Here is a 57,671-nt window from a genome sequence, read left to right on the forward strand (position 1 = left end):
CCTGTACTGAGGTTGATGTCGAAGAAGGAGAATCATTGGGTGGCCCTCCTGGAACGGATACAACCGATGATACAACTGATGATTCGATTGATGAGGATGACTCAACGGTATACTCCTGCAGAGTCACCTCTGTTAGCGTAGAGGAGAGCAGCACGTATTATTATATTCTCGGAGACGGAGATAGCTACACCGAAAGCGTTGATTTCCAAACTGAAGATAGTCAGGACTACAATTTCATTTTTGTCGGAGACCCACAGATCGGTTCACACGATACTGAGGAAGATGCAGAAGGATGGAGTGAGACTGTCACAAAGGCGTTGACAACCTTTCCTGAGACCAGCTTTATCTTAAGTGCCGGCGATCAGGTCAATACCGCATCCTCTGACAGCGAATATGATGGATTTTTCGCAGCAACTGAACTCTCATCGACACCATTTGCTCCCGCACTTGGCAATCATGATACCAACGACCTCTACTCCTACCATTTCAGTGTACCTAATGAATCACAAGACTATGGTGTGACCGATGGTGGCGGTGATTATTGGTTTACATATGGTGACACCCTCTTCATGGTAATAAACACCAACAGCGACAGCAATTCAGAGCATGAAACTTTCGTTGAAGAGGCAATCGAAGCAAATCCAGACGTTCAATGGAAAATAGTTGTCTTTCACCATTCCATCTTCAGCTCAGCCAGTCATGTCGACGATGTCAATGATATCAGAACCGTCATGTACCCAATCATCGACGATAACGATATCGACATGGTTCTTTCAGGTCATGATCACTTCTATGCCCGCACCTATCAGCTATCCGGTGGCGAAATTGTTGAAGGTGGAGCCAGCTACACATCAACTGATCGAAGATCTGGTGAAGAGGTAACAAAACATGTCGACCTAGTAGGCGACGTTATCGATATTGATAATAAAAAGATAATCGGACAGACCGTTGTTGTTGATCCGGAGGGGACGGTATATATCACTGCCAACTCTGCAAGTGGTAGCAAATACTACGACTTTACAGACATTGATGGGTACACTAATTATTACTTCGCCATGTATGAGCAACTGGAAACACCAACATACCTAAATGTTAAAATCAGCGGTTACACGGTAACAGTTTCTTCTTATCGTACAGACACAGGGGAGCTTCTTGATAGCTATTCGATCGTAAAAAGTCGAGAAGGTCGCCATGCATATGAATAATGAGTCCTGGAAGAATGAATGGAAATATTGCTTTTTTTGTGAAGATTCAGATCTGTGATAATTGACGATCTTCAATAAATTACGTATTAAAATTTTTAAGATAAGGACAAAAACGATGAAAAGATTGTTATGGCTTTTAGTTCTGATTTTACTTTTTATTGCTGGATGTGGAGATAATGATAGCAGTAGCAACGGTGTCTCTTCAGGATTCACCTCGTCAATGATTGACGATGATACCTATTATCTCTCTTATGAGAAAGATGGTGAAACCGTACAATCAACGATCTATTTCTCAGATGGGACTGCAACAGTTATTGATGAATGGTACGACAGTGAGGGTAACTACCTGTACAGGGGCACATATCAGCTTATAGTCACCCTGAATGACGATGGGTCTCTCACAGCGACAAGCAGCTCTTCTGACGAAGAAGACACCCTTTCTGAAAGCAGCGATTACACTGTCGAATGGTCTTTTGATTCAGATTCCTGGATCGATGATTGGCATACTGAGATTCCTGACGATTGGTACGAGACGAATGAATTTACCTCCGACATGATCGACAACGATATTTATTATGTATCTTATCAGGATGGATTATATACTGTTCAGGAGACCATTACTTTTTCTGGTGATGCGGTCCTGGTTTCTAAGAATTATTACGATGACAATGGAGTCTGGAGTTCATCTGAAGAGGATACCTCCTATGTTATTACCCTAAATGACGATGGAACCCTCTCCGGAATTACAAACAATGGCATTGTCACTTTCATCCTTGTCAGCGAAACGGAAGAGTTCCTTTTGGTCTACGCAGCTGATGACAAATACAGCTATACGGGAACAGATAACTGGTACTTCTCTGATCCAACAGAATAAATCTGCTCAAAAGAGCAGGAAGACTAACAAAAGAAGGAAACTAAACCACTTAAAATTGATAGTATGACGGTGCTAGCTTAATTTTATCTGTGCACTGCGGTCAGCAGAGAGGCTACTTTCTAAATAATCCCTTCAACTAAAGCGACAAACGATAAAGAGGAGCACCTTTTGTGCTCCCCTTTGTTGACGCACTTACTCAATCCCATCCGGTAAATCTTTTAAAGATTTCAGCTTAATCATAGTCATTGTTGCTTCAACGCTGAGTTCCCATTAAGGTTTCAAGTCGCAATAGCCAGAGATTTATCGAGCAACTTAAAAGCTGTTCTGACAAACAGTTCCGTTCCAAAAAGCAATGCGCCTTCATCAATATCGAACATAGGATGATGGTGTGGGTAGACTGTGCTTTTCTTAGTATCGTGAATCCCAACAAAAGCAAAAGCACCAGGTGCGTGTGCAAGGTAGGAAGAAAAATCTTCACCAGCCATGGTTCGGTGTATAGCAGAGACCTTTTCAGCACCAACAGTTTCTGCCGCAGCTTGACGTGCATATTTCGCAATCACCGGATCATTGGACAGCAACGCGTTGCCCTGCTGAAATGACAGTTCATACGTTGCATCATATGCTTTGCAAATTTGATCGATGACCGTTTCAAAACGTTCTAAGAGCTTCTCCCCTTCTGGATACAAAAAGCGAATCGAGCCTTCGATCTCAACCTTCTCAGGAATGATCGTCGAGCTTGTTCCAGCTTGAATTTTTGTAATCATAATAGCTGCAGGATCAAGAGCATCGACTTGTCGGGTTTGGATCCCCTGAATGGCCTGGATAATCAGCGTAGAAACATAGATTGGATCAATGGATTTATGTGCAAATCCCGCATGTCCTCCACGACCGTTCACAGTGAGATTAAAATAATACGATGCAGCCATTTGCGGTCCATCCACAATGTCAACACTGCCTGTTGCACATTGAGACCACAGATGCATTCCGAATACAGCATCGACTTTCGGATCCAACATGACACCATCTTCGATCACTTTCCAAGCGCCAGCATCTTCTTCATTCGGTTGAAAAAGAATTTTCACTGTCCCGGAAAACTGTTCTCGCAGAGAAAAAATAATGCGCGATGCGACTAAAAGCATTGCCATGTGACCATCATGGCCACAAGCATGCATTATTCCAGGGGATTCTGAAGCATAAGCTAAACCCGTTTCCTCAAAAACAGGGAGCGCATCCATATCGGAACGCAATAATACGGTGCGTCCTGGTTTCGTCCCCTCTATAGTAGCAACGACACCTGTCCCGGCGATAGGATTGGGATGAAGACCAAGATCTTTCAGGTATGCGATGATTTTTTTTTGGGTGTTAAATTCCGCAAATCCGATTTCAGGGTGGCGATGAAAATACCTGCGCAATTCCTTTAATTCATCGGAAAAAGATTGAACTTTTTGTGTTATTTCAAACATATCAATACAAAAACCTCTATTAGGAATAAATGTGCTTATTGTCTAGATGCAATGTAAGAGCTTAGTCTTTCAACACCCTTTTGAATGTTTTCAAAAGAATTTGCAAAGCAGAAACGGATATAGCCTTCTCCCATGGGACCAAAAGCAGAGCCGGGAACAGTCATAACGCCAGCATTTTCTAGCAGTTCTCTTGAAAACTCTTCTGAACTTTTGTTGTAGGCGGAAATGTTCGCCATGACACATAACCCCCCCATAGGTCTTATACATTTGAAACCAGGCATACTTTGGATCCCATCGACAAGAAGATTCATCCGTTTTTCATACGCGGAAGCCATCTCTTGAACCTTATCCTGAGATCCTCTGAGCGCTGCCAACGCGGCTTTCTGGATGAAAACGGGCAAACATGAGAGGACAGATTCCTGGAGCCTAAACATACTTTTCATGATTTTTGGGTGCCCGACAATATAGCCAATTCTCCAACCTGTCATTGCGTAGGTTTTTGATAAACTGTTCATCACCAAAACATTGTCTTTGATGCGGTCGTTCTGAGCTAGGCTGTAGTGACCACTCTTCCCATAGGTTAAGGATTCATACACTTCATCGGAGAACACTATTAGATTGTTATCATCGATGAGCTGCTCTAGTGACTGAATGTATTCCTCGCTTGCAGTAACTCCCAACGGATTGTTTGGATAATTTAAGATGATACCTTTTGTTCGAGATGAGATCGCTTTCTTGAGATCTTCAGGATCGATCTGAAAATTATTTTTTTCATAAACGGGGATGGAGACGCATTTGGCTTTGACCAGTTCAATCTGGGCGAAGTAGTTCGGGTAACATGGATCGGTTACGATCACTTCATCACCGGGATTCACAGTCGCCAACAGTGACATCATCAAAGCCTCTGTGCCACCGCAGACAATCATTACATTGTCCGGTGTTATACGCCGTTTGAGTTGCTGTGTGTATTTATCAGCAACGGCCTGACGCAATTCCAATATTCCCGACGTCGGACTGTAACGGGTATCTCCACCCTGAATTGATGCAATTGCGGCTTCGCAGATGTGAGATGGAGTCGAAAAATCTGGTTCTCCATTGCAAAGATTCACCACGTCGGGGTACTCAGGAAGCAAATCAAACATCGCTCTGATTCCAGATGCCGGATAATTTTTTGCGTAATATGAAATGTTTTGATCTGATGGTTTCATGACATTTTGGTTCCTTGTCGTCGATTTTCTACGAAATCTCCCCAGCAAAGCCGGGAGAATTTCGTGCTAGATCAGGCCAAAAGACCCAACCAGCGCGGGATAGTCAGCGTGAGTGCCGGAATATAAGTGATGAGAAGAAGAACAACAAACTCAATCAGAAGAAATGGCCAAATTGCCATGACCACTCTTTCAACGGGAATTTTGCCGACACTACTTGCGGTAAAAAGGACAAGTCCTAGAGGTGGGGTTGCCACTCCGATTGTTAAATTCATCAGCATGATAATCCCAAAGTGGACAGGATGAATACCAAGCGCCTCTATCATCGGAAATAAAATTGGTACCAAAATAATGATAGAGACCGTGGGTTCCATAAACATACCAATGATCAGCAGGACAATATTCAACAGCAACAAGATGACAAATGGATTTGTAGAAAACTGTGTGACTGCCGCACTCATTTTTTCGGCAAGTTGAAGAACGGTAACAGCAAAACCGCTGATTCCAGACATTGAGACAATCAAATGCAACGAAGCCGTCAAAAGGGCTGAACGGATGAAGAGATCAGGTAACCTTTTCAGTTTCAGAGTTTTAGTGACAAAAAGACCGACAAAAAGGGCATAGACACAAGCGACAGCAGCAGCCTCTGTTGCGGTAAATATCCCAGCCAAGATGCCAACAATAATTATGATCGGCATCAAAAGCGGGATGAGAGCTTTTCTAAAAATGATAAGACCTTGTCTAAAAGAGGTTCGTTCAGCGCGGAAAGTGTAGTTCCTTTTGATCGAAATAAAATAAGTCAGGATCATCAAAGAGACACCAATAAGTATTCCCGGAACATAACCAGCGACAAATAGGGTCCCAATAGATTGCTCAGCTGCAACCCCAAGAATAATCATTAGAAGACTTGGAGGAATGATCGGCCCGATGATTGATGACGACGCGGTAACTGCCACGCTGAAATCTTTGTCATACCCCTCTTTTTCCATGGCAGGAATCATGATCGATCCCAATGCGGCGGTATCTCCGATAGCCGAACCTGTGATTCCTGCAAACAACATACTGGCGATGATATTGACTTGCCCAAGTCCGCCACGTATGCGCCCAACCAAAAGGTTTGCAAAACTGACAAGCCTCTGGGTGATTCCTGCTTCATTCATAATCTCCCCAGCGAGAATAAAAAAGGGGACCGCGAGGAAAGGGAATGTTCCCAATTGTGACCACATACGATTCGGAAGAACTACCAAAGGGACGTCAATAAACAACACCATGACCAGTCCCGTAATTCCTAGAACAAATGCGATGGGCATTCCCAGAAATAACGTTAAAATAAAAACTCCAACTATGCTCAGTGTTTCCATTGAATATTTACTCCCAATTGCCAATAGTTACTGTTCTTCGTTGCCAATATTAAATACATCAGTGAGAATGATTTCAATTTGCTGCAAGATAATAAGTGTCATACCTAGAGGGACAGAGCTATAGACCCATATCATTGGTATTCTAAGATAAGCAGACCTTGACTTGAGTAGACCGGAAATCATGTCATAGGAAGAGTTGACGACAACACACAAAAAGATAATGATAGAAATCCCAAGGACGAATTTAATCGTTTTTTGAAGAGTAGTTGGGAGATAGTCAACAAGAAAATCAAGAGCAACATGTGCTTTCTCTCTTACTAAACACACACTACCCAAAAAAGCAGACCACATCATCAGGTATACTGCTATTTCATACACCCATCCAAGAGGCTGGTTGAGAACATATCGAAAGGCCACCCCAAGAAAAACAATCGTCAGGTTTATGGCCAACATAACACCGACGGTAATCTTGCATGCTTGGGAAAAAAAGATGTTCAGTGAAACAAAGCTTTTAAATAAACGGTAAAATATGTTTTTTTGAGGATTCAATTGGTCACATCCCTCTCTACAAAATAAAGTTTTGCCTCCCGATAACGTATGCGGGAGGCAAAAGCTTTTAAAGGTTAGCGGTTAATGGCTTTGGAGGCCCGTTCCAAAAAGTCTTTACCGATTTTGCCTTCCCAATCAGAATACACAGATTGGGTTGCTTCTCTAAATCTGACAATTTCACTGTCGGGCAATGAGTTCACTTGGAGCTTTTTCTTCAGCATTTCAATTTTTTCAGCGTCGTCCTGACGCACTAACTCTCTTTGATACGCGGCAGCTTCAGTAAATGATTCTTGAATTGCGGTTTGAATATCAGCGGGCAATCCATCAAAAAAGTTTTTGTTAATCATGGTTAATCCGGACAGATAAACATGGCGAGTTAAAGAAAAGTACTTTTGTACCTCATAAAATTTCATCGTGTAAAATAGTGACGGGGGATTTTCTTCACCATCGACAACGCCTGTTTGCATCGCGGTGTATAACTCACCAAAAGGCATCGGAGTTGGACTGGCACCAAGAGCTTCAAAAGCCGAAACATGAACCGGTGCTTTCATTGTTCTAATCTTGAGACCTTTCATGTCTTCAAGGGTTTTAATGGGACGCGCATTGTTACTCACATGTCGAAAACCGTTTTCCATGAAACCCAAAACATAAGCATTCCCGACACTTTCACTTAAAAGTTCCTCTCCGATAGGGCCGTTTATAATGGTATCAACGTCCTCGTAATCATTGAAGAAATAAGGAAGGTCTAATAACGCCCATTTGGGATTATAGTCGTACAAAGCAAATGTTCCTGTCAGTGCCATTTGGGCAATCCCCATTTGGACACTATCTGCGGCCTGAACATCACCACCTAGAGTCCCTTGAGGAAAGATTGTAACTTCAACCCGTCCATCAGTCCGCTCAGCAACAAGATTCTTAAATTTCACATACCCTTTATGGTACGCATGTGATGTTGGAACCGTATGAGCAAGTTTTATTTTGATTTTATCGGCTGAGAAAGAGAAACTAGGAACAATGAAAAAGGTCGTTAGAATTAAAGAAAAAAGAAACAGGAATGGCTTTGATTTTACGTGTTTTTGCATAATGCTAAACTCCTTTGGCACAGAAAGAATGAATGATCATAAAAATGGAACTCTTCTTGTTGGATAACGGACCTCCTTTACATGCATGAGCTAAAAATGAAAATTATTTTGGGAGCAGAGATTATCTAATTTCTGTCTATCTGGATGGTTCATAGATAACGACAAAAGGTTTATGAGTTGACATCACTTGGAAACATCTTCCCCGGATTTAAAATATTGTTAGGGTCAAGAGCTTTTTTTATGGTCTTCATATAATCAACCGTATTTCCTTCTAATTCCATGGAGATAAACGGAGCTTTCGTGATCCCGACACCATGTTCACCACTCATCGTGCCATTCAGCTTTAAAGTCTCTGAGAAGACCTCTTTGACCACTTCTTCAGCACTCTCCTTTTCGCCTGGGATACTGATATCCACCATAATGCAGACGTGAATATTGCCGTCTCCAGCATGACCAAAGTTAACGATAGGAATCCCGTATCTTTGTGCGATAGAATCGATTTTTCGGATCATGTCGGGGACTTTTGAGCGGGGTACGCAAATGTCTTCGTTGTATATCTGAGGTCTCACTTGCCTCAAAGCACCTGTGACCGCTCTGCGCATTTCCCATAACTTCTCACTCTCAACATCTGTCGATGCAATTCTTATATCGACAATTCCGAGAGCTTTGATAGACTCTGAAATAATTTCTGCTTGTTTGTCGAGAAACTCAATGTCACCATCAACCTCAATAATGAGGGCAGCATTGGCTGAATTGGGCACGTCTAATTCTGTTGATCTCCGCAGACACTCTAAAGTTCTCGCGTCCATGAATTCCAATGTTGTTGGGATGATTTTATTTCTGATAATCGCTGACACGGCATTAGCTGCGCCATCAATTGAATCGAACAGAACCAACATGGTTTTTTTAGCTTCCGGCTTGGGAAGCAATTTAGCAATGATTTTTGTAACGACTCCAAGAGTCCCTTCACTGCCGCATATCAATTTGGTTAAATCGTAGCCGACGACGCCTTTCATTGTCTCTCCACCGGTACGAATAATATCTCCGGTGGGGGTAACAAGTTCCAACCCGACAATATAATCTTTAGTGACCCCATACTTGACACAACGTGGCCCGCCAGCACATTCAGCAACATTGCCTCCCATCGTCGAGACCTTAAGAGATGCTGGATCTGGAGGATAAAACAGACCAACTTTCTCTACAGCTTTCTGAAAGTCTGCAGTAACAACGCCAGGCTCAATGATTGCAACCAAGTTTTCTTCATCAATTTCAAGGATTCTGTCGAGTCGGCTCAAACCAAGGACAATACCGCCTAATATCGGTAAGCTTCCACCGGTGAAACCGGTTCCTGCTCCACGAGGCAAAACAGGAATGTGGTTCTGATTGGCAAACTGTAGTATCCGACTGATCTCTGTAGCAGTTCCGGGATGAACAACAACATCAGGCAAAAACTGTTGCTGTGTGGCATCGTAGGAGTAGCAGATTCGATCACTTTTTTGTGTCAGGACATGATCTAAACCGGCAATATCACATAATATGTTCAGTTGTTCTCTTGTTAACATGTTCCTCGACAGTCCGAATCAACAACCTACAACGATGAGTATTAAGACCGCAGCTCGAAACGTTATAATAGCTGCCAATGTATTTGATGATTTGATTTTGACTACAGATGATATAAAGTCATTTCCATAATGTGTCTTTAAAGAATTAAAGGCTAAGTTTTAAATATTGTCAAGAAAAAAGTCTTCAATGTTTGCTAAAACCCTCTTGGTCTTATATATATTGTGCCTCATTGAAGACGCTTTGATTTTTTCAAAAAGCATTGAATTAACAAGGCACAAGCTATAGCAGGTCCATGCTTCAGAGCTTTCCGTTACATCATGATTTTTCAATGAAGACAGGTTTAAGCTTTATTTTTCTTATTCCACAGTTAGATTGAAACAGGACGTTTTCTATTAAAAAGGAATTTATAAACTATGAAAATTGCTATAGTTGGCATTGATAAACGAGTTGAGGAGATTCAAAAAATAACTAGCTTGATGGATCTGTCTTTCAATTTAATACCTTTTTCATTCAGTGACTACAGTAAAGCTTCACAAACGGTTAAAGAAATAGAAAACGTTGATGGGATTCTATTTGTTGGCAGCTACTCTTACTACTTAACTAAAAGTGAACACCAAAGCAGTATTCCGACGACATTTTTTGAATTTGACGAAACTGGCATCATGAAGTTGATCACCTCTTCGTCATTGCAAAATGTACCGAAAATAATCAGCATCGACACTGTCAAGAGTTCTGTTATTCAGCAAATCTATAGAGAGCTAGGTTTTCCTCTCACTCATGTTAATTCAATTTTTCACGATAAAATATTGACTGTTGAAGATATTGTAAACTTTCATATAGAAAATTATCGTCTAAACAATAAAACAACAATTATTACGGGATTTTTTAGCGTATATAAGTATCTAAAGAAAAATAATTACCCTTGCATGTTAATTAATCATACATATTTTTCTGTTCAAAAAGGGTGTGATAAAATCATTGAATCTATTAACTTTATGAACTTTAGTAGAAATCATCCAGCCGTTGTCATCATAAAGATAGATAAAGATAATAGTCCAAATGAACGCAATGAATTTAAATACCAAAGATTCATTTATAGATATTTTAATTATATGTTGGATTTCCAAGAAAAATTGCAATCATTTGTTTTTAATAGAGGGTCTGAGAACTATTACTTAATATCAACTAGAGGCTTTATTGAAGACTACACAGATAAGTATAGATGTTTCCCGCTACTTTATCACTTGTTTGTCAAGTTTAAAGTTACTGTGAGTATTGGTATTGGTTACGGTTCAAGTCCTATCAGCGCAATGTCTAATGCAAAACAGGCTTTAGAACTGGCATCTAAGCAAACAAATACAGTAAAAATCTTGACACAATTGGGACAAATTATATCTCCTGCCGACACAAAGGACAGTGGCTACAATATCAAAAACTTTGATGAACAGATAATCCAAATTGCTGATGATTCAGGTGTCACTCCGGAGAATATTAGCAAAATCAAAGGGATCCTTGAACGTCAGAACTCTCAGCATATGACAGCCTATGAGCTTTCAGAAGCATTGGGAATTACACCTCGCAGCGGCAATCGATTGCTTACAAAGCTTTTTCAAGCTGGTTATGCTAAAGAGTCCAGAGTTGAACGCCCAGCCAAAGGTAGACCAAGCCGTGTCTATGAGATTAATCTAGTCAATAGATGAGTTTAATTTCGGCGACAACTGAACAGGAAGAAATATAAAAAATATCTTATAAAAAGGCCGTCTATCAGAGATAGTAAAACAATTCTGCATTCGAAGCGAGCCAACGAATAGCGGCATCCGCCCTTCTAACATAATTGAAAACTGATTCATCTTTAGGAGACGACCCGATCTTTCGTCACCTTGCACAGCGCCATGTTGACCGACTCAATAAGGTCTGGACAATGAAAATACCTACGGTCCGAAGATATATCTACCTGGCTGCGCTACTGGATTTTAAGCATTGAGCAGCAAGACCGAAAGAGACGGCCTCTTAATCAAAACGCCCCGAAAAGTTTCGAGGCGTTTTGTTAGCATTAATATTTCTGTAAGCGTTCCCATCATCGGAACCGAAATCGATCACCCTATTACCGTGACCTCAACGACATCAACCTTTAGGCTGATGTGACTCCGTAAGCTTCCCCAGTAGGTAGACATGTCAAAAGTAGAGATTTCTGGCACAATGTAACCAGGAGGCTCTGATGAAAAAGACACGTTTTACCGAAAATCAAATTATCGCCATCCTTAAAGAAGGCGAAGCTGGCATTCAAGTTAAGGAGATCTGCCGCACGCACGGGATCTCCGATGCCACCTATTACAACTGGCGATCCAAGTACGGTGGCATGAGTGCTTCCGACTTGAAACGCTTAAAAGAAACTGAACAGGAACTTTCTCAACTCAAGCGCATGTATGCTGATATCGCTCTTGAAAACCGAGCATTGAAAGACCTGATTGAAAAAAAGCTTTAAGGCCGCCTGATAAGCGTGAAGCAGTGACTTATCTGATTGCCGAGCACCGCATGTCCGTCCAGCGTAGTTGTCGCTGTGTCGGTCTCTCTCGGGCGGCCTACTATCGACAACCTGCAACCAAAGATCGCGATGTTGAAGTTGTTGATGCACTCAATAGCGTACTCGACAAACATCCCCGTTGGGGCTTCTGGAAATGCTGGAAATATTTGTACAAGCGCCACCGTTGGAACCATAAGCGGGTTTATCGCATTTACTGCAAGCTGAACCTGAACCAAAAACGCCAGGCCAAGAAGCGACTACCGAAACGTGTTCAACAGCCGTTACTTGTGCCATTGCAACCGAACCAAGTCTGGTCCGCCGACTTCATGAGTGATTCGCTCTATGCTGGCCGGCGATTTCGGACTTTTAACGTGATCGACGATTTTAACCGAGAACTACTGCATATTGAAATCGATACCTCAATTACCGGAAAACGATTGATCCGGGTGTTTGAACGGCTTCGCTTAGAGCGCGGATTGCCTGAAATGCTGAGAACCGATAACGGCCCCGAATTTCTCAGTGGTGAGTTCATTGCCTGGGCCGAAGAACACGGGATGACGATTCAATACATTCAGCCCGGCAAACCAAACCAGAATGCGTATATCGAGCGCTTCAACAAGACGTATCGTAACGAAGTGCTCGACCTGTACCTGTTCCGCAATCTGAACGAGGTTCGGGAGACCACGTACTGGTGGAAAATTGAATACAACGAGCAGCGGCCTCATGATTCCCTCGGGGATCTGACGCCTGCTGAATATCTGTCAAAGAACGCTGGAAACTCTACTTTTCAACTGTCTACTTGACAGGGAAGCTTACGACTCGCTCTAACTGGTCAGGTGGATCAGAGACTGTCATAGCATCTTCCTCCTTTGAGTTTAAGGTAATTACAGCCTACCACAACTCTCAAAAAGAATAGTCCGCCCCATTCTGGGTATTGTTAACTTAATGCTCTTCCCTTCAGTCAGTATGAATCAATCATCAAATCACAGCCTACAAAGGTCATCGTTTTCCAAAATCCATTATCAGTTATGTTGTATGGCCATACTACAGATTTTCGCTATCCGAGACCTGTAGATCCGTTACAAATCCATCGGGAAGTGGTGCATTAAATTTCCATCTTCTTACTCAAAAAAAGCTGCGTAAGTCTGCTGGTCAGGCTGGTGACATCTGGTATCTCGATGAGTTTTTATCAAAATACGGGGCGAACAGCACCCCTTTGGCGAGCAGTCGATCAGGATGGCGATGAAATCGGCATCTTGGTTCAACATAAGCGCAACAAACAAGCGGCACTTCGTTTCTTTCGCGAGCTATTTCGTAAAACAACTATGCGTCCTCACAAGATCGTGACCGATAAACTGCCTAGCTACCGTGCTGCATTGAAAGAGCTAGACACCTCAGCAGCGTACGTGACGGACAGATATCAAAACAAGCGAGCGGAACTTTCGTACCAAACACCTCACTGCGTAAACGAAAAATGCAGAGGTTCAAATCACAAAGACAAGCCAAGCAGTTCCTCTCCTTCCATGGACTGGGGAACAACATTTTCCGTCAGCAGCATCATTTGTTGAGAGCCAAAAACGACCACATCCTTCGCAATCGCGCCTTTGCTACCTGGCAACAGGACACCTGCGGCGGCTGGTCTGAGATGATGTGACTTAACTCTGACAATGCCTCATTTTAAAACTTCCTGAATAACAAAACTTATTATGCAAGTCATAGATTATGGGCATCACCGCCTGCAGGCGGACATTGCGCGCAATCCTTGACGTCACAACTTTCGCTCGGTGCTTTTAGAATTTCCGTAAGCTCACGGTTCATCCTGACAAATAATTGATCCTGCTTGCTGCGATAACGGGGCAAAGTGACATCGATAATACATTTGATCCCTTTACTGGCTTTATCCAAAATCAAGATCCGATCGGCCAGCAGAAGCGCCTCTTCGATATCATGAGTCACAAACAGAACCGTGTGGGACAGTTTACGGCTGAGCTGCATCAACAATAACTGCATCTCTCCCCGAGTCTGGGCGTCCAATGCGGCGAAAGGTTCATCCAGAAGCAACACCTCTGGAGCCAAAATCAAAACCCGCGCCAGAGCGACCCGCTGTTTCATCCCACCGGATATCTCCTCCGGCAGATGATCGGCGTAACCGGCTAACCCGACTAATTCGATAAAGCGTTCAACCTCAATATTTCTTTGTTTTTTGTTAAACCCCCTTTGCTGCAAGCCGAAGTCAATATTCTCCCTAACGGTCAACCACGGAAACAAAGCATTCTCCTGAAAAACCACACAACGGTTCGTACCCGGACCATCGACATTTTTCCCGGCCAGTTGCACCGAGCCGATATCTGGCTTCAGAAATCCAGCCAGCAAGTTCAACAGCGTAGTTTTGCCACAACCGCTGCGACCGAGAATACAGACGATTTCACCTTGATCCACACTGAAGCTGACATCTTGTAACACTGATACGCACCCGTTTGTGGTGGTAAAACCTACACTTAACGAATCTATGTTCAGCAGAGCGGGGGCAGCTCGTTTATCTCGGTTATAAACCACCTTCAAATGGGATTTCATGCGGTTCTCCTAGCGCTTCTGAAGAAAATCTTCATCAATCCATGCAGCACTGAATCGCTGATTTTCCCAACCAGAGCAATCAGAACGATCCCAACAACCACGACATCAACCTGGCCCAACATGCGAGCGTCCATGACAACCGCACCCAAGCCGGTCGAAACACCCGTCATTTCCCCCAGCACCATATAAGCCCATGATACCCCCAGTCCCAGTCGCAGACCGGTTATGATATGTGGCATGGTCGCCGGCAGCAGAACGGCAACGACCCCCCGCAAGCGTCCGGCACCCAACATAGCTCCAGCTTGTAACAACACCGGGCTCACGTTGCGGGCACCCGCCTCGGCGTTGAGATATATTGGGAAAAAAGCTGCAAGAGAGATTAAAAAAACGGTTGCTTTAATCCCGATACCAAACCAAACCAGTGCCAATGGTAACCAGCAGATCCCGGGGACAGATCTAAGGCCGTTAATCGTCGTAGCAATCATCCGTTGAACACAACTCAGTCGCCCAGACATAACCCCCAACGGTACCCCTAACGCGACGGCAAGGATAAACCCACCTAACACCCGCATGCTGCTGGCGTACAAATCACCCCAAAAACGACCAGCATATGGGGCGCTGCCGGTCTCGGCAAATAGATATGAGAACATGGCTCGTAACACCGCACTGGGGTGCGGCATCAAATAACCAGGGACCAACCCTGTTTCACTGACCATAAACCAGAGCAACAATAAGCCAGCAGGGATCAAACAAGGGAGAACCCGGTTTAATTCAAGAGGCTTAAATGGATGGCCGATCATTTCAACCTCTGCTGTGCTTGATTCACGAAATTCAGGTCGAATAATTTGTTGTAATCCGGCTGCTTTGCAATCATACCAAGTTTCTCCATCTGCGCACCCAATGCCTTGGTTTGTGCCACAAAAGTTTCATCCATCTGCCAGGATAATTCCATGTTGGTTGCAGATAATTCAAGGGTTTCAGGCTGAATACCGAAATTGGTCGCTTTGGCGAACCAGGTTTCCTGATCGATGACCAGCATTTTTGTCGCCTTAGCGTGAGCCAAAACCAGTTGTTCAACAATTTCAGGTTGTTTTTCAATTGTTTCCCGCCGAACAATCATAACAGCATTAATAGCACCGATCGAATCACCATAATAAGGATAGGATAAGATCTCTCCGTAACCCCGTTGAACCGCGAGAGCCGGAAATGGCTCACCAGAAAGGAATGCGTCGATACTGCCACGCGCTAGAGCCGTCCCCATGTCGAAGAAATCAACCCGAATCAAAGTCACGTCCTTTTCCGGTGACAAACCATTACGCATCAGCGTCTCTCGTAACAGAATCTCATGCATGGTTCCCGGCACATAGCCTATTTTTTTGCCTTTAAGATCTTTTTCCGAATGGATATTGCTGTTGCTGCTGACAACTAATGCTGAACACTTGTTGCACAAAGCAGCAACAATAACGATCGGCTGTCCCTGGGCAGCGGAACGGATGGCATGAGCCAGAGTCGTCCCCGTCATTTCAAGACTACCGGCCAGAAGAGCCGTCTTCTGATCCGCCGGATTAGTAAACGTGTGAATTTGAACATTCCATTCGGCAGACAAAAACTGCTCGTAAAAAAAAGGTTGTATTGTTTGTGCCGTTTTCCAAGTGCCGACTGACACATTAGTAGCCTGAGCAGCAGACAAAGGCCCCTGACAGACGATGAGCAGCAAAAGAACGAAACTTTTGCAGATAGACACTGCCGACATATTATCCCTCTTCACTATTGATAGCAGTTCGACGGCAGGGAGGGATCGAGATTCATTTCCCGATGGATCTTCTGGCAAGCTTCAACGCTATTTCCCCGCCCCGTGCTGGTATCTTCTTGTCCATCTCGCGGATTTGAACCAACTTCAGGAAAAAACAGGTTCGCTCCAGCCAGCAAAGATGCGCTATGCGGTTCATGGGTGCAGTGAGCTTTCGGCACATCGCCCATGATCAGGCGGCTAATGGCAACCAGACGCGCCATTTCCAACTCTGTAATCATGCCAAACTTGGTCATTGGCGAGCCGGGGAAATTAATCCGCCGCATCACCCCGCTGTAGGTTGCACCATAATCGCGAGCCAGAAACATCAAATCGATCAATTCTTCGGCACTGTGTTCCGGTCCCACAGGCTCAACACAGTTCATCCATTTCAAGCCAACATCCCGCAAAACCTGGATTGTTTTGATGCGTTTATTTCGATCCAAAGGAGTATCGCGACCTTCCCCTAAGCGTACAGCGTGATAGGCTCCGACAAAGCCCGCGGCCAACAATGCTTCTCCTTCGGCATGGTTAATATCGCGAGTATTAGCGATCAATGGAACAGAGACTTCCTGACTGAGAAGCTTGCCGATTTCAAGCAATCTTAAAAACGGATAGGTTCCGGTTGTCATCAAATTGATCCCATCACAGCCCAACTTTTCTGCGTATCTGGCCCAGGACAGAATCTGCTCTTCAGAATAATCAACTTTTTCGGTGAAGATCCCGGCTTTATGAGTAAGGCTGCAGAACAGACAATCAAGGGGACAAGGCTCAACATTCAAACCGATATGCAGGTGGTTCTCACCTTTACTGCAGAACTGTTCACGCGACATGCGATTGGCAGCAGCCATCATTCTGTAACAATCTAAACTATGTAGCGGAATTTTCATCAGTCGCAGGCCCTCATCCCGTGTCAGGGGGACGAATTCTGTTGCTTTTTTCAAGATATCGTCTACTCCCGCAATGGATTTCGTCCCACCGCCCCACTCCTCTGTATTCATACTTCCATCGAACATCATGGTTAACATTCCTTTCTTCCTTGCGTTCAGACAAACGCTTTAATATTGACTGTTTTCTCTATCGTCCCACGACGCAGGAAAGAGACGTTGTCTCCCAAAATGGCCGCTTCGCTCATATTGTGGGTCACCAGCAACATAGTGACACCGGTTTTTTTCTGTATTTCTTTTAATTCCAACTGCAATTGCGAACGACTTTCTAAATCCAGATGGCTGAGAGGTTCATCGAGTAGCAGAGTTCCGGGTTCAGTGGCTAATGCCCTCGCCAGAGCGATCCGTTGTTTCTGCCCACCACTGAGCATCGCCGGGTATTTGTGCTGCTGATCCATAAGACCAACAATACCAAGGTAATGCTGAGCCTTGTCATAAACGGTCTGACTGTTGGCACCGCTAGCGTTCAGTCCATATTCCACATTCTGCCGTGCGCTCAGATGCGGGAATAGGGCATAGTCTTGAAACACAAAACCAACATCCCGCTGCTGAGGCTGTTGTGTCGTTACGCAAATATCGTTAAGATAAACATCTCCGGAATCCGGTTTTAGCAAACCGGCGATCAACGCAAGTAAAGTGCTTTTTCCTTCGCCGCTGGGGCCAACCAGAACATGAAAGGTTCCCTCCTTGACCCGCAGCGATAAATTGCGAAACAGCTCTTGGGAACCGAAGTTTTTACAGATATTTCGCAGTTCAATAGCCATGCTGGCGTCCTGACTGAAGTTTCAAGATAAACAGCAGTGAAAATGAAAATAATATCAGCAACAACGCTGTAGAAATGGCCTGTCCCAGATCACCGCTCATGGCGTCCATGTAAATGGAGATAGTCATGGTTTCGGTTTTTCCGGGGATACTGCCAGCAACCATCGCTGTAGCGCCGAATTCCCCCAAAGCACGAGCCCAACTCATGGCCAATCCGGCACAGCCCCCCCTGCGACACAGCGGCAGAATGACACGTCGGAAAGTATGGAAATCGGAGGCGTTAAGCGTCGCCGAAGCCGCCAATAAATTACGTGGAATTGAGGAAATACTTTCGCGGACTGTTTTGATGAAAAATGGAGCGGCAACAAAGAGTTGGGCTAAAACGATGCCAACAGGAGTAAACAAAAGTTTGACTCCCCACTGTTGGAGCAATTCTCCACATAGGCTGTTGGGACTAAGCAACAACAACAGGCACAACCCTGTAACCAATGGTGGCATGATAATCGGCAGGTCAAGAATCCCTTCAAGCAGCGCCTTACCCTTGAAGTTTTTCAGTGCCAGGACATAGGCCACCGGGGTCCCAAACATCAAGGTCAGAACTACGACTGCAAAGGATGTCTGCATACTCAGCAAGATGGTGTCCAGACCGCGTGCCGAGCAGAGATGAGCAAAGAGATCCGCCCAGGAAACAGCACCCAAAAGAGCCATCAGCACCAGAGCAATCATGGCAAAAAAGAACGCCGCCATAACTGCCATCAGAACATTGAACCGCATCAGTCGAGCAATCAGATTGATAGCGCCCTGACGCGGTAGAATCGCGACCTGTTCGTTTGAAAGATTCTGCATATCTCGCATGTTCTCCGACCATTCAAGTGGCTTGAAAACAGAAACGTTTCAAGTTCATCAGTTCAGCCGTTCCGGCAATACTGGTCCCATAGAAATAGAGAGGCACAGTGTTCTTTTCGGCCAGTTTGATCAGAGTGGGCAGAGAACCATTGATCACCGTGGAGCCGGTTGCCAGCACGACATCACTCTGCTTAAACAGTTCTGCTGTTTCTTGTTCACCGCCCCATTTGATCGGCACACCAAACTTGCTACTGCCACGCTGATGTTCATCACGATCAATACAAATGACATTATCCGCCCCAAAGGTTTCGACCAATTTTGCAAGAATAGCGGGCTGTAACCCCACCTGACCGATTTTAGCTACTGGCTGTTTCTGCAAACGTCGGATGATTTCAGCAGCACATTCTTCCGGTTCATCGTTATGACAGTGGACGGTCTCAAGTTCCGGCTTCAGGAAACGGATCACAGCATTCAGACTGGCGATAAAAAGTGCCCGATGCTCGACTTTCTCTATCGGCAGGGCGAGAATTCCAGCCAAGGTCGAAACCTTCTCACAAGGGGCATCAGTAAAAGCTTGGCCTCGACACCCCCTGAAGTTAGCTTCCATCAAAAATTCCTTGCCTTTGAGCAAAGGATAGTCTTGACGGGTCGGATTTCCGATTGCTTCTTCGTTCTTCAATATCCTGGCACTAATGGCAATATTCTCCCCAAGCAGGGAATGTTCTTTAGCCAAAATCGAAAACCGCTCTTTGAGTTGTGAATAAAACATAGCGGCGTCTCCTTAAAGTTCAATAGCTTTAAAGCCATGCTTGGAAAAAATTGCTGGTGCATTGGCAAGCAGGTATTGCCAGAATCTTGTTGCTTCTTCAGGATGTGCTGGAGTCCTCAAACTGCAGATGGGAATAATATCAATCTGATTAATATCTGCAGGGATGGAGATAGTTTCAACTTGCTCGGACTGGACAGCATCAGCCCTCCAAACAATGGCTGCGTCGACGTTGCCTGTTTCGACCCAGCTAACCAATTGTTTAACATTAATCCCACGGGCGACAATGTTCATTTTGGTTGTGTCTAATCCAGCTAGCGCAAACAAACGCTCGTTATTCCGACCGATTGCAGCAGACCGACTATCCCCTAACGCAACCTCGATCTCTGGCAAAGTCAGATCACTTAGGCTTTGCACCTGGTGATCCCCTTGCGGGGTAATGATGACCGGGGTGTGATGTGCAATGGCAACACAGTCATCAATCAAACCTTCCTTTTTCAGCTTTAAGGCCCATTTATCCGACCCTGGAATGAACAGATCGGGCCTGATGCCCATCAACATCTTACTGCCAAGTCGTCCGGAACCATCAAAGTCGAACGCAACCTCAATACCTGTTTCACGACTAAAGTTTTCTCCGAGTTCTTCAAGGGGAATACGCATCCCTGCCCCGGCAAAAACAAGGAGTTCAGCAGCGGACAGGTTGCTAGTCATAAAGAGAAAAACAAACAGGAGAAACAATTTCTTCATCATCAATATCCTTTAAAATTGGCGAGCAAAGTCGAGCAAAGTGACCTCGTCTCCAGCTGTTGCACGTTCACAATCACCATTAAGTAGCACCAGGCCATCACACTCTCCCATATTCATAAAATGTGAGGTTAGCTGACTCTTCAAGCGGTAGGCTCGCTCTTTTTCCTGCTCGGTTTGCAATCTCACCCGCAGCACATCCCAGCGTCCTTTACGCCCCTTGAGATCATCGGCCAGCCGAATTCTTCTGGTCGGGGGCAGAACCTCTTTCAAGCCCATCAACTTCTTGACTGTTGGAAGGAGAAAGTAGAAAAAATTGACCAGACAGGCCGCCGGATAACCAGGCATGCCGAAGAACAGAGTAGCGGCTTTGCGGGCGACGATCAGGGGGCGTCCGGGTTTGATCTTGGTGTGATTGACCAGGACTCTGAAGCCGCTGGAGTGCAGCAGCGGACGAATGAAGTCATACTTGCCCATGGAAACCCCGCCAGAGGAGATGACCAGATCGCATTCAGTTGATAGTTGCTCGACGCTCCTGCGAATGGTGTCTGCGTTGTCCTTGACCGGGCCAAGAACGGTACAAGAAATCCCCATTTGTGCGAGGCAACCAACCAAAAAATGACGATTACTGTCATAGACGCTACCAGGCTGGTGTGCCGATCCAAGCTGCAAAACTTCGTCACCGGTGATCAAGATCCCAACTCGGGGCCGTCGATAAACCCTGACCTCGGCGATCCCGGTACAACAGAGCACGCTATGCTTCACTGGAGACAATCGGGTGCCAGCTTGGAGGACTGTTGCCCCTGCTGCCATCTCTTCGCCGATACGGTTGATGTTCTCTTTATCTCTGATTTCCGTCTGAACGATCAGAATCTCCCCGTCGACCACGGTGTCTTCAACGCGAACGACGGCGACACTACCTTCGGGAACCGTGGCTCCGGTCATTACAGCGGCAGCCTCACCTCTTCCAAGCGTATGCTGCGGCAGTTCTCCTGCTCCTAGGGTGGCAACAATACGGTATTGATTTAGGTCAATCTGATTAACCGCATAACCGTCGACTGCGCTTCTGCGTGTATCGGGGAAAGCATGTGAAGTCATGACATCATCTGCCAGCACCCGCCCTAGCGCAGCATCGGTGGCAATAACTTCTGTGGCTACCGGTTGGGCCGCTTCAATCAGAACTTTCTGAGCGTCAGGCAAGGAGAGTGCACCAAGCTCGTTCATCATGCATCCCCCCAACCAAACGGACAGATAGGATAGTGACACTCTGGACAAAAATGACACAAGCCACCGTGGCCTGAACGGACAATTTCTTCTCTTTTGATCACATCTCCCGTCAACAGACGCGGCAGAAAAATATCGAGGGCAGTACGCTCAAAAAACAGGGCGGCAGCAGGGACCGCACAAACGGGAACCTCACTGGCCCGACCGATGGTCAGGTTGTTGCCGGGTTGGATCGGGTTACCTTGATCTTGAAAAGTGACTCCGGCCTCTTTCATAGCACAAACAGTGACATCGTCAGGATCTACAGAGGTACCACCGGTGACCAACACCAACTCACTGATCATGATAGCCTTTTTAACTGCAGCACTAATCTCTTCCTTGATATCTGGCAAAACCGTTGAAAAATTCACCTTTACACCCTGTTGTTTAAGCTTTTTGGTCAATACCGGCGTAAAATCATCGACAATCCGGCCACTATAAACCTCACTGCCGGTCACCAGGATCGATGCGGTTTTGATTTTGTACGGCAAGACCGAGATCAGCGGTTCCTGTAACAACCCTTTGATCTGATCAATTATCTCGCAAGAGCAGGTCAGTGGGATGGTTCGAAAGGCAGCAACTTGTTTGCCCTTATTGACCGGGAAATTGTTGTGGATGGTCGGCAGAGAAGGAATCGCTAAGGTATTGATCTGTTCCAGGCGTTTAGGGTCGACCTTGAAGACCCCGCTACAGTCAGCGTAAAAACAGACTTTGCCTTCATGCGGCTGATCATCGTAGTTAATGTTCTTACCAGCGATCTGCGGTGCTAACAGACGGGCTGCGGCATCTTCATGGAATTCAGATTCTGTCCCTTCCCACACATAGATAGAGTTCTTCCCCAGGCGCCGCAATACTTCAGAATCTTCAGCACGAATAACATGTCCGCGTTTAAAAGCGACCCCTTTATAGTTCTTTTTGCGATCCACTTCAGTGATGTCGTATCCCAGGACTTCACCTATGGCCTCTGACAATTCGAGCTTTTTCATATTCTTTCCTTATTTTCAAGATGACCTGTCACCCTGATGTTCCCTTAAATTTCAGATTCTGATAGTTCATCAATGAAAGTTTCAAACTTCTTTCTTAGTCCATAGATAAAAAGCAGTAGGTCCTTGGCATCCTGTGTCAGCACTGAAGCGCCACCACCGGAACCACCGCGTTGCCTTGCAATCAGTTTACAGCCAAGAGCCTGCTCCATCGTCTGTACATTACTCCAGGCTTTTCGATAGCTGAGCCCCATCTTCCGGCCAGCAGCACTGATCGACCCGAGCTCATCTATCAACTGTAGCAGTTGCTCTCTTCCTTCACCGATGAGGGAGCAATTGCCAACTTCCAACCAGATCTTCGCACGGATAACAAGCTTTTCCATCCAACCACCAACATGCGGGTTACGCATATTGCCTCAAAAAATATCCGTCACCTATTCGATAACAATTTCGAATTTTGGCGGATTGATATTGTGTTCCTTCACTGCATAAAAATCGACCGTCGGGATGACCTTTGAACTGTATTTATCGAGAAAATCAGGGAGACGCGACAATTTTAACTTCATCTTCTCAAGCTTGGGTTCGTCGGACTTCTCGTCAAAAACCATCTGTCAGCCTAAATCTTCAGTCAAAATACTTCGTCTAGAACAAAATGCAGAAGCATAAGCCCCGGCGCTTGTTGCTAATGAGACAAGTAACTCTCCGAGCGCTTTCAAGTGATCGACCTCCTCATCATTGCTCAGGTTTCGCACAATATTTTTTCGCGGAACCATCTTTGCAATAGCGTTAGGGGCTCCGGGGAAATTTATCGGTACTGATTCCCGCATCTTTTTATTCGCCCTCTATTTTATTCAGGCCGACTTCTTGTAAATTCCACTCTTGCCACCCTCTTTGTACTCAAGCGTAACATTGTTGATTTCAATCCCCTTTTCAACGCCTTTACACATATCGTAAATCGTCAAGGCTGCCAGAGAAGCGGCAACCATTGCTTCCATTTCCATCCCAGTTCGTTCAAAAGCACGTACCGTTGCCCGAACCTTTACAACACCCGTTTCAAGGTCACACTCAAAATCAATAGCAGCGTGATGGATTGCCAACGGATGCGACAACGGAATCAAATCCGGGGTCTTTTTACAGGCTGAAATTCCTGCCAATCGGGCAACTCCAAGCACATCTCCTTTACGCATATCCCCTTCCATAATGGCTCGTAACGTTTCCCGCTTCATCAACACTACTGAACTGGCAATAGCGGTACGCATGGTTTTTTTCTTATTACTGACATCGACCATGATCGCTTGACCATCATCATCAAAATGATTGAAATTCATAATTATTCCTCACTATAGATCTCTTTTTTTGTCACAGTTTCAGTCTTGATCCGGTCGAGCAGCAATGCCAGAGCCGGCTTGACATTTTCGCGGATATCCCCTGCAACCACAAGAAACAGCAGATCGTCTCCCGGATTTAAGATTCCTTCATGGGCCTCCACGACAATTTTGTAGATTCCCGGCAACTGCTCAATTTCTTGTCTGATCTGTTCTGATTTGTCATAATCAACGTGGATTTCAATTTGCTTTACGGCAGAATGGTCAGCACGTGATCGGCCTCTGACAACCCCGTTGTGAACCAGCACCATGCCAACATTTTCGACAAATTTTGGATCTTGTTTGAGGTCTGCAATCGTTTTTGAAATATCCATATATTTTCTCCTGACTTCAGCCACCGACACTGACCATTTGTAACGAAGGATTTACCGAATCCCCCCAGTGAATATGGTGCTTCTCCGGTTTAAGTAGGACGTTTTCGATCATGGCCTGCTTCAATCCATAGAGGTCTCCCGCAGCAAGGTAAGGCTTTAAATCCGTTTCTTCTTCATTGAAGAGGCAATTCTTCATCCCACCCGTTGACGTGATACGAATTCGATTACAAGAGCTACAGAAGGGACATGACATTGCCGAGATAACTCCGATCCGCCCCTTTCCGCCGACTAACTTGTAATCCTGAGAGGGACCTGAAAGCTCGTTGTTGTTTAATTTTTCGAGCAAATATTGCTTGCTGATGGTTTGATAGATCTCGTCGGCACTGACTCCTTTAAGATTGGCATTACAGGGTGAACTCGGCATGAGCTCAATAAAACGAACACTCCAGTTGTAGTCGTTGGCCAAAGTGGCAAAATTGACAATTTCATGATCGTTGATACCACGCATTACCACGACGTTTAACTTGATCGGAATTCCGAGTGCATGAGCGTAACGGATGCCATCCAGCACCGGTTTGAGCTCCCCGGTCCTGGTAACGGTCGCAAAGGTATCAGGATCAAGGCTATCGACACTGACATTTAAACTGGTGAGTCCGATCTGCTGTAGTCGCGGCGCAGTTTGCAAGAGGTTGTGCCCATTTGTTGTCACGGCAAGATATTTCAGACCGGGGATGCTCTTAATCTCTGCCAGAAAATCAAGAATCCCTTTGCGTAATAAAGGCTCTCCCCCAGTCACGCGGATTTTTTCGACACCAAGTGAAACAGCGGTTTTTGCCAGTTGAAGCAACTCTTCAAAACTCAAGACTTCGCTGTGAGCCCGCTTCACAATTCCGCCTGCCGGCATACAGTATTGGCAACGGAAATTGCAACGATCCGTAACCGACAGGCGCAGATAATTAATTTTCCGGTGGCAACTGTCATACAAATAGGTTTTCATACCAAAGACCTTCCTCTAGTAGGTTGAATGATGCGCATGGGAACAGGAATACAATCGGTCAAATCCGGGCAAAATTGGCACTCGCGGCAAAAGTCCTCATCAATCTGCTCCCAGCCTATGGGTGAAAATCCGAGAGCACGATAAAACCCCTCGGCGCTACCCCGGGCAATGACCGTAATATCGTCAAAAATTGAGAGCAAATATTCCACTAGGAGTTTCCCGAGTCCTTGCCTTTGAAATCGTGTGGAAATAATAATCGGACGGATGTAAAACCTGTTGCCGACGCAATCCATCCGGGCAAAACCTGCCAGGCCGGCCGCTCCAGCATCAATCACCAGACACTGTTGATAGTCAAAAGAGCCGACCATATCGTACTCTTCCATCAGGGCTTCAATCCCTCTGGCATCGTCTGGATTGGCCTGACGAACAGGCATCGAATCTTTTTGGTTTTGCGCTATTCTGCGGCTGAAATCTACTCCAGACGCTGCCCTCTTTATTGTCATTTCAGCTCTCATAGATTACTCCACACAAACCCCATACCTTTGTCGTTGCAGGCACAAAAGGGGTGAATCACCGAACACAGATCCCTCCCAGGCATTCGAGAAAGAATCTTGATTCACCTGAGCATGAACAACTTGGCCGACAAACAGGGTGTGATCACCGATGCTTTTCTTGTCAATCAAGACACATTCCAAATACCCGAGTGCTTCAGTGAGAACGGGTGGACTGACAATTTTGGCTTGCTCGGTTTTCAGTTTTAAACAATCAAACTTCTCCGTATCCACTCCACTATAATGACCGCAGAACTTCACTTTGCTTTGCATGGATTGCCCGAGAATGTTAACGACAAATTCACCCGATTCGACAATCATTTGGTGAGAATATCGCTTCGGAGAAATGGCAATTCCAAGGCATGGCGGTTCATGCGACAGCGGTGTATGCCAAGCAACAGTCAATAGATTCCTCTTCCCTGAAAGCCCGCAGCAGGTCACCAAAATCGCCAAACGGGGATTCAACAAAGCCGACACATCGCGACCCACTACAGTTTTCATTTTTTTGTCAGGGCAACTCATAATTGTTTCTCGTTTACAAGTTAGGGGGCAGATACACTTTGTTACGCGAATCATGAATGGCTTTTTTTCCTAATTGCTTAAGCCCCATGATCAACTCAGGCATTTGTGCTTTCGGGATCCCCATGAACATCAGATCATCGCCGATATCAGAACTGGCACGACAACCGTAACAACCAAGTGAGATGTTGAACTTTCCCGTGGTATAAGGAATCAGGGTGGTCTCAACACATTGGGCGTTATAGCCGGAAACCTGAAAATTGAAGCGCTTACCTGAGTAAAAGGACGAAGACATGCACAACCACATCAATTGCTCTGGCTGCGCGATCACGGCAATCACATCCGGCGTCCGTTGTGCCTCCTGAAGTGGAGACACCAAAGTTGCCCGAATGGAGCGGTTCGGCAAACGAGGACGTTCAGCAACCATCTGTTTGGCAGCGTCTATTGTCGCCAGTTTCTTGAACTGCAGGTAAATCTCACCGCTTGCAAGTTTGGGAGGAATCTCAGTCAAACCAAGAATATGGGTCCCATCGGGGCAAGCATGACACTGTGCCGGCATTAAAATTGATTTGCCCCGTCGTGCACTCATCAGAGCTTGACAGTGACGCAGCTTGACCCGTGGTTGGGCAACATCGGGGAGTGGCTGCCCCTTGGGAATTAAGCTGATCGCAACCGGGTTCCAGCGTAGCCGCAGAATATCCATCAGCACCCGATGCCATTCGGTGTACAATTCATGTTCTTCTAGCGGTAGAGGTGGCGCACAGGGTTCATCGCGATCCCGACTCTGGGTCTCCTCCGCTGATTCGACAATACGGATGGCATTGGTCGGGCATTGACCGACACAAGTATCGCAGGCCCAACAGGCCTCTTCCCGGGTCGCCTGCGCCTTCTTGGCCCCGGCAGAACGATCATCGGGAACAAGATCGAACACCTCGACCGGGCAGAAATCGACACAATAACCGCAACCGATACAACGACTCTGATCAATTTGAACTTCAGGCATCGATTCTCTCCCTTGGGTCATGAAGATCGTTGGGCGGAGTGGTGATAGCGATCCCGTGGTCACGGACAAAATCGATTACACGATCGGGGACAACCAATTCCGGCTGATTGTCATGACAAACCGCCATAGTCCTAATGATTGAAATTGAGTGGGCTAGATCCTCGACATCGTCGATATCAGCAACTGCGTCCAGTAAAGCGATAGGAACATCCCGTTCAATCGACTTCATCGTGTAGGCATCGAGGGCAGGAACACCATCAAGACTGTAATAAACACCTTCCGAATCCATTGGTGTGTGATGGCTATAACCGACCAGAGACACCCCGCAAGCCTGGCAAGGAGCCTGAACAAAACCACCTACGGGAGAGGTTTTGTCAAAATGTTCTAGCCACTCGAACGCTTTAACCAGATGGGATGTTGGCATAGTTGGCATATCTCCACCAATCGCAACAACATTGTGATAACCAAGAGCGAATAATTGGTTGAATGCGTCGTCAAAATGTTGATCAAAGTTCTGGCCGCGATCATTGATAAAGTGGATTGGACCGGGCCACGGACCGTTCTCTTCAATGACCCTCTCAAGGACAGGTTGCTCGGAAGCCGGAGAGTTCGAAATAACAAGCTCGTAGCGATCAAGGCCTGCTCCCTCACCTGATCCTGATTTTTTATTGAGGACATTTAAGGCATAAAAAGACAGGTTGAGGACATCCAGTAGCGATGCCTGATAGAACTCGGCTGCCTGCTCTTCTGACAGAATTCCACCTCGCGCAATAGTCAGTCGTGTTTTGGTCAGTCCTGGAATTGGAGCTTTTGAAAAGATCAATAAAGCGTGTTTTTTTTCATTCATAAAACAATCTCCTTAAGGTGGTAATCATGAGTCGTTAGTAGATGTTAGGGATGACAACATTGTCTTAAAAGCAGAGTTTCTTCTTCATTTGCCGGAGACAAACGACAAGGCAAGCCGTTAAACTGCCACTGGCCTAATAACTTCTCGCAGTCGGTAAAATCGGCACCGATTAAGGCATTGATATTGGACAACCGGTAGCTTTGTGCAAAAGAAATTTCAACCAATTCAGGGTACCACCAGCCGTATTCAGCGCTCACAATGCCCGAGCACATCGCCGTCAGATGTAATTTGAACAAAGCTCGACCGCGTGAAGTTTCAAGCCAAATGACTTCCCCTTCAGTCAAGCCGAGTTCTCCAGCCGTTTCCGGACTTACTTCCAGCAATGGATATGGATGCTTGCGACGCATACTCTCGACATGGCGATAAGATGAGGCATAGTAAGGTTGAAAGCGGGCTCCACTGATCAGAATAAGTGGATATTCAAGGTCCTTCTTCGGCAACTCTCTGGGGCAAGGTAACGGGTCATAGCCGATCCGATCGAGCAATTGCGAATAGAGCTCAATTTTGCCACTTGGAGTCGCAAAACCGACGGCTTTACCAGATTCAGAATCCGTTTCGTCAAATCGCCGGCTGGCCGTTTGCGAACAATAAATACCTGTCTCACTTAAGTCATGCCAGCTGGTCTGCAAAGGCTCCAAGGTGTAGTCCAGAGCTTCGTCAAAGGTCTCCCATGGCCAGAATTCCTCCTGCCCCAAGCGAACAGCGAGACCGCGCCAGAAGTCGTAATCGGTTCGGCGTTCATAATAAGGTGCGACAGCCCCTTGCCCGCCGTAAACAATATTTGCTGTTCCTGCGTTGGTTTGTTGTACTGATTTTTCAAGACCGCCGGCAATCGGCAATATATAATCAGCCAACAACGACGTAGGACTCTGGTAAAGCTCTAGAACAACCAGCAGATCAAGGCTGCGCAGTGCTGATTCCACCTTAACGGAATCCGCCTGAGTGCTTAAGGGGTTACTCCCCATCACCACCATTGCCTTTACCGGATACGGTCGATTGGTAATTATGGCATTCCAGAGTAAGTCGGGGTGGACTGAAGTCATGTAATTCTTCGGCAGTTTCCTTCCCTGTTTCAGTGTTTCCCGCTTCAACAACTCAAACCCGGCATCGGTCTGGAGTAACAGATTCTTGCTACCCAATTTCTTCTGCCATTGTTGCGCCGGCAGCGCTTCGTTCATCTCAAGATCAGCTTCGGCAATAAAATTAGGCATTTCCGCCAAGTGAGAAGCTCCTGACAGACCAATATTTCCAGTCAGCGCACGCAAACATGCAATAGCCCGGTGGGTGGCGATACTGTTCTCTCCGATCTGGTCTATCCCTCGCCCTGAGAGGATGGAAGACGCCTTCCCAGTGGCGTACAGTTGCGCAGTTAAGCGGATCTGTTCGACGTCCAGGCCGGTGATTTCAGCGACATAATCAGGTGGATATGCTTTAGCCTGTTCAGCTAGTTCTGCGTAGCCTGAGCACCAGCGTTCGACAAAATCATGATCGACCCAATCTTCAGCGATAATCACGTGGATCAGACCAAGAGCCAAAACAGCATCAGTGCAAGGCTTTAATGCCAACCAGAAATGGGATTTTTCTGCGGTTCGGGTTTTGCGCGGATCGACAACAATCAGCTTTCCGCCGCTGCGCACGAAATTAAGGATGGTCGTCCAGAACAAGGAGTTGTCTGATTCTGCCGGGTTCATTCCCCAAACAATGGCACATTGAGTGGACTCAGGATCCAACTCATTTTCCAGCGGCCAACCGAAAGTTAAGCTGTTGATCCAGATCGCTGGATTCCAGCAGATCTGGCCAATCCCTAAATTATTGGGGCTACCGAACAAGTTGAGAAAACGATGCAGCGGCCAGTATACGGAATGAGGTCCGCCGATGCTGGTCGCTAAAGTCTCAGCACCAAAATCTTCCTTTAACTTGGTCAAGCGTGCTGCTATATCGTCCAACGCATCACCCCAGGAGACCCGTTCCCATTCTCCAGAGCCGCGCTCACCCACCCTTTTCAACGGATAGTTCATACGCTGAGGATGATCTAACAGCTCCATGTTATGCGCACAACGTTGGCAGGAAAGAACTATTTTCTCATTATAGGGATAGCGGCTGGGATCGGGCTTAATGGCAACAACCCGTCCGTTGGCTACTTGTGCGAGCAATCCGCACAGGTAACCACATAAACGACAGTTTGTTTTTACCCATTGTTGTTTTTCGAAGCCGTTCATGCTTCCACCTTACACACTTTCTGATGCTTCATTACCCAACATGCAAATTTCGCATATCGCTAAACATGCATTATTTTTGACCATCTATGGGCATAGAGCATGTCACTTAATTTAACAATTTTAATTGTTTGTATTTTCAAAACCTGACAGCGACGTTTTCTTCACTCGGTTGCAAAAATTCTTTTGTGCCTTTTCTAAAAACACTGCCTCTTTTCAACACTTCGCTGCGAATTGTTTTTCCTTAAAAATCCAAGGCTGATAAAGTCTTTCACCAGCTCTGTTACTCAACTGATAAGCGCAAAATGGTATCAAGCGACCTTCATCTGTAGCGACAACCATACTGCACTCTTTAAGCCGACCTAAATCGATCGTATTAGCATCCATGTAACTCATAATGATAAGCGACAAGCCTGCAGCGTATGTTTCATTTCTTTTAGCCAGGATATCGGCAAAGATCGACCCTTGCGGGCTGCTCGGATCAAAAGATTGTTCATATTCATCCCGACTGATAAGCTTGGTCGCGGGAACAAAATGATTTCGGTCCCAGATCAGCTGAGTTCCACATGAACACAAGGGGTGTGAACAGCCAAGCGGCCACATGTCATGGATTCCAATCAAACCGTCTGTCTGATCATTCAGCTTGAAGATGACGTCTCCCATGGTTAAGCCACGCGGGGTTTCCACGTCGAAACGGCCCGAACTAAATGCCGGTTGCAGAGCCACTCCCGTAACCACATCAATATTATTGAGAGCAAAATCAACAACCTTGCCAATCTGGTCATCGTTGACTCCTTCAATGATAGTCATCGCTAACACGACAGGCAGACCGACAGCACGACAGTTAGCGATTGCCTGCAATTTGTCAGCATGTATATTCTGACCACGCGTCGCTTGATAAATCCTGTCGTCAAGACCGTCAAACTGCATATAGATACCGCTAACTCCCGCATCTTTAAGATCTTTCAGCAACTCAGGATTACGCGATATAACCAATCCGTTGGTGTTAACCTCAATCGATTTAAAACCAATTCTGCGTCCGAGCCTGACAATTTCAGCCAAGTCATGGCGCACTGTCGGCTCTCCTCCGGTAATTTGGATACTGGTAGAGCCCCCCGAACGGGCAAATATTTTATGGAAGATAGCTGACAGCTCATCGAGGGTGGGATCTTCACCAATATTTTCTGCCGACATAAAGCAGACCGGACAGCGCATGTTGCAGCGTTGGGTTACTTCCAGTTCAATCAGAGTTGCACTGCCCATGTGTCGATCACAGGGACCACAGTTATGCGGGCAAGCGCTGTCAGCAAGGGTGTGAACAGCCATTTCTTTATGATTCAAGCGAAAATCTCGCATCCATCGATAATGATCGGCATCTGGCCACAGGTAGATCATTTGACTCCCGTGTTCAGCACAGTTTTTACGCATATAAACGGCGTTATCATTAACTATGATTTGTGCTTCGATCTGTTTCATACAGAAACTACAAAGACTTAAAGTACGGCCAATAATGCTGGTGTGTTCCGGATGTGTCATCATCGTTTCTCCACGTCTTTTTGATCCGCAACCTTGGCCGATTGAACACCATTCAAACGTTGCATATTATATGCACCCCATTCGCCTTCCCACATTTGCCGTGAGCGGAACGTGATATCGTCGTAGTTGACTGCTTCATTAAAAACCAGTTCCAACAAATGAACGGCACGATTCTGTTCGCCCGAACGATTGAGGCGATGGCCACATGCCAAGCAGGTCGTGACACAGAGTTCAGCTCCGCTCGCATGCAGTTCTCCCATCCTAATTGAAGCGCGACGTTCACACATTTTTGGATCGACCAGAGAGACAATTCCACCGGAACCGCAACACAGCGTCTGCGCGCCATGATGTTCCATCTCCACCATGGGCCCCTGCAATAAAGAACGAAGGGTTTTCTGTGCTGCCTGATTGTTACGATCAGGGCATGAATCGTGAACCGACACCAAACTCGGAACCGAAACCTGAACACCAGCTTTCTCAAGCAAGCTAAAGATCGAAACCACTTCAACAGAGCTAAAAAAATCACTAAATGTTCGATGACAATTCGGGCAGGCCGTGACGATCCGTTTGATTCCGTCAGCTTCAAGTTGGGATGACAGCGCCCTCATCATCTGTTCGGCACGCGTGCTAAGACCAAGACTGCTTAACGGTTTACTACAACAAATGTCTGAAAAACCGATTTTCAACCCCTGATCTTCAAGCCACTGAAAAGACTTGCGCACCAATTCAGGAGAAAAACTGGACAAGGAGCATCCGGGGATAAAAAGGGTGTCGCAATGGTCACGGAACAAATCATCATAGGAAATGGCATAGGTATCGCGGTAGAGAGTGAAATAGTTCCACTCACGATCAACTTGCATCGCCACTGATGCAGCTAGGTTCTTCTGCTGTTCCGGTTGATAAGTCAGGTATTCCCGGATTTGTTCCATGACCAGCGATGGGTTGAGATTCAGAGGGCATTTATGACTACAAAGTCCGCACAGGGAACAGCGATACACGAGATCCAAAACCTCTTGCAACGGGTGATCACCTAAGACCTGCCGGGCGATCTCTCCAATATGCATGGAGGCTTCACCAAGCATGAAACAATTGTGGCGGCATGCACCGCAACCATTGCATGCATCAGCGAATTGTTCAATTTTTCTACGTGCAGACGCTTCGTTCACAATGCCCTCAATTCCTATTTCAAAACATCAAGAAACAGTTCATCACCCTTAGGCAGTCGCGCCATGAAATCTTTTTCACCTATTATCAACGTTCGTTTTTCACCCATTTTGACAACAACAAAGCGCATAGAATAACTGCCAGCGAGAATGCAGAGCGCTGCTATGGAGGCAGTCACAACTGATGCGGCCGTCATCATGTAGAGACCGATTGGAACGATGTTGCCCAGCACCAGAAAAGCTAAAACAAATTTACCTGACAGTGGTCCGGTCAAAAGTGCTTTGGCAGCTTCTGACTCCCTGGAAGTATTACCGGAGATTTTAACGTAGAGATACAGTGCCCAGACCAACAGTTGGAAGAAGATCAAACCGAGGATTGTGTTCTTCAGATTCGAGTTTTCCAATTGCAAATAATTTGCCATATCGTGTGCCGCCAAACCGGTTAGCAACGATGAAGTTAAAAAGATCACAACAATCCCAGGTCCGGTCCAGAACGGCCGCGCTGCATGCAACCCAAGCAGGACGCCTGGATATGTAGCCACAAACAGACCGCAGATCAACATCACCACTGCGCAAGCAGTCTGCAACCCAGGCATGGCGATGCCGGTGAAGTCGAGAGCAACATAGATAAAAGCTGCCCCCATAACAAAAACCATGTTCCAGGCCCCCCAAGTCAAAAGCGCCTTGGGGTTCATAAACACTCGCCAAGCCTGAAACGGACGTCCCAATTCCAACGACAAAAAAGCGGAACCAACGCCAATAAAGACAATCCCAACGAATGTTCCAAGAGTGCTGATGGAGTCAGCACCATTGATCAAGTACAGCAGCCCAGCAACAAACAACATGCCGCCGCCCATCCCGGCAAAGAAAAAATCGACTGCGAGCATCCATCCCCATTCTACTTCTTTATGTTTCACCTTAAGACTCCTTTAATCCATGATGTAGTAGACACAAGGTCCGGTACCCAACTCGTCCAGTAAACGGACAGTTCTCTCCCCGTTAACTAACTTGAACACTTCACTGTTGACATCATCCAGATCACCAAAAATACGCGCTCCTTGGTGACAGGTCTTAACACACCAAGGCCGTTCCCCTTCGGCGACACGATCTTTACAGAAGTCGCACTTCATGACCGTTCCCGTTACCTCGTTGGGATGACGGGCGCCATAAGGGCAGGCCATAACGCAGGCTTTACAGCCAACACATTTGCTATCATCTACCCAGACAATGCCGTCTTCGCGTTGAATTGATGCGCCGGTCGGGCAAGCGTGGACGCAAGGTGGATCTTCACAGTGCATGCACATCATTGGGATGTCGGTGCGCTGAACATGAGGGAAGCTGCCTTTGGGCCCGTCGGTAAAGACAGGGTTGTAGATAATATCGAGAGGCAGTTCGTTATTGATTTTGCAGGCCACAGTACAAGACTGGCAGCCTATACAACGTCGCGTATCCATTACCATTGCATAACGTGCCATCTTAGAGACCTCCTTTAGTATTGGCTTCCGTCACCTTATAGACCTTGCACAGCAAGCCGCGGTTGGCCCAACTACCACCATATTGATCGCAGTCCTTGTCTTCGGTACTGGTCAGCACATTACAGTTCGATTCAAGCACACCACCCAGATCGGGATCTTTCGCTCCTCGCTCTGGATACCACCAACCACGTTCAGTGAAAATAACGCGTGGATGGATCGCTGGAGAAACATCGGCTTTCTGTTTAATCCGTCCGCGCTTGGTTTCGATCCAGACCCAGTCTTCCTTCTCGATACCAAGTTCAGCAGCAGTTTCATTGTTGATTAACATGTGCGGTTCAGGCCGTAAGAAGCGCAGCTCTTTAATATTGAAGAACTCTGAATGGTGAAATGGCATGACACCACCACCGGTAGTCAACACCAGCGGAAATTCCTTGGCCAATTCAGGATCGTCATCTTCATTCTCGACCGGGGTTTGATATGTCGGCATAGCAGAAAACCCCAGATCAGCCAGAGTACTGGAAGCCAGTTCTATCTTCCCTGACGGGGTGGCGAAACCCACCGAGCCGTACTTGTAGTATTCTCGTTCGGGGAAGTGGAAGCGTTGCTTCTCGACAAACTCATCGTAACTATTCACTTCGTAACCGAGACTTTGTATGCGGTAAAAGTTAGCTTCTTCGAGATTTTTCCAAGGCCAGTTCTCTTTCCCATGCCCCATACGAAGGCTGAGTTCGCGCCAGAAAGTGAAGTCGTCGTGACGCTCATACATCGGCTGAACCGCACGTTGAGAAGCGAGCAGAAAGTCGGCACATCCATAGGTACTGGTGATGATTGGACGCTCCAGTGCACTGGCAGCAGGCAAAATATAGTCAGCCAAACCTGCGCTCGGCGTCATCCAGTATTCCACTGAGACGTGAAAATCAACTGCGCGCAGAGCTGCGAGCACCTTCTTTGAGTCTCCATATGAATTTAGCGGGTTGGTCGCCAGAGAAATCAGTCCTTTGACCGGATAAGGTTTGCCTGTGGTTATTGCTTCCCAGACAGTCGGTGGGTGAGCTTCACACATCCATTCAGCAGTTGGTGCCTTACCCCAGACTTGCTTGGTAATTGCTGCAATCTTGCCGTACCCCGGCCAGGTAAGCAAAGGAAACTTATCGGCGCCTAGCTGCTTGAGTTTCTGTTCTTCGGGAAGCAGATCATTAGCTTCCATCTCTTCGTCAGTGATAAAATCTTGTGCCGGCCCCCCCATCAAGTCGCTGCCAGGAGCATCAATGTTGCCAGTCACAGCGCGCAGCAGAGCCCGAGCATGAGTCGCAACACCTCCCGACTTTCCTGATTGGTCAAGGGCTACCCCCCAGACAATATTGCCAGGAGTATTGGTGGCATACATCCGTGCACTCTCACGAATCTGTTCTGGATCGAGCCAGGTCTTCGATGCGGCCCATTCCGGGGTGTACTCGGCTACATGCTGAGCCAACTCATCAAAACCGGTGCAGCAGTTATCAAGAAATTCCTGGTTGTACAACCCTTCCCAAATAATGACATTGAGCCAAGCCAGAGCCAGAGCAATGTCAGATCCGGGGCGCAACGGCAGCCAGATATCAGCCTTGGAAGCGGTTTCGGTGTAGCGCGGATCGACCACGATCAACTTCATTCCCTTCTTTTGGAAATCAGAGAAATGACGCATCTCAGGCATGGCCGAAGCACCAGGGTTATGACCCCACATAACAGCACAGCGACTGTTAGCCAAGTCTGGCTCAAAAGGACACCAGCCGTAAATGGCGGTTTCGATCATAAAGGTCGGAATCCAGCACAGGTGAGCATTATGGAAGCCATTCGGGCTACCATAGAGGTTCATAAAACGCCGCCGTGCCCAATCATCGGTCCGCAAGGTACCACCAGCAGTCGCAAGCGCTTCGGCACCAAATTCACTTTTTATACGAGTCAACTTACCAGCGATCTCATCGAGCGCCTGATCCCAGGTAATACGCTCGTAATTGCCATCGCCACGTTTGCCTACCCGCTTGAGCGGATAGTTGATCCGGTCCGGATGATCGTGAAACTTAAAGTTCATGTTCCCGCGACTACATAACCCACCGTTATTGATCGGATAGTTATCGTCTCCTTCAACCTTGACGACCTTTCCATTTTTAACGTAGGCATTCAAACCGCAGTTGTTATGGCAAAAATAACATGCCGATTTCTTGATTTCCGCGCCTTCCAGCAACGAAACCTTGCTTCCTTCACCCATAATTGCGTATCTCCATACTTTAGAAGTCTATTCGTAAACCGTCGTAGGCCAGGTGAATATGATCTCCATATTGTTTTAAATAATCGTTCAGCTCCCGATCTGTGACCGGTTCGTCATAGTGCATGGCAAGATGGGTCAAATAAATCTGATTGGCCTGAAGCTCAACCCCTGCCTGAATCGCACTCTCAACGCTATTGTGATCGTCGGGCATCCGGTTCTTTTTCCAGAAAGTTGCATCCAGAATCAGCGTCTCAACACCTACAAGTATTTCTTTAACGTCCTCATCCAATTCGCCAGTATCAGGCAAATAAGCCACTTTCTTATGCGATGGTGATTCGATCATGACACCAAGGGTCCCAGGAGCGTGATGCGCCTTGAGAGAGGTGTAGGTCAATCCATCGAGGGTGGTTGTCGAACCCACTGGAAATGGCACAATGGCCAGGCAGTCACTCATGAATCCGTAGTTCAAATCGATATACTTTTTGCTTTCCTTGCTCATCAGGGAACACAAGGCTTGTTTACTGTTAAGCCTGATAAAATATTCCATCTCAGCCAATCCACCGATATGATCAAAGTGCGTATGAGTCAGAATCAGGTTGTCAATATGGCTGATTCCTTCCCGGAGCAGTTGTTGACGCAGATCAGGCGAGACATCGATCAGGATATTCTGCTGGCCAGAAATCAAAATACTGCTGCGACTGCGGCTTAAAGCTGGGTTTGCCTTTGCCTCCCGGCAGGCGGCACAGTCACAGTAAAATGCCGGCACGCCGTTTGCTGCAGAAGTACCCAGGAATATCAATTTGTGACTCATCAATGTTTTCCTTACCGTTCGATCCAGGTCTAAGTCCTGCCGATCAGAGTCAGAGACTTATAAAAAATTTGAATGGATTCTCAATCCACTGACCGACAGGAATGAACCATAACTAAACCTTGGGCTTCGGCCGCGCAGGTGGTCTTGGAACTCCGGGACGTGAGCCTCCGCCTGGTGGTGGTGGCATCTTGGGAGCGGTGTAGCCGCAGCTGGCACATTTGGTATCAGTGATCTTGTTTTTTGCCTTACAACGGGGACATTCCACTTCTGGAACATAACCGCAATGCGGGCATGGTTTCATCATATCCATTTTTTTGCCGCACTCGGGACACGGCTCTTCCACTTTCGCAGCTGATGGTGGTCTAAAACACATGTTTCCTCTCCTTTAAATGAGTTCAGGTAATTGATCCATAAGCGCCAGTTGTCTTTTGTGTATACTGTCGCTATATTTCACCAATCGAGTCTGCCAAAAACATGCCAAGTTAAATTTCAGCTTTTTACGGGTAAAAAAGCCATGGAAAATTCTTCAGAATACGATATTTCACAACATGGGTTTTGTCATCTCACGTATTGTTGTATTTCACAACTTCGTGTGCTGCTTAACATCAGAACACGTAAGACTCATCTAGATTTAAAAAGAGGGGTTCCAAGGGTTCTACCTTGAATTTACGCACGCTTCAAAAAGCCTATAGTGGTTTAAGGGAGGGTCTATGCCGGAGTGAAGAAAATTCAGCCCTGAATTAAAAAAAGGGGGGTCACAAGCTTATCTTCCTGCCTGGTGCGAGTTGCTCTCAAGTGGCTAGAGAGCTTGGAGTAAATGCCGAATTGCTTTCACGCTGGAAACGCGGGCTGAGGCCGAAGGCTGTCATGCTTTCGGCGGATCAGGCACCCCCAGAGCCGAAGAAGTTGCCGCCCTTAAACGCAAGCTGATCCGGGTGAAAAAAGAGCGGGATGTTTTACGCGAAGCGGCGACGTTCTTTGCCAGAGAATCGTCCTGAAGTCCCCGGTGGTTCAACGTTGTCGCAATGAGTTTCCTGTCCGGCTGATGTGTCGTTGTCTGAAAGTCTCTTCAAGGGACTCATGGGTGGCAGCGAAAGAAGAAGCGAGGGCATCGATATTCTCCAGCTTTAATACCTGCCGATGTTCAAAATCATTTACAGCGTGATTTTATAGCGTTGAAGCCAGAAGCAAAATGGGTGACAGACATCACAGAAATGAAGACAGGTGAAGGCAAGCGGTACTTGTGTGTTGTGACCGATCCATTCAGTAAGGTCGTTGTTGGTTGATCAATGCACCACCGACATGATCGACAGATGGTGATCCGTGCGATTAAAATGGCAGCCTGGCAACGTCAAAAGAAATATCCGATTTGATCGACCGCCCGGCAATAGCTAACTCATACCTTTTTATAACGGATACCAAGTTTATGTATACGTGATCTGAGTGTACTTGGATTTATTCCAAGAATTTCAGCTGCCCCACCTTCCCCATGGACCTGCCCTTTTGTTCGTTCTAAGACTTCTTGTATGTGAGCAGAAATAATGTCATCAAGCTTGTGACTTCGTGGAGATATGGGTGTGGAAATTTCACAGGTTGCCTGACCGAGCTGCTTGTAACAATTAAGTGCATCGAATGTCATACAGCTTTCTCCCCGATTCCTGATCAGTTCACTTTCAATGACATTTTCAAGCTCGCGACAATTACCCGGCCAAGAATAGTCCTTAAGCTTTTCCAGCGCCTCTGGTTCAACCACTGGTACGGTTGTTATCCCGAGTTCTTTCTGTTTCCTAGCAACTAAATATTTAACCATCTCGGGGATATCTTCTTTGCGTTGACGCAGCGGTGGAATGAGAATAGGAAAAACATTCAAGCGGAACAAAAGATCGCTGCGAAAGAGATTTTCTTCAACCATTTTATCGAGGTCTCGATGGGTTGCAGCTATGACCCTGATATCGATTTTTATTGGTGAGCCTCCTCCCACCCGCACGACCTCATGATTTTGAAGCACCCTAAGTAATCGAGCCTGAGCATGAAGGGGAAGATCTCCAATTTCATCCAAAAAAATTGTCCCCCCTGACGCTCGTTCAAATCGCCCACGTTGAGCTTGCGTCGCACCCGTAAAGGCACCCTTTTCATGGCCGAATAATTCATTATCTATCAATTCGTCTGGAATGGCCCCACAATTCACCTTAATATATGGCCCATTTTTTCTTGGGGAACTGTAATGAATAGCATTAGCTATCACCTCCTTCCCCGTTCCTGTTTCACCTAGGATAAGAATGGTATTTGCAAATGGAGCCACTTGTTGAATTTGTTTATTTATTTCTCTTAGCCCTACGTTTTCCTTAATAAATTCAGACGTCGCTTCACGTTTTTCGTTAGTCATCTCTTGTTGCAAAAATTCTTTTTCATCTTGAATAAGATCTTTGAGCCTCAAAGCCTCCTCATGAGCTAATGCATTACCTAAGGCCAATGCAAAAGGTTGTGTAACAGACGAAAGCAGATTGAGGTGTTCCTCTGTGTAACTGTTCGGAACATAAGAACGTAAGGCCAGATGCCCCACTCTGTCTCCATCAATTCTCAACGGAATAATTAAGTCGGTCATCTTTTCAGGGTTAAGGCCAACGAGTGGCCCAAGGGTATTGACGACAGGATAACGGTCCGGATTCATAATAATTGGCTCAGAGCTACCTCTAACCCAGTTCCAGAGTTCTTCTGAAAGAAGTATAGGAGATGCATTTGGAAAAATTTCACCTTCAAGGATATGAGCAATTGTGCGAAGAGACCGAAGTTCAGGGTCAAGCATCACAAAATACATTTCATTCAACTTCATCCAATCTTGCAAAAAATTGTAGACTCTTAACAATGCGGTTTGACTTGAGAGACTGCTGCAAATCCTAAGAGTTATCTCCTTAAAAAAAACATCTTTATCGTACGATTGCTCCATCGACACACCTCTCTAAAATATTTCAACACAAGTTATTGTGAAATAACATAACACATGAAATTTCACAACATATTCTTGCTAAATATCACACTAATATAAAAATTGCCCCCATTCTCATCCGTTAAAAGGCGAAATTTAACTTGGCATGCTTATAGCAATCTCGATTGCGAAATATAACAACAGAAAAGATAAAGACAACGTCATTAGGTTTCGCTTTAACGACTAACTTAGCAACCATGTTGGGAAAAACTGCCACTGCACGTACGGACAATCATGTTTTCACCAATCTATTCGTCATTTTCTTAACCTTAAAGGAGGAAGAACCAATGAACAGGCTTATGAGAACCATAGTTACCTTATTGGCAATCGCTACAATGGCAACACCAAGCTTTGCCGAAACGCTACAAGACGCCCTTAAGGCAGGGACATTATCGGGAACCCTTTCCTTTTTCACAATCCAAGCGGAAGACGCAGACAGTGCTGCCCTTAATGGCATCCGTGGCAGAAGCACCTCGCAAGTCGCCACCCGCTTCAACTACAAATCCGGCAGTTTTTACGGTTTCACCCTAGGAACAGCCTTTCAGGCTAGTCACTCGCTGGAGGATTTTAAGGGGTTTGAGGAGTCTACTCCCGGTGAGGAGAATGATCCTCGTGCGGGCATCAGTGACGCACGACTGCTTGAACTCTACCTGGACTATGGTTTTAAAAAGTCAAATTTGAAGGTTGGTCGTCAAATCATCCACTCTCCAATGGTCAGTAATGCTGATTCATATTGTTATCCGATGTCAGACAGCTTCGATGCAGCTGTCATTACAACGACATTGATCCCGGATACCATGGTTCAAGGAATCCTTATCAAGCAATGGAACCTGCGTAATGCTGACCTGGAAACACATCTCAGCGATCCGCTTTACTCTCTTTTTGTCGTCAACAACAGTATCGAAAACCTGACCCTGCTTGGTCAGTATGCAACGACCTCGCAAGATGAATATAACAATGGAGCAGCGGGGTATTTTAATGATTTCCTTGAACCAACCCTGAACAGAGAAGGATGGGAGCAATACTTATTACAGGCTACATACAATCTGCCCATCTCACACCCGGTGACTTTAGGTGCCCAGTATGGTGCCACCAGCTTCGATGAAGCGGGTGAAGACGACACCTACTGGTACGGCGCTAAGATTTCAACCGAAATCGAAAAAATCAAACTTGCCGCCTCTTACGTAAAGATCGACGAAGACAACTCGCTTGTCAGCACCTTCGGTCATGCACCTAACGGTATTACCTACAACAATATGTGGGGTTTAGATTTGCTCTTTGCAGGACTAGAGAGTGTTGTCCTGAGCGCCAACTATGACTTCGGCAATGTCGGGGTCAAAGGACTTGACGCTACCCTGCTCTACGCCACCATCAAGCAGGACAAAGATTCAAACGTTTTTTATAACGGCTACGAAGCCTACCTTGATGGCGTCAATGAAATCGACCTACTGGTGCAATACGCTTTCCAGGGCGCTCTGGAAGGGCTGTCCGTTAACTTCTGGGGGGGACTTATTATGGATGTTCCTAACTATAGCAGCGACCTTTCCACTTTGGATGGTGAAGAGGATCATACGCACTTCAGATTCCGCGTGCAGTACGCTTTCTAAGGATTCACTCAAGGTTGATTCGGAGGCAAACAGGCTTTTTCTCCACGTTGCCGATGGATTTCAACCTTTAAACAGAAGCCGCTACCCGAGAGGGTGGTAACCCAAGAAAAGGAGAAAGAAAGATATGGCAAAGGAAACAATTTACTCCCATTGTCGAGCATGTCACTTGAATTGCCCGGCATCCTACGATGTTGAGGACGGAGAGATCAAGGACATCCACGCGATTCCTTTTGAGGAAGGTGGCACGGGCAATCTATGCCTTCGCGCCGTCGCCGGCCTACAGCTACTCAACAGCCCTACTCGTGTCAAGTACCCAATGAAACGCGTTGGTAAGCGTGGCGAGGGTAAGTGGGAGCGCGTCTCCTGGGAACAGGCGATTGATGAAATTGGACACAAAGTCGTCGAGATGTCAGAAAAGTACGGACCGGAAACTTTCGTGTTCCCCGGTCGCACCGGCCGCCAGGACATGGGCTGGATCGCCCACAAGTTGGCTCGTACCATTGGGACTCCCAACAACTACTACGGACCAATTCAGGTCTGTCTGCTGCCACAGATGCACCATGCTGTAACTTATGGCAACATGCTTAACCTGCCATACTTCTCGGGACCGGACACCAAACTCCGCGTCGCAATAAACAATGCTTCCGAGTATGCTCACCCGCTTTTCGGCGCACTTCAAAAAATGGGTGAAGACGCGTCGGACTATCCGATAATTGCACTAGACCCAGTCGGTGGAATCCTCCCTTCCCGGGCAACGGAATGGCTACCAATCCGACCGGGGACTGACTTAGCGTTCTGTATGTGCATCATCCGCCACCTCATTGAAACCAACCAGTTTGAAAGTGATTTCGTCAAACAGTGGACCAATGCTCCATTCCTCGTGCGTGAAGATACCGGTTCTCTGCTCATGGAGAGCGACGTAGTCAAAGGCGGTAGCCCACGACGGTACATGTTCTGGGATGCTAAGAGTGACAGTCTGAAATGGTGGGATGCAGAAGAGATTCAGTGGCAAGGCGGAAAAAGCGGTAAAGCTCACTATGAGCAATGTGAAGAGAACTTCCGTAACACCATCTCTTCAACCGAGCACTCACCTGCAGTTATGCCCGACAGCTTGGATCCGGCATTGCGCGGAACATACGAGGTCAAAGTCGGCAGGAACGGTTGTCAGACCGTTAAATGTTCGCCAGCACTTGAGCTATGTGCTCAAAACTGCGCCGAGTGGACCTTTGAGAAGACCTCAGAGGTGACCTGGACTCCTGTGGACCGGCTCGAGAGAGCCGCTGAGCTGATCGCCACCATCCGGCCAGTCGATTTCTTTGAAGGCGGCCAGTACATGTCCACAAATGCTTCCCAGTATTTCAATGCAGCTCAGATTATAAAAATGCTGACTGGAAGTATCGATGTCTCACAAGGCACTGGCTTCGCCCAGTTCTACCCGGTCACGGCTCAGGCCTTCCCCGGCGAGTTTGACATTAGCTACGCCAACGGCCTACCAACAGAGATGAAGCGCAAGCGTCTTGGTTATTGGGAACACCGGATTGGCTGCGGTTTTGCCTTTGAACAAATTGGAAAATGGCATCCGATGCAACCTGAGAACGCTGATGCCACTCTGAACTTCCCTGACATCGGTTGTGTTCTCGACGCCGCTGAGACCGGGCGCCCTTATCCGGTGCACGGCATGTTCTCCATCAGCTCCAACTGGTTGATGCATGATCCATCAACCGCACGCTGGTTGCGACTGCTGAAAGATGAAGAGAAAATTCAATTACACGTCGTGACCGATTTTGTCATGACTCCCACGGCCGAACTTGCTGACTATGTATTACCCGCACAGACCTGGTTTGAGCGCAATTACTTGGAGTTCAGCGTTACCGGTATGGCCCCATTCAAGAACGCCTTCAGTCGTGTCGTAGAGCCGATCGGTGAAGCCAAGCACGACTATGACATTTGCGCGATGATCGCGCACAAATTAGAAGAGATCAAACCCGGCTACAATAGCAATCAATTGCTGAACCCTGCCAATGCTGTGTTCTGGGGTGGAAAAGTCGGCAAGCTGTGGGAAAACAACACCATCGATGAAGAACGCGACCGTTGGTGCCGTGCATACACAGAAGGAAACAAGTCTTGGAAGCAGTGCCTTGAAGAGCACAAGGTTTCTCTGCCAGAATCCTCGCTTTCAAATATTTTTGAACGTTACCGTGTCTCAGGCAAGTTCCCCACCGACACTGGCAAGGCGAACTTCTTCTCGACCTTGCATGAGATGGCTGGGTACCCACCATTGCCTGTATACACAGAGCCAGCCGAGTCGCCCTTAAGCCGGCCAGATCTCGCCAAAGAATATCCGCTGGTACTCTCTACTGGAAAGCGTCAAGCTGGCTTCTTCCACTCAGAATTCCGTCAGCTGCCTTATATTCGCGAGGTCAATCCAGTGCCGGAAATATTTATCAATGCTGAAACAGCCAAGGAATATGGGGTCAAACATGGTGACTGGGTTTGGTTGGAATCCTCTCCCTGTGGTGGACGTGCACCGCATAACAAGGTCATGGGTCAAGTGAGTTTGCGCTTTATGGTCTTGCCGGGCCTTGTATCCTACTCGCAACACGGTTGGTGGAGGCCAGAAAAATCGGCCGAAGAAGAATACCATGGTGGCCTCGAATGGAACGCCGAAAACGTGTTGGAGACGGTGAACAGATCACCTGAGACCGGAACTGCAGGTCTGCGCTCTCAGCTCTGCAAGATTTACAAATGCAGCGAAGAAGACATCAAGAAATACCAACCAATGATTACGCGTGAGCAAATGGAGAACCTCATGCCTCAGACTAAGGAGGAAGTATAAAATGGCACGCTATGGTTTTGTAATTAACCTCGACTCTTGCCAGGACCACCGTAATTGCATGGTCGCTTGCAAGCACAAGACATGTTCATTCCTTGGCTCACACTACATTGAATGCATGACAAATATGACTACGGATAAATATCCCTATCCGAATTCAAACACCTACACGATTCCTGTTCTTTGCCAGCACTGCAATGAACCGGAATGTGTTCCTGCTTGTCCACACGGAGTTTTCACTAAACGCGAAGACGGTATTGTCACTGTCGGTGATACGACTGTCTGCATGAGCTGTGACGACAAACCTTGTCTCAAGGCATGTCCTTTTGGGGTCATTGATTTGGATCCAACTGATGGCAGGATTGGTAAGTGCGATATGTGCGTCGACTTAGTCGACAAAGGCGAAACACCTGCATGTGCTTTTGGTTGCTGGACAGGTTCAATTCTGTTTGGCGATTTTGATGATCCAGACAGCGTTGTTTCACAGACGGTGGCAGCTTGGGAAGAGACTGGTTATGTGCACCAATTAAAGGCTGGCAATGGCAAGGGAGGTTCAGTCTATTATCTGCTCTCACGCAAACAGTGGGAAAATATGGATAATCTCTACAGTCCAGCTTGGCACAACGCATAACATCACGCTTTGGAGAGCGACGAGAGTTGCTCTCCAAAGCAAAACCAAATTTTAATACTACCGAGAGGATCTAAACACGTCAGGGATGTAATTTTCACTTGTGTGCCATCGTAAGGGTGGCAATTGAACTCGTTTCCAAGCTTCTATCGGAATTTGATTGTTTCAAGGGTGCCATGCATGCACAAAAAGCAAACAAACTTAGTTTCGACTAGAGATTAGGATGTATGCAGGCACAGTTTCTCTACACTGTCGCGAGATTTCAAGCTTGAAACAAGAATCGCTACCTAAAAAGGTGGCAACTCAAAATAAGGAGAAAGAAATGGCAAAAAAAAGAGGATTTCTTGCTGCCGTTGCGGCATTGGGAGTCTATCTATTAGCGGTTATGACAGGCATCATCAGTCCTGGTTTGGCTGCACTGGCACAAGCTTATCCTGAACTTGAATTCACCACGATCGTGCTCGCAGCAACGCTTCCGAACCTTATTGCAATTCCGGTCGCTCTTATTGCTGGGGCAGTTGCAGGAAAGGCGATATCATTTCGCGCGTTGTCACTGATAGGGAGTGGCCTGATAGCTCTTGGAGGAACAGCCCCATATTTTTTCCATAGTAGTTTTAACATGATTCTTGTCAGTCGGGCAATATTCGGCATCGGCTTCGGTATCTGTTTTACACTAATGGGAACATTGATAGTCAGACTGTATGACGGACAAACACGTGATTCGATGCTGGGTTATGGCGCCGCAACAATGGCCGTAGGTGGTGTTGTTTTGCCAATGCTCGTCGGCTATTTCGTGACAATCGACACACACGCGATGTGGCTGCCTCACCTTGTTGCAGCTTTGTCATTCCTGGCGGTTCTTTTTTGGCTTCCAGAACCAGATAAAATTGAGGAGATGACCGGAGCAGATCACAAGACACGTTTTCCTTTCGCAGCATGGGCACTGATCATCGCCTTCACTCTGACCACGATGGCAGTATGGCCGATGATGCTTGGCATTGCGACCGTCATCGTAGGAGAAGGGTTGGGTACGGCAGTAACGGCAGGAATGGCAATATCCATGTTTGCCGCTGGGAACTTCATCGGAGGGCTTGTATTCGGACAGTATGCAAAAATCACAGGCAGACATGCACTGCCCGTGGCCCTGCTCATCTGTGCTGGTGGAATGAGCTGTCTCGCTTTCGGAGGGTTGCTGATGATAATGGTTGGCACGACTTTAATTGGGTTTGGCTTTATCGGCGTGGGCATGCCAGCAATCTTTGGAGGGCTTGGGCAGATGCTGTCACCCTCAGCGATGGCTATGGCCGGCGGGCTTGTTGCTGTAGCGAATAACTTAGGTGCTTTCGTAGCGGGTTACTGGATGCCTATCGCGATGAATGTTACTGGAAGCACATCTCCACGCGGAGCGTATACGGCTGGAATCGTCGTTCTGCTGGCTGTTGCGGTGTTTGTCTGGTTCACACAATTGAGTCAGAAGCAGCAATCTGATGCTGCCGTTGCCTCCGCGTAACAACAAGTGGTGAGCCTCGGTGACTGACCGCGCTTAATCGGTCTGAATTGCCCCGGGAATCTCGGGGCAATTCATCTGGGCATAGATGTGAGCCTCTATCCCTCACTCCCACAGCCATTGCGATGATAGGCCCGGCTCACACGCTTGGACGTGTGCTCGGTAAGGAGATCGGGTGCGATCCAATAGATCACGTCAAGCTGTAGCTGCTAGACCATTGACCATCATACGGTCTTCAGTCTTTGACGGAGTAAATATCAACTCATTAAATAAAGGAAAAATCATGGCTGAGATGTCTGAACATATTCAAGAATTGTTCCTCAAAGTGCCCACCGCTGTATTATCTACCGCCAGCTTAGATGGGAAACCCAACTGCGTTCCTATCAGCCCTAAAAAAATCATTGATAGTCAGACGGTTCTTTTGTCCGATCAGTTTTTTAATAAGACTTTGGCTAACATAAAAGCTAATCCTCAAGTAGGTGTGACTTTTTGGGAAGGTGAAGAAGGCTATCAATTGAAAGGAACAGTTACGGTCGAAACAAGCGGTCATCGATATGAAGAAACTGCTGCGTGGATCGAGGATCTGGGTAACAAAATAGGCTTCCCTTTGCAATCAAAAGGTGCCGTTATTATGAATATCGAAGAAATATACTCGGTTTCCCCCGGACCTGACGCTGGTAAAAAACTAGCTTAATAGTCAGTGAAAGCGCGTTTTCTTTGCGACACCGCCCGAGGTATGCATCCGCAACCACGACAAGATGACCTCCTTGACTCTCAAGGTGGAAAGTCTTTCTTTGGGCTATTGCATTAAAAAACAAGTTCTGTCGTCGGTTAAAAAGGTCAATATACCATGTGTTGGGTCTGTCAACATTACTGCAACAAATGTGGTCGCAAGAGCACTGATATCCAATTACTAAGGGTCAAGAAATGTAATAAATGCGGCCACTACAATTTATGCAATCTCAGTAAGTGTTCTAAGTGCGGGAATCTAATTCCGAGCGATGTTCCCGTAGTGAATACACCAATCTCTTGCCAATATACTGGTAACAAGTGCTCTGTTCCTTGTGTATTAGTGACCAAAAAAGAGCAACGGACTTATCCCTGTCCCTGGGGGAAGAGGCTGGTCAGAACCAAGCACTGAGACGATGAGAAAAATTGCAAATTGTCACCATCTAGCCAGCTTCTGAAACCGGGTTAATCTTTCTAAAGATTGACTATGAGGATGAATAAAAACGATAGCGGCTCATTTTGCAAGTCCGCGATATGTACATTTAAAAGGGAGTAACTCATGTCAGTTACGTTGTTGAAATCAAGTCAAGAAGAAGCTGTCATCTCAATTAAAATTGATGCACAGACAATCGAAAACGCCATCATGAAACAATATAAGGTAGCTATGGAAGGGATGGAGCAGGATGCTCCAACTTTACCATTGAGTAACCAAAAGTTGTTATCCCTGCACCCACAAACTGACATTTGGGCCAGTCAAGTATTAAATGAAATGCTACCTGTTTACTATAATAATGCAATTAGTGAACTGAAACTCAAACCGATGGCCATTCGTCAGATCAAACCTAAAAAAACGAAAATTGGAGAACCTTATGTCGTCGAAATTCGTGTCGCTTTAGCACCTGAAATAGAACTAAAGGAATACGAAGGTCTCAAAGTTTCATATACCCCTGTGATTGCAACGGATGAAGATGTCATCACACAAATTGCCAGTATGAGAGAACAACACGGGACTGGGGACGACGATGATGCGTTATTGAAGAGACTGTCATTTGATTCAATGGAACAGCTTAAAACTGAAGTTCGAAAAACGATCGAGGCTCAAGCTGAGGAGAAAACCGAATTGAATAAAAAGACTGCGGTTTTAAAAACGTTGATTGATACAAACCCTTGTGTTGCACCGGAAGAGGTTATTGAACAACAACTCATGGTTCAATTGGATCAACTTCACCAACAATTAGGAGAGCAGGGGATGAATAAATACTTGAAAGATTCAGACAAAACTATTAAAGACATCAAAACAGAGATGCGGCCAGAAACTGAAGTGGAAGTGAAAAAAAACCTGCTATTAACGGCCATTGCAGAAAATAAAAACTTTAAAGTGACTGAGGACGAAGTTAAACAAATCCTCCTGAAACAGAGTCGCTTAATCACTGACCCGTCTCTTAGTTATGAAGATTTCCGCAAGCGCGCTGAGGAGACTCCAGGCGTTATGGATCATTTCAACCGTTCTATCCTGATTGAAAAAACCATCGCTTACATCATTAAACACGCCGTCTTTCAGAAATTAGAACCACAGAGGGTACTGAACTAGCATTCAAGTTAGTGGCACTGAAGAAATGAAAGCAGAGGAAGAAATAATGACAAATACAGATTATGATGTCGCAACGTTTGCCGGGGGTTGTTTCTGGTGTATGGGAGCAGCATTCGAGACTTATCCTGGAGTCCATCAGGTCATTGCTGGCTTCAGTGGCGGTCAGGAAGAAATGCCGGATTACGAGCAAGTCTCTGCCGGAAAGACTGGACATGCGGAGTCAATCCAGATCACATACGATCCTCACGAAATCACATATAAAGAATTACTTGAAATTTTCTGGCGGCAGATAGACCCGACTGATGCAGAAGGGTCATTTTCCGATCGGGGCAAACAATATCGTACCGCGATTTTCTACCATACACCTGAACAAAAAGCCGCGGCCGAACGGTCGAAACAAAAACTTCAAGCTTCAGGTTTGTTTGATAAACCGATCGTCACCGAGATCCGGCCCTTCAAAAGTTTTTATCCAGCCGAAGAATATCATCAAGAGTTTCACGTCCGCAATCCAGAAGATTACAGCTATTACCGAGAGAATTCTGGACGTGACCAGTTTCGGAAACAAGTATGGGGTAGCGATAAAGATTACATGTCTAAAGGCATTCAAAAACTGATTGCTAAGGTGTCTCAACAAAAGGAAGAAAACAAATGTCGCTAACGGCTGAAGCCTCTAGTACTGTTAATAATGACATTACCGGCATCGTGCTCGCTGGGGGTAAAAGTCGGCGCATGGGACAGGATAAAGCGACGCTTCCTATGTTAAACGGTACAATGTTAAGTAACGCCCTGCTCTTTCTTCAACAGCATTTTCAAAAAGTCATAATTGTTGGTAATCGACCCGACCTCGAAATTTACGGGGTTCCTGTCATTCATGACATTTATCCCGGCAGTTCATTGGGTGGCATCCACGCAGGGTTAAATGCCGTCGAAACCAATTGGGTGTTTATTATGCCTTGTGATATGCCATTCCCCAATGCTGAAATTTTGACGAATCTTGTGCAATCACATCAACATGTAGATGCAGTCGTACCGAAGACAGAAAGGGGCTTCGAACCACTGTTTGCCCTTTATCATCGAAGAGTGCTGCCAATTATCGAAAGTTTTCTGCAACAGAACCGATTCCGGATTTTTGATCTCTTCGAGCAAATTGTTGTGAATTATATCGAGCCAAACGAGCTACCGAATAATTTCGAAATGAGCCTGATGAATATCAACACCCCCAATGACTATCAGCTTGCCCGCAAACAACTCTGGGACCAGACATCAGAAAGACTGAAGGCTTAACTATGCGAGCAGCAATCCTGGTATTAAGCGATAAGGGGGCGGCTGGACAAAGAGTCGATAAAAGTGGTCCCGCGCTAAAAAAATGGTTGTCTGATCAGCAGATTGAAACTGTCCTTACCAAACTAATCCCCGATGACCTGACAACTATTCAAAAGACCTTGATTGACTGGTGCGATAATTCTATCGCCGACCTCATTATAACCTGTGGTGGAACAGGAATTTCACCCCGTGATGTTACTCCTGAAGCAACCAAAGCAATCATCGAACGAGAACTACCTGGATTTGCCGAATTGATGCGGGCAAAAAGTCTTGCGATCACCCCGATGGCTATCCTATCTCGCGCCGTCGCCGGAATACGCAACAGTTGCTTAATCCTGAACCTTCCCGGTAGCCCTAAAGCTGCACTGGAAAACCTCACCTCGGTCTGGCCAGCAATTCCCCATGGGTTAGCAAAGATCAAAGGTGATCCATCCGATTGTGCCGGCATTCATTTGCAACAAGCATGTCATAAAACTCCACCAGTCGTTTCCTTTTCGGGTTTTTCAGGTTGCGGCAAAACAACTTTAGTGGTCAAGGTGATCCGTCTGCTCAGTGAGCGCGGCTATAAAGTCGGCGCCATTAAACATGATGGCCATCATTTCGACATCGACAAAGAGGGCAAAGACAGCTGGCGCATGACACAAGCCGGAGCCGTTATTACCGCGATCACTGACAGCAAAAAACTAGCGGTGATCAAACAACATGAAACCTCCCCTGGCCCGCAGGAGATGATAAAGGAGTTCTTCAGCGAGGTCGATATCGTCATCATCGAAGGGTGGAAAGAGCTCGCCCCGAATAGAATTGAGGTCTACCGCAAAGAGCTCGGGCACAAGCTGCTCTGCGCGCAAAATGAGGAAGGTTTTATTGCTCTGGCTACAAATACCCATATCGACACAAAGCTGCCGCAGCTTGACATCAACAACCCGCAGCATATTGTCACTTTTATTATCGACAAATTCCTAAAAAGATAAACACCATTGTAAATTGCAATAGTTGCATCGATAGTTCCTGCTCACTCAAACAGCAAGCAGAACTTTCGCTCCGACAGTGGTGGTTTTCACCTCAGCGACGTCCGCCTTTGGAAATAATCTATTCGGGGAACCGTCCGATCCAGTGCTAAATGAAATAAAAACGATTATCATTAAACATCTTTCACATTAATCACTGGAGCACCGTGCAGAAATGAGTCAATACGTTCAAACGCCCGTGGATCTTGGGAATAAAAGTGATGCCCACCGTTAAATAATTCGAGATGAGAGTGTGGTATCTGTTTATGGATGGCTTCGAGATTGGTGGTCCGGGTGATGCCATCATAGCGCCCACCGCAAATGAATACGGGCATCTGCAGGTTCGGCAGCCGATCGAATGTGTTATGCTCTAAGCGTGCTTCAAGCTGCCGACGTGCTCCAACTTTCCGATTATGCTCGTTTGCCCCTACCAGAAGGTTTGTGACCATCTGATCCAACATTTCCTGGTATTGCTGTGGATTAAGAGCTTGCCAGACCGCATCACGCCGCTTGTCCCTGAGAGGTAAGATGCATACGGCCCGCTCCCGTGGTGACAAGGATCCAAACTCCTGCAGTGGGTATGAATTACCACCGGCTCCGCCACTGCTTGTGCATGCCAGAACCAATCGCTTTATACTATGAGGATACCGCAACGCAAATTCTTGCGCGACCATACCACCGAAAGATATGCCTAACACGTTGCACTTGTTCCAGCCTACAGCTTCTAGGAGAGCTTTGGCATCCATTGCGTAGTCTGCCATGGTGTAAGAGATGTCTGGGCGGTCAGTTTGACCAAGACCTCGTTGATCATGAGCAAGGATTTCGAAATCTGCTGCAAGAGGAGATTCAAAGATAGTTGGCTTGCATCTGAGATCACCACCTGTGCCATTGAAAAAAAGTAAACGCGGCCCTGTTCCATGAATTTCATAATACATACGAATATCGCGGACATCAATAAATGGCATAACATATTTCCTCTGCTGTAAGTTTCATCTGACTTGACTGAAGAAAAGCTCAACATGAGGACGCGGATCCAATCATATTTACTGCAAACCTGTTGATTGACCGCCTCAATAAGGTCTGGGCAATGAATATTACCTATATACCCATGGCCCGAGGATTTGTCCACCTGGCTGCGGTACTGGATTTAAAGTATTGAGCAGCAAGACTGAAATAGACCGCCTCTTAATCAAAACGCCCCGAAAAGTTTCGAGGCGTCTTGTTAACATTAATATTTCTGTCAGCGTTCCCATCATGGGAACCGAAATCGATCACCCTACGACCGTGATCTCAACGACATCAACCTTCAGGCTGATGTGACTCGCTCTAACTGGTCAGGTGGATCAGAGACTGTCATAGCATCTTCCTCCTTTGAGTTTAAGGTAATTACAGCCTACCACAACATCTCAACAAAAGAAAAGTCCGCCCTATTCTCGGTGGTCCGTTTCCATAACTGAAATATAGAAAGTTCCAAAACTTATCGGTTGCGATGGGTGGAATTCCTGCTCACATATCTATCGCCAAGAACTCCCTTTTTTCCTCTGCCGAGGTTCGCCATTCTATTGCAGAGACTTGCCCTATTTCTCGGCTTTCACCAGCGCTTTACGAAGCGCTGGTGTTCTCTGAGCTGAAATAGCAGCACGATTCTCTGTTTCGGATAGGGTAAGTTTCTGCTTATGTCTTTCATCAAGCAATTGAACATTGCTTTCTTCGGCTTATTGGCAGACTGCTGAGTAGCTTCAACCCTTTCTATTTTTTACCCAATTTTGGCAATCAAATCTGCAGGCTCTGCTGATCTGGCTCCTGCTCTCTCCGCTTTGTTTTATTCTCATGTATAGATCATGCGACCTTCTGATCAAGCGAATTCGGCTTTCCTCAAACCGGCTCCAACAATTACCATGATTAAGCCACAAGCAGAGGAGCTGATTTGATCGGGAGATTTTTACTATGCAAATGCAAAATCTCACTTTTTACCAGCCGGAAGGTTTCCAGCATTTCATGCAGTTGGCTGGCCTGCCGGGCTAGATCCTCAGCCGCGGCTGCACTTTCTTCTGAATTTGCAGTTGTCTGCTGGGTTGCTCTGTCGATCTGATCAAGACCAAGATTGACTTCCTCGATCCTTTGAGTCTGCTGCCTTGATGCCTGGGCAATCTTCTCTGCCAGATTTTCGATCTTTGAAACACCAGCATCAATTCCTTCCAGAGTTGCAGCAGCACTGTTCGCTACTTTGACTCCAAATTCAACTTTCTGTTGTGAGCCCTCAATCAACGTGGCAATTTCACTGGCCGCTTCACCACTGCGATTTGCTAAAGCGCGGACCTCTTCGGCAACCACAGCAAACCCTTTACCATGCTGCCCCGCACGCGCCGCTTCCACGGCGGCATTCAGAGCTAAAAGATTAGTCTGGAAGGCAATTTCATCGATAACCTTCATAATCCTTGCTATTTCTTTGCTCGCTACATTGATTTGGTTCATTGCCTGCACCACCTGCTGCATCTCTTCACTTCCAGTATGCGCTGAGTTTTGCGCAGACTGGGTCAACGTATGTGCATGCTGGGCGCTCTCTGAATTTTGCCGTGATTGATCAATAACATTGGCCAAAGTGCTGCCGACTTGTACCAGGGCACTCGCCTGTTTTGTGGCTCCATGCGATAAGGATTGACTGCTTTTCGAGATCTGTTGTGAACGGTTCGCCACCTGAACTCCCGACGCGCGGATCTCTCCCATGAAACGGTTCAAGGCAGCATTGGTTTCTGCCAGAGGCTCACGAACTAGTCCCTGCGCTATAAAGGTAAAATCTCCTGCTGCCAGATGCTTAAAAGCGCTGATCACCTCATGCTGTAAATTATCAGCGAAGCTATCCAGGGATTTTCCAAGCATTCCAAGTTCATCCTGACGGGTCAACGCGAGGCGGGCATCCAAGTCCCCTTCTTCAAGATCGGTCAGCATCTGGTTGGCCTGCTTGAGCGGCTGGGTAATTCCTCTGGTTGCAAACAATGCCATCGCCAGAGCAACAAGAACAGCAACAATAGTAATAATAATACTGGTCTGATTGATGTGATCAATTTGGATTTCTGTCGCCTGATTGTTGATCAGAACTTTTTCAGCGGCATCGGCCACTATCAAACCGGTTGTTTTCTGTCTTTGCTCAAGCTCTTCTTTCACCGCGATAAATGGGACAACCATTTTCGCCACTGCGGTCTCCAGATCGTTATTGAACAGGGAAATAGCCTCTTTCTGCGTTGCCAGAATGTGGTATTCCAGCGCAATTACATGGTCAAGGTCAACCATAACAGCCTTGATTTTTGGGGGAAAATGATCACGGTAGAAAAGTCTCGCTTCTTCCCACTTATTGAATAAAGTCAGCATTTCCAGCTCGTTGGCCAGATCGGAAAGTTGCTTATTGGCCAGGGAAACTTTCTCCATAGCTTGCTTTAATTCCGGAAAATCGGCTGCATATTTCTGATAACTTTTACCTGCTTTGAATTGCTCTACCGGACTATCGGCAAGATCTTCGTAAAGGAGTTCATCTATTGAACTTTGCACGAACATCATATTGGCAATTTTCAGAGTCCAATTGAGTAGAGAACGCTTTAAAGAACTCAGGTCTTCAGCCAACCCATCATGACGTGGAAGCCAGAGCTCTTCCAATTCTGCTGCAATTTGATTGACATGAGCCATATTTTTCTCGGTTTCCACCACCAGTTCTTCATGCGGAGCAGCAAAGGCACCTAGTTCAGCGGTTCCAGCCTTGACAAAAACGGACAGAACCTCACGCTCCTGATTATTGAAAATCTGTATCTTTTCCCGGTTCTGTAGCATATCAGCACGAGCACGACTCATTCCCCCCTGCAATGTTTGTTGAACGGCTTCGATTTGTGTCAGCAGCCTGCTCAATTGTCCTGATTGCTGTTCTGCATTCGTGGCGCTGCGCATCGAAGCAAGGGTGGTTTCATGGGCTTTACGTATTTTGCTCGTACCCCAAGAGGAAACCCCGAACATCAACAAAGTCAACACAATAACAACAAGAAAGCTTCCAAGTAATTTTTTACCTACCGACATGTGATTTCTCCCTTAGCTACCCAACAATTAATAAGTGTTAGCCAATAAGAAATCATCCATGTTAGGTTTTGGTGAGTTTACGTCTTAATTTCATTTTTTGCCCTTTAGCTGTCGCAAAAAATACGTTTCTGCTAAAAGTAGAAATCTATACATACATAAATCTAAAATATTTAATCCCAATAATTCAATCTCGGTTAATCTCTATGAACATTTTCGTTAACAGACCATTCCAGCTCTCCAGTGCAGCTGAACAGGCTTTTAGCAACAGCACCGGAAATCAGTCGGTCTGCCAATTACACAAACAAGGGCGGGTGACGAATGGCTTTAAATATTATGAAGTGCGTGACTATGTCATCAGACAGGCTCTGAAAACAGCACGGGACGAACAAGCAACGTGGGAGAAAATTATCCAGAATCTTGATCTGATTGAATCCAAAGTCTCTGGATGAAGTTTTTATCAAAATACGAGGCAAACAGCACACCCTTTGGCGAGCAGTCGATCAGGATGGTGATGAAATCGACATCCTGGTTCAACATAAGCGCAACAAACTAGCGGCGCTTCGTTTCTTCCGCAAACTGTTTCGAAAAACAGGCGTATGTCCATACAAAATCGTGACCGATAAACTCCGTAGCTACCGAGCCGCGTTAAAAGAGTTATCAACCGGGGCACCACATGAGACAGGTCGGTATCAAAACAATCGAACGGAACTTTCGCACCAACCCACCCGACAGCGTGAACGAAAAATGAGGCGTTTCAAGTCACAAAGACAAGCCCAGCAATTTCTCTCCTTTCATGGTCTAGTAGATAGCCTTTTTCGTCATCAGCGCCATTTACTGAGCGCAAAAAGCTCCCGCACCCTTCGTGATCGAGCCTTTGCAATTTGAGCGCAGGATACCTGCGCCTGCAATCCAACGTGGTTGTAATGTGATTTGCTCGGCAAAGCAGTCTATTTCTGCTCTATATTCGTTAAGTTGACAATACCAACCGCGACCTTGTTACCAACATGGGCTTGCTCGATATGTTGGACAGGAACTTTTTCGAGAGGTTTCCCACCATATCTTGTTAAGCAATTAATCATGGCCCGGCCCTTTGTGCAGCGTGCCTGCCGCTAAATGTGTTTTGAACCAGAATTTCAATGAGGATTGTTCTGATCCGCCCGATTTTTTCATTCCACCAGGGCCTCCGGACATTCCGCCTCGACCACCTCTTTCTTCTCCCCCTGACTGCTGAGCCCGTTCCGAAGGGCCAGCGGACATTTGTGTCTGCTTGGTTTCCAGGCCGATGCCGAGGGTCGCAGAGGGAGGAATTGCCTGTAGAAACAGCTTATTGGCGGACAGAGGAATCTTTAACTCATAGATAAGTCCTGCTTGCTGGGTGCCAAGCGCTAGAGAAATCGCGAACCTATTTTTAAAAACCGAAAAGTCGCCAAGTATTTTTTCTCCGACCAAGAGTTCAAAGCGATCATTGTTTTGCTGTGGCCTCTTGTCTCTAGAATTTTTCGACATTTGTGGCTCTGTTCCTTGTTCCGGTCGTCCATCACCAGAAGGGGGGGCATTTTGTGCAAGAGGAAAGCTGATACCAAACGATTTTTCTTTTTTCCCACTAGGATCCAACCAAATAGTCAGGCCACCACGTCGAATCTGTTGCTGCAGTTGCAAATCATGGGTTGTCAAGCGCAGATAGAGAAACTCCTGATCATTGCAAAGAGCAATGCCGAGTGGCGGCTCTTCCAAGTGATAAGTTGAAACCCTTTGCCAATCCTCCGGCTTTCC

Annotated in this window: 51 protein-coding genes and 4 pseudogenes (2 of these 55 running past the window's edge); 18 read left to right on the forward strand and 37 right to left on the reverse strand. The window is 46.4% G+C overall.

From position 1 onward, the window contains the following. Window positions 1–1,205, forward strand: the 3' portion of a protein-coding gene (locus BLU87_RS08670) for a metallophosphoesterase family protein (RefSeq protein WP_092346861.1). It extends 220 nt beyond the left edge of the window; 1,205 of the gene's 1,425 nt are visible here — the last part of the coding sequence; the start codon falls outside the window, past its left edge; its stop codon occupies window positions 1,203–1,205. A 115-nt stretch (window positions 1,206–1,320) separates the two neighbouring features. Then, window positions 1,321–2,079, forward strand: coding sequence for a hypothetical protein (locus tag BLU87_RS08675; protein WP_092346864.1), 759 nt, complete (start codon window positions 1,321–1,323; stop codon window positions 2,077–2,079). Between the two features lie 278 nt (window positions 2,080–2,357). Here the strand turns inward: BLU87_RS08675 and BLU87_RS08680 are convergent, their stop codons facing one another. From BLU87_RS08680 to BLU87_RS08705, 6 genes are all read right to left on the reverse strand, one after another. Then, window positions 2,358–3,542, reverse strand: coding sequence for a M20 metallopeptidase family protein (locus BLU87_RS08680; protein ID WP_092346867.1), 1,185 nt, complete (start codon window positions 3,540–3,542; stop codon window positions 2,358–2,360). A 35-nt stretch (window positions 3,543–3,577) separates the two neighbouring features. Then, a complete protein-coding gene (locus BLU87_RS08685; protein ID WP_217637464.1) occupies window positions 3,578–4,684 on the reverse strand; it encodes a pyridoxal phosphate-dependent aminotransferase in 1,107 nt (368 codons plus the stop codon). Window positions 4,685–4,821: 137 nt separating this feature from the next. Next, a complete protein-coding gene (locus tag BLU87_RS08690) occupies window positions 4,822–6,108 on the reverse strand; it encodes a TRAP transporter large permease (RefSeq protein ID WP_092346873.1) in 1,287 nt (428 codons plus the stop codon). Between the two features lie 27 nt (window positions 6,109–6,135). Further along, complete coding sequence (locus tag BLU87_RS08695) at window positions 6,136–6,657, reverse strand: TRAP transporter small permease (RefSeq protein ID WP_092346876.1); 522 nt, start codon at window positions 6,655–6,657, stop codon at window positions 6,136–6,138. Window positions 6,658–6,731: 74 nt separating this feature from the next. After that, on the reverse strand, window positions 6,732–7,739 hold the full coding sequence (locus BLU87_RS08700; RefSeq protein WP_092346879.1) for a TRAP transporter substrate-binding protein: 1,008 nt from the start codon (window positions 7,737–7,739) through the stop codon (window positions 6,732–6,734). A 170-nt stretch (window positions 7,740–7,909) separates the two neighbouring features. After that, a complete protein-coding gene (locus tag BLU87_RS08705) occupies window positions 7,910–9,301 on the reverse strand; it encodes an FAD-binding oxidoreductase (RefSeq protein WP_092346882.1) in 1,392 nt (463 codons plus the stop codon). Between the two features lie 414 nt (window positions 9,302–9,715). Between BLU87_RS08705 and BLU87_RS08710 the strand changes: the two genes are divergently transcribed. The 3 genes from BLU87_RS08710 to BLU87_RS08720 all read left to right on the forward strand — a co-directional run bounded on the left by BLU87_RS08710 (window position 9,716) and on the right by BLU87_RS08720 (window position 13,394). Continuing rightward, a complete protein-coding gene (locus tag BLU87_RS08710; RefSeq protein ID WP_092346885.1) occupies window positions 9,716–11,002 on the forward strand; it encodes a helix-turn-helix domain-containing protein in 1,287 nt (428 codons plus the stop codon). Between the two features lie 518 nt (window positions 11,003–11,520). Then, window positions 11,521–12,629, forward strand: a protein-coding gene (locus BLU87_RS08715) for an IS3 family transposase (protein WP_092346888.1) whose coding sequence is annotated in 2 segments (ribosomal slippage) — window positions 11,521–11,782 and window positions 11,782–12,629 — 1,110 coding nt in all. Because the reading frame shifts where the segments join, the coding sequence is not laid out codon by codon here. A gap of 375 nt (window positions 12,630–13,004) precedes the next feature. Next, window positions 13,005–13,394 (forward strand): DDE-type integrase/transposase/recombinase, encoded by a 390-nt coding sequence (locus tag BLU87_RS08720; protein ID WP_092346891.1) that lies wholly within the window; start codon window positions 13,005–13,007, stop codon window positions 13,392–13,394. Window positions 13,395–13,539: 145 nt separating this feature from the next. Here BLU87_RS08720 and BLU87_RS08725 read toward each other — a convergent pair whose 3' ends face one another. From BLU87_RS08725 to BLU87_RS17085, 27 genes are all read right to left on the reverse strand, one after another. Further along, window positions 13,540–14,400: an ABC transporter ATP-binding protein gene (locus BLU87_RS08725; protein ID WP_092346894.1), complete on the reverse strand. Its 861-nt coding sequence runs from the start codon at window positions 14,398–14,400 to the stop codon at window positions 13,540–13,542. After that, on the reverse strand, window positions 14,397–15,200 hold the full coding sequence (locus BLU87_RS08730; RefSeq protein ID WP_092346897.1) for an ABC transporter permease: 804 nt from the start codon (window positions 15,198–15,200) through the stop codon (window positions 14,397–14,399). The genes BLU87_RS08725 and BLU87_RS08730 overlap by 4 nt, the downstream gene beginning before the upstream one ends. Beyond that, window positions 15,197–16,153 carry an ABC transporter substrate-binding protein gene (locus BLU87_RS08735; RefSeq protein WP_092346900.1) on the reverse strand — a complete coding sequence of 319 codons (957 nt, stop codon included), beginning with the start codon at window positions 16,151–16,153 and terminating at the stop codon, window positions 15,197–15,199. The genes BLU87_RS08730 and BLU87_RS08735 overlap by 4 nt, the downstream gene beginning before the upstream one ends. 14 nt (window positions 16,154–16,167) lie before the next feature. Then, entirely contained in the window at window positions 16,168–17,217 is a 1,050-nt protein-coding gene (locus BLU87_RS08740) for a biotin synthase BioB (protein WP_217637465.1), read from the reverse strand. A gap of 17 nt (window positions 17,218–17,234) precedes the next feature. After that, window positions 17,235–17,900: an ABC transporter ATP-binding protein gene (locus BLU87_RS08745; RefSeq protein WP_092346903.1), complete on the reverse strand. Its 666-nt coding sequence runs from the start codon at window positions 17,898–17,900 to the stop codon at window positions 17,235–17,237. Then, window positions 17,890–18,744, reverse strand: coding sequence for an ABC transporter permease (locus BLU87_RS08750; protein WP_092347064.1), 855 nt, complete (start codon window positions 18,742–18,744; stop codon window positions 17,890–17,892). The genes BLU87_RS08745 and BLU87_RS08750 overlap by 11 nt, the downstream gene beginning before the upstream one ends. A gap of 22 nt (window positions 18,745–18,766) precedes the next feature. Continuing rightward, window positions 18,767–19,513, reverse strand: coding sequence for a Rossmann-like domain-containing protein (locus BLU87_RS08755; protein ID WP_092346906.1), 747 nt, complete (start codon window positions 19,511–19,513; stop codon window positions 18,767–18,769). 12 nt (window positions 19,514–19,525) lie between these two features. Continuing rightward, window positions 19,526–20,260, reverse strand: a complete 735-nt coding sequence (gene modA, locus BLU87_RS08760) for a molybdate ABC transporter substrate-binding protein (protein WP_092346909.1) — start codon at window positions 20,258–20,260, stop codon at window positions 19,526–19,528. 9 nt (window positions 20,261–20,269) lie between these two features. Then, on the reverse strand, window positions 20,270–21,481 hold the full coding sequence (locus tag BLU87_RS08765) for a molybdopterin molybdotransferase MoeA (protein WP_092346912.1): 1,212 nt from the start codon (window positions 21,479–21,481) through the stop codon (window positions 20,270–20,272). Next, the gene (locus BLU87_RS08770) at window positions 21,478–22,503 is read right to left on the reverse strand and encodes a molybdopterin-binding protein (protein WP_092346915.1); all 1,026 of its coding nucleotides are present in this window, start codon (window positions 22,501–22,503) and stop codon (window positions 21,478–21,480) included. Before BLU87_RS08770 ends, BLU87_RS08765 begins: the two co-directional genes overlap by 4 nt. A 44-nt stretch (window positions 22,504–22,547) precedes the next feature. Further along, on the reverse strand, window positions 22,548–22,910 hold the full coding sequence (locus BLU87_RS08775) for a winged helix-turn-helix domain-containing protein (protein ID WP_092346917.1): 363 nt from the start codon (window positions 22,908–22,910) through the stop codon (window positions 22,548–22,550). Between the two features lie 24 nt (window positions 22,911–22,934). After that, window positions 22,935–23,066 carry a hypothetical protein gene (locus BLU87_RS17795; RefSeq protein WP_281242528.1) on the reverse strand — a complete coding sequence of 44 codons (132 nt, stop codon included), beginning with the start codon at window positions 23,064–23,066 and terminating at the stop codon, window positions 22,935–22,937. Between the two features lie 285 nt (window positions 23,067–23,351). Beyond that, window positions 23,352–23,828, reverse strand: a complete 477-nt coding sequence (gene moaC / locus BLU87_RS08785; protein WP_092346923.1) for a cyclic pyranopterin monophosphate synthase MoaC — start codon at window positions 23,826–23,828, stop codon at window positions 23,352–23,354. A gap of 2 nt (window positions 23,829–23,830) precedes the next feature. After that, window positions 23,831–24,199 (reverse strand): molybdenum cofactor biosynthesis protein MoaE, encoded by a 369-nt coding sequence (locus BLU87_RS08790; RefSeq protein WP_092346925.1) that lies wholly within the window; start codon window positions 24,197–24,199, stop codon window positions 23,831–23,833. A gap of 16 nt (window positions 24,200–24,215) precedes the next feature. After that, window positions 24,216–25,196: a GTP 3',8-cyclase MoaA gene (gene moaA / locus BLU87_RS08795; protein WP_092346928.1), complete on the reverse strand. Its 981-nt coding sequence runs from the start codon at window positions 25,194–25,196 to the stop codon at window positions 24,216–24,218. Beyond that, complete coding sequence (locus BLU87_RS08800) at window positions 25,193–25,711, reverse strand: GNAT family N-acetyltransferase (RefSeq protein ID WP_092346930.1); 519 nt, start codon at window positions 25,709–25,711, stop codon at window positions 25,193–25,195. Before BLU87_RS08800 ends, moaA begins: the two co-directional genes overlap by 4 nt. Window positions 25,712–25,714: 3 nt before the next feature. Further along, window positions 25,715–26,248, reverse strand: coding sequence for a flavin reductase family protein (locus BLU87_RS08805; RefSeq protein WP_175498316.1), 534 nt, complete (start codon window positions 26,246–26,248; stop codon window positions 25,715–25,717). Between the two features lie 34 nt (window positions 26,249–26,282). Further along, window positions 26,283–27,269, reverse strand: coding sequence for a DUF169 domain-containing protein (locus BLU87_RS08810; RefSeq protein WP_175498317.1), 987 nt, complete (start codon window positions 27,267–27,269; stop codon window positions 26,283–26,285). Then, window positions 27,262–28,116, reverse strand: a complete 855-nt coding sequence (locus BLU87_RS08815; RefSeq protein ID WP_092346939.1) for a TIGR04282 family arsenosugar biosynthesis glycosyltransferase — start codon at window positions 28,114–28,116, stop codon at window positions 27,262–27,264. Before BLU87_RS08815 ends, BLU87_RS08810 begins: the two co-directional genes overlap by 8 nt. A gap of 44 nt (window positions 28,117–28,160) precedes the next feature. Beyond that, complete coding sequence (locus BLU87_RS08820) at window positions 28,161–30,395, reverse strand: molybdopterin-containing oxidoreductase family protein (RefSeq protein WP_092346942.1); 2,235 nt, start codon at window positions 30,393–30,395, stop codon at window positions 28,161–28,163. Window positions 30,396–30,608: 213 nt separating this feature from the next. Further along, window positions 30,609–31,931: a radical SAM protein gene (locus tag BLU87_RS08825; protein WP_217637466.1), complete on the reverse strand. Its 1,323-nt coding sequence runs from the start codon at window positions 31,929–31,931 to the stop codon at window positions 30,609–30,611. Next, window positions 31,928–33,094 (reverse strand): (Fe-S)-binding protein, encoded by a 1,167-nt coding sequence (locus BLU87_RS08830; RefSeq protein ID WP_139167503.1) that lies wholly within the window; start codon window positions 33,092–33,094, stop codon window positions 31,928–31,930. Before BLU87_RS08830 ends, BLU87_RS08825 begins: the two co-directional genes overlap by 4 nt. Before the next feature lie 14 nt (window positions 33,095–33,108). Then, window positions 33,109–34,008 carry an NrfD/PsrC family molybdoenzyme membrane anchor subunit gene (gene nrfD / locus BLU87_RS08835; RefSeq protein WP_092346948.1) on the reverse strand — a complete coding sequence of 300 codons (900 nt, stop codon included), beginning with the start codon at window positions 34,006–34,008 and terminating at the stop codon, window positions 33,109–33,111. A 12-nt stretch (window positions 34,009–34,020) separates the two neighbouring features. Further along, window positions 34,021–34,566: a 4Fe-4S dicluster domain-containing protein gene (locus BLU87_RS08840; RefSeq protein ID WP_092346951.1), complete on the reverse strand. Its 546-nt coding sequence runs from the start codon at window positions 34,564–34,566 to the stop codon at window positions 34,021–34,023. A gap of 1 nt (window position 34,567) precedes the next feature. Further along, the gene (locus BLU87_RS08845; RefSeq protein WP_092346953.1) at window positions 34,568–36,814 is read right to left on the reverse strand and encodes a molybdopterin-containing oxidoreductase family protein; all 2,247 of its coding nucleotides are present in this window, start codon (window positions 36,812–36,814) and stop codon (window positions 34,568–34,570) included. Window positions 36,815–36,833: 19 nt separating this feature from the next. Next, window positions 36,834–37,625 (reverse strand): MBL fold metallo-hydrolase, encoded by a 792-nt coding sequence (locus tag BLU87_RS08850; protein WP_092346956.1) that lies wholly within the window; start codon window positions 37,623–37,625, stop codon window positions 36,834–36,836. Between the two features lie 112 nt (window positions 37,626–37,737). Next, on the reverse strand, window positions 37,738–37,998 hold the full coding sequence (locus BLU87_RS17085; protein WP_139167505.1) for a zinc ribbon domain-containing protein: 261 nt from the start codon (window positions 37,996–37,998) through the stop codon (window positions 37,738–37,740). Between the two features lie 349 nt (window positions 37,999–38,347). Here BLU87_RS17085 and BLU87_RS17610 point away from each other — a divergent pair. Further along, a pseudogene (locus BLU87_RS17610) lies at window positions 38,348–38,995 on the forward strand (DDE-type integrase/transposase/recombinase); the annotation flags it as partial. A gap of 26 nt (window positions 38,996–39,021) precedes the next feature. On the opposite strand, the gene BLU87_RS08860 reads toward BLU87_RS17610, so the two are convergent. Continuing rightward, window positions 39,022–40,572 (reverse strand): sigma-54-dependent Fis family transcriptional regulator, encoded by a 1,551-nt coding sequence (locus BLU87_RS08860; protein WP_092346962.1) that lies wholly within the window; start codon window positions 40,570–40,572, stop codon window positions 39,022–39,024. Window positions 40,573–40,898: 326 nt separating this feature from the next. Here BLU87_RS08860 and BLU87_RS08865 point away from each other — a divergent pair, with 326 nt between their 5' ends. The 10 genes and pseudogenes from BLU87_RS08865 to mobB all read left to right on the forward strand — a co-directional run. Beyond that, window positions 40,899–42,218 carry an OprD family outer membrane porin gene (locus BLU87_RS08865; protein ID WP_175498320.1) on the forward strand — a complete coding sequence of 440 codons (1,320 nt, stop codon included), beginning with the start codon at window positions 40,899–40,901 and terminating at the stop codon, window positions 42,216–42,218. Window positions 42,219–42,342: 124 nt separating this feature from the next. After that, a complete protein-coding gene (locus BLU87_RS08870) occupies window positions 42,343–45,054 on the forward strand; it encodes a molybdopterin-containing oxidoreductase family protein (protein WP_092346968.1) in 2,712 nt (903 codons plus the stop codon). A 124-nt stretch (window positions 45,055–45,178) separates the two neighbouring features. After that, window positions 45,179–45,682, forward strand: coding sequence for a 4Fe-4S dicluster domain-containing protein (locus tag BLU87_RS08875; RefSeq protein ID WP_175498321.1), 504 nt, complete (start codon window positions 45,179–45,181; stop codon window positions 45,680–45,682). Window positions 45,683–45,947: 265 nt separating this feature from the next. After that, window positions 45,948–47,189, forward strand: coding sequence for an MFS transporter (locus BLU87_RS08880; protein ID WP_175498322.1), 1,242 nt, complete (start codon window positions 45,948–45,950; stop codon window positions 47,187–47,189). Between the two features lie 280 nt (window positions 47,190–47,469). Continuing rightward, window positions 47,470–47,880: a pyridoxamine 5'-phosphate oxidase family protein gene (locus BLU87_RS08885; RefSeq protein ID WP_092346977.1), complete on the forward strand. Its 411-nt coding sequence runs from the start codon at window positions 47,470–47,472 to the stop codon at window positions 47,878–47,880. Between the two features lie 594 nt (window positions 47,881–48,474). Next, window positions 48,475–49,506, forward strand: coding sequence for a trigger factor (locus BLU87_RS08890; RefSeq protein WP_092346980.1), 1,032 nt, complete (start codon window positions 48,475–48,477; stop codon window positions 49,504–49,506). Between the two features lie 46 nt (window positions 49,507–49,552). Further along, window positions 49,553–50,164: a peptide-methionine (S)-S-oxide reductase MsrA gene (gene msrA / locus BLU87_RS08895; protein ID WP_092346984.1), complete on the forward strand. Its 612-nt coding sequence runs from the start codon at window positions 49,553–49,555 to the stop codon at window positions 50,162–50,164. Next, entirely contained in the window at window positions 50,155–50,790 is a 636-nt protein-coding gene (mobA, locus tag BLU87_RS08900; protein ID WP_092346987.1) for a molybdenum cofactor guanylyltransferase, read from the forward strand. The genes msrA and mobA overlap by 10 nt, the downstream gene beginning before the upstream one ends. Before the next feature lie 2 nt (window positions 50,791–50,792). Further along, window positions 50,793–51,272: pseudogene (mog, locus tag BLU87_RS17945) on the forward strand (molybdopterin adenylyltransferase); the annotation flags it as partial. A gap of 51 nt (window positions 51,273–51,323) precedes the next feature. Further along, window positions 51,324–51,800 (forward strand): annotated as a pseudogene (mobB, locus tag BLU87_RS17950) (molybdopterin-guanine dinucleotide biosynthesis protein B); the annotation flags it as partial. A gap of 170 nt (window positions 51,801–51,970) precedes the next feature. On the opposite strand, the gene BLU87_RS08910 reads toward mobB, so the two are convergent. Beyond that, window positions 51,971–52,801 carry an alpha/beta fold hydrolase gene (locus BLU87_RS08910; RefSeq protein ID WP_092346990.1) on the reverse strand — a complete coding sequence of 277 codons (831 nt, stop codon included), beginning with the start codon at window positions 52,799–52,801 and terminating at the stop codon, window positions 51,971–51,973. 937 nt (window positions 52,802–53,738) lie between these two features. After that, the gene (locus BLU87_RS17310) at window positions 53,739–55,898 is read right to left on the reverse strand and encodes a methyl-accepting chemotaxis protein (RefSeq protein WP_092346993.1); all 2,160 of its coding nucleotides are present in this window, start codon (window positions 55,896–55,898) and stop codon (window positions 53,739–53,741) included. A 203-nt stretch (window positions 55,899–56,101) separates the two neighbouring features. On the opposite strand from BLU87_RS17310, the gene BLU87_RS08920 reads away from it, so the two are divergent. Together BLU87_RS08920 and BLU87_RS08925 are read left to right on the forward strand one after the other, a co-directional pair. Then, window positions 56,102–56,347 carry a hypothetical protein gene (locus BLU87_RS08920; protein WP_092346996.1) on the forward strand — a complete coding sequence of 82 codons (246 nt, stop codon included), beginning with the start codon at window positions 56,102–56,104 and terminating at the stop codon, window positions 56,345–56,347. After that, a pseudogene (locus BLU87_RS08925) lies at window positions 56,340–56,783 on the forward strand (IS6 family transposase); the annotation flags it as partial. The gene BLU87_RS08920 and the pseudogene BLU87_RS08925, both read left to right, overlap by 8 nt. Before the next feature lie 186 nt (window positions 56,784–56,969). Here BLU87_RS08925 and BLU87_RS08930 read toward each other — a convergent pair. Further along, on the reverse strand, window positions 56,970–57,671 hold the 3' portion of the coding sequence (locus tag BLU87_RS08930) for a hypothetical protein (protein ID WP_092347002.1). Its footprint extends 120 nt past the window's final position; 702 of the gene's 822 nt are visible here — the last part of the coding sequence; the start codon falls outside the window, past its right edge; the stop codon is at window positions 56,970–56,972.

Origin of the sequence: Desulfuromusa kysingii (assembly GCF_900107645.1) — a bacterium.
GTDB classification, from domain to species: Bacteria; Desulfobacterota; Desulfuromonadia; order Desulfuromonadales; family Geopsychrobacteraceae; genus Desulfuromusa; species Desulfuromusa kysingii.

What these genes read in the sequence shown, in the direction of transcription:
- BLU87_RS08720 (WP_092346891.1), top strand. Translation starts at nt 13,005, where the DNA reads ATGAGTTTTTATCAAAATACGGGGCGAACAGCACCCCTTTGGCGAGCA.
- BLU87_RS08885 (WP_092346977.1), top strand. Translation starts at nt 47,470, where the DNA reads ATGGCTGAGATGTCTGAACATATTCAAGAATTGTTCCTCAAAGTGCCC.
- BLU87_RS08755 (WP_092346906.1), bottom strand. Translation starts at nt 19,513, where the DNA reads ATGTTTTATTCACAACTCAAAGAGCGGTTTTCGATTTTGGCTAAAGAA.
- moaA (WP_092346928.1), bottom strand. Translation starts at nt 25,196, where the DNA reads ATGAAAACCTATTTGTATGACAGTTGCCACCGGAAAATTAATTATCTG.
- BLU87_RS08690 (WP_092346873.1), bottom strand. Translation starts at nt 6,108, where the DNA reads ATGGAAACACTGAGCATAGTTGGAGTTTTTATTTTAACGTTATTTCTG.
- BLU87_RS08820 (WP_092346942.1), bottom strand. Translation starts at nt 30,395, where the DNA reads ATGAACGGCTTCGAAAAACAACAATGGGTAAAAACAAACTGTCGTTTA.
- BLU87_RS08840 (WP_092346951.1), bottom strand. Translation starts at nt 34,566, where the DNA reads ATGGCACGTTATGCAATGGTAATGGATACGCGACGTTGTATAGGCTGC.
- BLU87_RS08790 (WP_092346925.1), bottom strand. Translation starts at nt 24,199, where the DNA reads ATGGATATTTCAAAAACGATTGCAGACCTCAAACAAGATCCAAAATTT.
- BLU87_RS17085 (WP_139167505.1), bottom strand. Translation starts at nt 37,998, where the DNA reads ATGTGTTTTAGACCACCATCAGCTGCGAAAGTGGAAGAGCCGTGTCCC.
- BLU87_RS08675 (WP_092346864.1), top strand. Translation starts at nt 1,321, where the DNA reads ATGAAAAGATTGTTATGGCTTTTAGTTCTGATTTTACTTTTTATTGCT.
- modA (WP_092346909.1), bottom strand. Translation starts at nt 20,260, where the DNA reads ATGATGAAGAAATTGTTTCTCCTGTTTGTTTTTCTCTTTATGACTAGC.
- BLU87_RS08815 (WP_092346939.1), bottom strand. Translation starts at nt 28,116, where the DNA reads ATGAATGAAAAAAAACACGCTTTATTGATCTTTTCAAAAGCTCCAATT.
- BLU87_RS08735 (WP_092346900.1), bottom strand. Translation starts at nt 16,153, where the DNA reads ATGTCGGCAGTGTCTATCTGCAAAAGTTTCGTTCTTTTGCTGCTCATC.
- BLU87_RS08860 (WP_092346962.1), bottom strand. Translation starts at nt 40,572, where the DNA reads ATGGAGCAATCGTACGATAAAGATGTTTTTTTTAAGGAGATAACTCTT.
- BLU87_RS08705 (WP_092346882.1), bottom strand. Translation starts at nt 9,301, where the DNA reads ATGTTAACAAGAGAACAACTGAACATATTATGTGATATTGCCGGTTTA.
- BLU87_RS17310 (WP_092346993.1), bottom strand. Translation starts at nt 55,898, where the DNA reads ATGTCGGTAGGTAAAAAATTACTTGGAAGCTTTCTTGTTGTTATTGTG.
- BLU87_RS08865 (WP_175498320.1), top strand. Translation starts at nt 40,899, where the DNA reads ATGAACAGGCTTATGAGAACCATAGTTACCTTATTGGCAATCGCTACA.
- BLU87_RS08740 (WP_217637465.1), bottom strand. Translation starts at nt 17,217, where the DNA reads ATGTTAACCATGATGTTCGATGGAAGTATGAATACAGAGGAGTGGGGC.
- mobA (WP_092346987.1), top strand. Translation starts at nt 50,155, where the DNA reads ATGTCGCTAACGGCTGAAGCCTCTAGTACTGTTAATAATGACATTACC.
- BLU87_RS08745 (WP_092346903.1), bottom strand. Translation starts at nt 17,900, where the DNA reads ATGGCTATTGAACTGCGAAATATCTGTAAAAACTTCGGTTCCCAAGAG.
- BLU87_RS08890 (WP_092346980.1), top strand. Translation starts at nt 48,475, where the DNA reads ATGTCAGTTACGTTGTTGAAATCAAGTCAAGAAGAAGCTGTCATCTCA.
- msrA (WP_092346984.1), top strand. Translation starts at nt 49,553, where the DNA reads ATGACAAATACAGATTATGATGTCGCAACGTTTGCCGGGGGTTGTTTC.
- BLU87_RS08805 (WP_175498316.1), bottom strand. Translation starts at nt 26,248, where the DNA reads ATGAAAACTGTAGTGGGTCGCGATGTGTCGGCTTTGTTGAATCCCCGT.
- BLU87_RS08920 (WP_092346996.1), top strand. Translation starts at nt 56,102, where the DNA reads ATGAACATTTTCGTTAACAGACCATTCCAGCTCTCCAGTGCAGCTGAA.
- BLU87_RS08685 (WP_217637464.1), bottom strand. Translation starts at nt 4,684, where the DNA reads ATGTTTGATTTGCTTCCTGAGTACCCCGACGTGGTGAATCTTTGCAAT.
- BLU87_RS08750 (WP_092347064.1), bottom strand. Translation starts at nt 18,744, where the DNA reads ATGCAGAATCTTTCAAACGAACAGGTCGCGATTCTACCGCGTCAGGGC.
- BLU87_RS08810 (WP_175498317.1), bottom strand. Translation starts at nt 27,269, where the DNA reads ATGCCTGAAGTTCAAATTGATCAGAGTCGTTGTATCGGTTGCGGTTAT.
- BLU87_RS08700 (WP_092346879.1), bottom strand. Translation starts at nt 7,739, where the DNA reads ATGCAAAAACACGTAAAATCAAAGCCATTCCTGTTTCTTTTTTCTTTA.
- BLU87_RS08850 (WP_092346956.1), bottom strand. Translation starts at nt 37,625, where the DNA reads ATGAGTCACAAATTGATATTCCTGGGTACTTCTGCAGCAAACGGCGTG.
- BLU87_RS08800 (WP_092346930.1), bottom strand. Translation starts at nt 25,711, where the DNA reads ATGAGAGCTGAAATGACAATAAAGAGGGCAGCGTCTGGAGTAGATTTC.
- BLU87_RS08765 (WP_092346912.1), bottom strand. Translation starts at nt 21,481, where the DNA reads ATGATGAACGAGCTTGGTGCACTCTCCTTGCCTGACGCTCAGAAAGTT.
- BLU87_RS08845 (WP_092346953.1), bottom strand. Translation starts at nt 36,814, where the DNA reads ATGGGTGAAGGAAGCAAGGTTTCGTTGCTGGAAGGCGCGGAAATCAAG.
- BLU87_RS08910 (WP_092346990.1), bottom strand. Translation starts at nt 52,801, where the DNA reads ATGCCATTTATTGATGTCCGCGATATTCGTATGTATTATGAAATTCAT.
- BLU87_RS08730 (WP_092346897.1), bottom strand. Translation starts at nt 15,200, where the DNA reads ATGATCGGCCATCCATTTAAGCCTCTTGAATTAAACCGGGTTCTCCCT.
- moaC (WP_092346923.1), bottom strand. Translation starts at nt 23,828, where the DNA reads ATGAATTTCAATCATTTTGATGATGATGGTCAAGCGATCATGGTCGAT.
- BLU87_RS08710 (WP_092346885.1), top strand. Translation starts at nt 9,716, where the DNA reads ATGAAAATTGCTATAGTTGGCATTGATAAACGAGTTGAGGAGATTCAA.
- BLU87_RS08870 (WP_092346968.1), top strand. Translation starts at nt 42,343, where the DNA reads ATGGCAAAGGAAACAATTTACTCCCATTGTCGAGCATGTCACTTGAAT.
- BLU87_RS08775 (WP_092346917.1), bottom strand. Translation starts at nt 22,910, where the DNA reads ATGCGTAACCCGCATGTTGGTGGTTGGATGGAAAAGCTTGTTATCCGT.
- BLU87_RS08825 (WP_217637466.1), bottom strand. Translation starts at nt 31,931, where the DNA reads ATGATGACACATCCGGAACACACCAGCATTATTGGCCGTACTTTAAGT.
- BLU87_RS17795 (WP_281242528.1), bottom strand. Translation starts at nt 23,066, where the DNA reads ATGAAGTTAAAATTGTCGCGTCTCCCTGATTTTCTCGATAAATACAGT.
- BLU87_RS08770 (WP_092346915.1), bottom strand. Translation starts at nt 22,503, where the DNA reads ATGAAAAAGCTCGAATTGTCAGAGGCCATAGGTGAAGTCCTGGGATAC.
- BLU87_RS08875 (WP_175498321.1), top strand. Translation starts at nt 45,179, where the DNA reads ATGACTACGGATAAATATCCCTATCCGAATTCAAACACCTACACGATT.
- BLU87_RS08680 (WP_092346867.1), bottom strand. Translation starts at nt 3,542, where the DNA reads ATGTTTGAAATAACACAAAAAGTTCAATCTTTTTCCGATGAATTAAAG.
- BLU87_RS08725 (WP_092346894.1), bottom strand. Translation starts at nt 14,400, where the DNA reads ATGAAATCCCATTTGAAGGTGGTTTATAACCGAGATAAACGAGCTGCC.